The 56,050-nt window shown below is 66.9% G+C and carries 48 protein-coding genes (1 of these 48 cut by a window edge); 18 read left to right on the top strand and 30 right to left on the bottom strand.

The window, feature by feature from the left end; translation table 11 throughout:
- Nucleotides 1-120: 120 nt before the first annotated feature.
- The gene (locus AC07O3_RS33410; protein ID WP_495341408.1) at nt 121-525 is read right to left on the bottom strand and encodes a YkvA family protein; all 405 of its coding nucleotides are present in this window, start codon (nt 523-525) and stop codon (nt 121-123) included.
- Nucleotides 526-780: 255 nt separating this feature from the next.
- On the opposite strand from AC07O3_RS33410, the gene AC07O3_RS33415 reads away from it, so the two are divergent.
- Genes AC07O3_RS33415 through AC07O3_RS33425 form a run of 3 tightly spaced genes read left to right on the top strand, consistent with a single transcriptional unit; the run spans nt 781 to nt 3,649 of the window.
- Nucleotides 781-1,824, top strand: a complete 1,044-nt coding sequence (locus tag AC07O3_RS33415) for an SAM-dependent methyltransferase (RefSeq protein WP_495341409.1) — start codon at nt 781-783, stop codon at nt 1,822-1,824.
- Nucleotides 1,821-2,624 (top strand): DUF1295 domain-containing protein, encoded by an 804-nt coding sequence (locus tag AC07O3_RS33420; RefSeq protein WP_495341410.1) that lies wholly within the window; start codon nt 1,821-1,823, stop codon nt 2,622-2,624. The genes AC07O3_RS33415 and AC07O3_RS33420 overlap by 4 nt, the downstream gene beginning before the upstream one ends.
- Nucleotides 2,625-2,647: 23 nt before the next feature.
- The gene (locus AC07O3_RS33425; RefSeq protein WP_495341411.1) at nt 2,648-3,649 is read left to right on the top strand and encodes an alpha/beta fold hydrolase; all 1,002 of its coding nucleotides are present in this window, start codon (nt 2,648-2,650) and stop codon (nt 3,647-3,649) included.
- A 9-nt stretch (nt 3,650-3,658) separates the two neighbouring features.
- On the opposite strand, the gene AC07O3_RS33430 is transcribed toward AC07O3_RS33425, so the two are convergent.
- The 3 genes from AC07O3_RS33430 to AC07O3_RS33440 form a co-directional block, all read right to left on the bottom strand.
- On the bottom strand, nt 3,659-6,703 hold the full coding sequence (locus tag AC07O3_RS33430; protein ID WP_495341412.1) for an autotransporter outer membrane beta-barrel domain-containing protein: 3,045 nt from the start codon (nt 6,701-6,703) through the stop codon (nt 3,659-3,661).
- Between the two features lie 322 nt (nt 6,704-7,025).
- Entirely contained in the window at nt 7,026-7,664 is a 639-nt protein-coding gene (locus AC07O3_RS33435; RefSeq protein ID WP_495341413.1) for a LysE family translocator, read from the bottom strand.
- Nucleotides 7,652-7,894 carry a DUF2917 domain-containing protein gene (locus AC07O3_RS33440; protein WP_177142499.1) on the bottom strand — a complete coding sequence of 81 codons (243 nt, stop codon included), beginning with the start codon at nt 7,892-7,894 and terminating at the stop codon, nt 7,652-7,654. Before AC07O3_RS33440 ends, AC07O3_RS33435 begins: the two co-directional genes overlap by 13 nt.
- A 215-nt stretch (nt 7,895-8,109) precedes the next feature.
- On the opposite strand from AC07O3_RS33440, the gene AC07O3_RS33445 reads away from it, so the two are divergent.
- Nucleotides 8,110-9,549: an aminotransferase-like domain-containing protein gene (locus AC07O3_RS33445; protein WP_495341414.1), complete on the top strand. Its 1,440-nt coding sequence runs from the start codon at nt 8,110-8,112 to the stop codon at nt 9,547-9,549.
- Here AC07O3_RS33445 and AC07O3_RS33450 read toward each other — a convergent pair.
- Nucleotides 9,535-10,245, bottom strand: coding sequence for a TetR/AcrR family transcriptional regulator (locus AC07O3_RS33450; protein WP_495341415.1), 711 nt, complete (start codon nt 10,243-10,245; stop codon nt 9,535-9,537). The genes AC07O3_RS33445 and AC07O3_RS33450 overlap by 15 nt on opposite strands.
- 37 nt (nt 10,246-10,282) lie before the next feature.
- On the opposite strand from AC07O3_RS33450, the gene AC07O3_RS33455 reads away from it, so the two are divergent.
- Together AC07O3_RS33455 and AC07O3_RS33460 are read left to right on the top strand one after the other, a co-directional pair.
- Nucleotides 10,283-10,948 (top strand): O-methyltransferase, encoded by a 666-nt coding sequence (locus AC07O3_RS33455; protein ID WP_495341416.1) that lies wholly within the window; start codon nt 10,283-10,285, stop codon nt 10,946-10,948.
- A 148-nt stretch (nt 10,949-11,096) separates the two neighbouring features.
- Complete coding sequence (locus tag AC07O3_RS33460; protein ID WP_495341417.1) at nt 11,097-12,305, top strand: MFS transporter; 1,209 nt, start codon at nt 11,097-11,099, stop codon at nt 12,303-12,305.
- On the opposite strand, the gene AC07O3_RS33465 is transcribed toward AC07O3_RS33460, so the two are convergent.
- From AC07O3_RS33465 to AC07O3_RS33490, 6 genes are all read right to left on the bottom strand, one after another.
- The gene (locus AC07O3_RS33465) at nt 12,268-12,609 is read right to left on the bottom strand and encodes a hypothetical protein (protein WP_093059460.1); all 342 of its coding nucleotides are present in this window, start codon (nt 12,607-12,609) and stop codon (nt 12,268-12,270) included. The genes AC07O3_RS33460 and AC07O3_RS33465 overlap by 38 nt on opposite strands.
- Before the next feature lie 36 nt (nt 12,610-12,645).
- Nucleotides 12,646-13,953: a c-type cytochrome gene (locus tag AC07O3_RS33470; protein ID WP_307614886.1), complete on the bottom strand. Its 1,308-nt coding sequence runs from the start codon at nt 13,951-13,953 to the stop codon at nt 12,646-12,648.
- Nucleotides 13,950-16,316 carry a xanthine dehydrogenase family protein molybdopterin-binding subunit gene (locus AC07O3_RS33475; protein WP_495341418.1) on the bottom strand — a complete coding sequence of 789 codons (2,367 nt, stop codon included), beginning with the start codon at nt 16,314-16,316 and terminating at the stop codon, nt 13,950-13,952. Before AC07O3_RS33475 ends, AC07O3_RS33470 begins: the two co-directional genes overlap by 4 nt.
- The gene (locus tag AC07O3_RS33480; RefSeq protein WP_093059465.1) at nt 16,211-16,714 is read right to left on the bottom strand and encodes a (2Fe-2S)-binding protein; all 504 of its coding nucleotides are present in this window, start codon (nt 16,712-16,714) and stop codon (nt 16,211-16,213) included. Before AC07O3_RS33480 ends, AC07O3_RS33475 begins: the two co-directional genes overlap by 106 nt.
- Nucleotides 16,715-16,878: 164 nt before the next feature.
- Entirely contained in the window at nt 16,879-17,100 is a 222-nt protein-coding gene (locus AC07O3_RS33485; protein WP_093059467.1) for a DUF1059 domain-containing protein, read from the bottom strand.
- Between the two features lie 19 nt (nt 17,101-17,119).
- Entirely contained in the window at nt 17,120-18,181 is a 1,062-nt protein-coding gene (locus AC07O3_RS33490) for a class I SAM-dependent methyltransferase (RefSeq protein WP_097198584.1), read from the bottom strand.
- A 143-nt stretch (nt 18,182-18,324) separates the two neighbouring features.
- Here AC07O3_RS33490 and AC07O3_RS33495 point away from each other — a divergent pair, with 143 nt between their 5' ends.
- Nucleotides 18,325-18,795: a helix-turn-helix transcriptional regulator gene (locus AC07O3_RS33495; RefSeq protein WP_093082070.1), complete on the top strand. Its 471-nt coding sequence runs from the start codon at nt 18,325-18,327 to the stop codon at nt 18,793-18,795.
- A 34-nt stretch (nt 18,796-18,829) separates the two neighbouring features.
- On the opposite strand, the gene AC07O3_RS33500 is transcribed toward AC07O3_RS33495, so the two are convergent.
- Both AC07O3_RS33500 and AC07O3_RS33505 read right to left on the bottom strand, forming a co-directional pair.
- Nucleotides 18,830-20,143 (bottom strand): MFS transporter, encoded by a 1,314-nt coding sequence (locus AC07O3_RS33500; RefSeq protein ID WP_093059473.1) that lies wholly within the window; start codon nt 20,141-20,143, stop codon nt 18,830-18,832.
- Between the two features lie 67 nt (nt 20,144-20,210).
- Nucleotides 20,211-21,851, bottom strand: coding sequence for a GMC family oxidoreductase (locus AC07O3_RS33505; protein ID WP_495341419.1), 1,641 nt, complete (start codon nt 21,849-21,851; stop codon nt 20,211-20,213).
- Between the two features lie 114 nt (nt 21,852-21,965).
- Here AC07O3_RS33505 and AC07O3_RS33510 point away from each other — a divergent pair, with 114 nt between their 5' ends.
- Complete coding sequence (locus AC07O3_RS33510; RefSeq protein WP_495341420.1) at nt 21,966-22,784, top strand: IclR family transcriptional regulator; 819 nt, start codon at nt 21,966-21,968, stop codon at nt 22,782-22,784.
- Between the two features lie 16 nt (nt 22,785-22,800).
- Here AC07O3_RS33510 and AC07O3_RS33515 read toward each other — a convergent pair whose 3' ends face one another.
- Both AC07O3_RS33515 and AC07O3_RS33520 read right to left on the bottom strand, forming a co-directional pair.
- Complete coding sequence (locus AC07O3_RS33515; RefSeq protein ID WP_495341421.1) at nt 22,801-23,856, bottom strand: DNA methyltransferase; 1,056 nt, start codon at nt 23,854-23,856, stop codon at nt 22,801-22,803.
- Nucleotides 23,849-25,033 carry a hypothetical protein gene (locus tag AC07O3_RS33520; RefSeq protein WP_495341422.1) on the bottom strand — a complete coding sequence of 395 codons (1,185 nt, stop codon included), beginning with the start codon at nt 25,031-25,033 and terminating at the stop codon, nt 23,849-23,851. The genes AC07O3_RS33515 and AC07O3_RS33520 overlap by 8 nt, the downstream gene beginning before the upstream one ends.
- A 103-nt stretch (nt 25,034-25,136) precedes the next feature.
- Between AC07O3_RS33520 and AC07O3_RS33525 the strand changes: the two genes are divergently transcribed.
- Nucleotides 25,137-26,348: a DUF2252 domain-containing protein gene (locus tag AC07O3_RS33525; protein WP_495341423.1), complete on the top strand. Its 1,212-nt coding sequence runs from the start codon at nt 25,137-25,139 to the stop codon at nt 26,346-26,348.
- Between the two features lie 28 nt (nt 26,349-26,376).
- Here AC07O3_RS33525 and AC07O3_RS33530 read toward each other — a convergent pair whose 3' ends face one another.
- The 8 genes from AC07O3_RS33530 to AC07O3_RS33565 form a co-directional block, all read right to left on the bottom strand.
- Entirely contained in the window at nt 26,377-27,174 is a 798-nt protein-coding gene (locus AC07O3_RS33530) for a TSUP family transporter (RefSeq protein ID WP_495341424.1), read from the bottom strand.
- A complete protein-coding gene (locus tag AC07O3_RS33535) occupies nt 27,171-28,688 on the bottom strand; it encodes an AMP-binding protein (RefSeq protein ID WP_495341425.1) in 1,518 nt (505 codons plus the stop codon). The genes AC07O3_RS33530 and AC07O3_RS33535 overlap by 4 nt, the downstream gene beginning before the upstream one ends.
- A gap of 2 nt (nt 28,689-28,690) precedes the next feature.
- The gene (gene sauS / locus AC07O3_RS33540) at nt 28,691-30,127 is read right to left on the bottom strand and encodes an acylating sulfoacetaldehyde dehydrogenase (RefSeq protein ID WP_495341426.1); all 1,437 of its coding nucleotides are present in this window, start codon (nt 30,125-30,127) and stop codon (nt 28,691-28,693) included.
- A gap of 17 nt (nt 30,128-30,144) precedes the next feature.
- Nucleotides 30,145-31,134, bottom strand: a complete 990-nt coding sequence (locus AC07O3_RS33545) for a tripartite tricarboxylate transporter substrate binding protein (protein WP_495341427.1) — start codon at nt 31,132-31,134, stop codon at nt 30,145-30,147.
- Complete coding sequence (locus AC07O3_RS33550; RefSeq protein ID WP_093179951.1) at nt 31,131-31,943, bottom strand: IclR family transcriptional regulator; 813 nt, start codon at nt 31,941-31,943, stop codon at nt 31,131-31,133. The genes AC07O3_RS33545 and AC07O3_RS33550 overlap by 4 nt, the downstream gene beginning before the upstream one ends.
- A 136-nt stretch (nt 31,944-32,079) precedes the next feature.
- Nucleotides 32,080-33,816 carry a cobaltochelatase CobT-related protein gene (locus AC07O3_RS33555; protein WP_495341428.1) on the bottom strand — a complete coding sequence of 579 codons (1,737 nt, stop codon included), beginning with the start codon at nt 33,814-33,816 and terminating at the stop codon, nt 32,080-32,082.
- Nucleotides 33,813-34,796, bottom strand: coding sequence for an AAA family ATPase (locus tag AC07O3_RS33560; RefSeq protein WP_093082098.1), 984 nt, complete (start codon nt 34,794-34,796; stop codon nt 33,813-33,815). Before AC07O3_RS33560 ends, AC07O3_RS33555 begins: the two co-directional genes overlap by 4 nt.
- 27 nt (nt 34,797-34,823) lie before the next feature.
- Entirely contained in the window at nt 34,824-35,642 is an 819-nt protein-coding gene (locus AC07O3_RS33565; protein WP_093059496.1) for an IclR family transcriptional regulator, read from the bottom strand.
- A gap of 172 nt (nt 35,643-35,814) precedes the next feature.
- Here AC07O3_RS33565 and xsc point away from each other — a divergent pair, with 172 nt between their 5' ends.
- Nucleotides 35,815-37,638 carry a sulfoacetaldehyde acetyltransferase gene (xsc, locus tag AC07O3_RS33570; RefSeq protein WP_495341429.1) on the top strand — a complete coding sequence of 608 codons (1,824 nt, stop codon included), beginning with the start codon at nt 35,815-35,817 and terminating at the stop codon, nt 37,636-37,638.
- 8 nt (nt 37,639-37,646) lie between these two features.
- Nucleotides 37,647-38,849 (top strand): acetate/propionate family kinase, encoded by a 1,203-nt coding sequence (locus AC07O3_RS33575; RefSeq protein ID WP_495341430.1) that lies wholly within the window; start codon nt 37,647-37,649, stop codon nt 38,847-38,849.
- Between the two features lie 7 nt (nt 38,850-38,856).
- Here the strand turns inward: AC07O3_RS33575 and AC07O3_RS33580 are convergent, their stop codons facing one another.
- Complete coding sequence (locus AC07O3_RS33580) at nt 38,857-39,807, bottom strand: LysR family transcriptional regulator (protein WP_495341431.1); 951 nt, start codon at nt 39,805-39,807, stop codon at nt 38,857-38,859.
- Between the two features lie 82 nt (nt 39,808-39,889).
- On the opposite strand from AC07O3_RS33580, the gene AC07O3_RS33585 reads away from it, so the two are divergent.
- Genes AC07O3_RS33585 through AC07O3_RS33595 form a run of 3 tightly spaced genes read left to right on the top strand, consistent with a single transcriptional unit; the run spans nt 39,890 to nt 44,526 of the window.
- Nucleotides 39,890-42,829, top strand: a complete 2,940-nt coding sequence (locus AC07O3_RS33585; RefSeq protein WP_495341432.1) for a molybdopterin oxidoreductase family protein — start codon at nt 39,890-39,892, stop codon at nt 42,827-42,829.
- Nucleotides 42,830-42,833: 4 nt separating this feature from the next.
- Nucleotides 42,834-43,589, top strand: coding sequence for a 4Fe-4S dicluster domain-containing protein (locus tag AC07O3_RS33590; RefSeq protein ID WP_495341433.1), 756 nt, complete (start codon nt 42,834-42,836; stop codon nt 43,587-43,589).
- A gap of 4 nt (nt 43,590-43,593) precedes the next feature.
- Nucleotides 43,594-44,526 (top strand): dimethyl sulfoxide reductase anchor subunit family protein, encoded by a 933-nt coding sequence (locus AC07O3_RS33595; protein ID WP_093059508.1) that lies wholly within the window; start codon nt 43,594-43,596, stop codon nt 44,524-44,526.
- A 44-nt stretch (nt 44,527-44,570) separates the two neighbouring features.
- Here AC07O3_RS33595 and AC07O3_RS33600 read toward each other — a convergent pair whose 3' ends face one another.
- From AC07O3_RS33600 to AC07O3_RS33610, 3 genes are all read right to left on the bottom strand, one after another.
- On the bottom strand, nt 44,571-45,506 hold the full coding sequence (locus tag AC07O3_RS33600; RefSeq protein WP_256329668.1) for an IclR family transcriptional regulator: 936 nt from the start codon (nt 45,504-45,506) through the stop codon (nt 44,571-44,573).
- Between the two features lie 5 nt (nt 45,507-45,511).
- Nucleotides 45,512-46,474 (bottom strand): Bug family tripartite tricarboxylate transporter substrate binding protein, encoded by a 963-nt coding sequence (locus tag AC07O3_RS33605; protein ID WP_093082116.1) that lies wholly within the window; start codon nt 46,472-46,474, stop codon nt 45,512-45,514.
- Nucleotides 46,475-46,647: 173 nt separating this feature from the next.
- Nucleotides 46,648-47,085, bottom strand: coding sequence for a PaaI family thioesterase (locus tag AC07O3_RS33610; protein WP_495341434.1), 438 nt, complete (start codon nt 47,083-47,085; stop codon nt 46,648-46,650).
- 149 nt (nt 47,086-47,234) lie between these two features.
- Here AC07O3_RS33610 and AC07O3_RS33615 point away from each other — a divergent pair, with 149 nt between their 5' ends.
- The 3 genes from AC07O3_RS33615 to AC07O3_RS33625 are packed head-to-tail and all read left to right on the top strand — an operon-like array spanning nt 47,235 to nt 51,226.
- Nucleotides 47,235-48,788: an acetate--CoA ligase gene (locus AC07O3_RS33615; protein WP_093059514.1), complete on the top strand. Its 1,554-nt coding sequence runs from the start codon at nt 47,235-47,237 to the stop codon at nt 48,786-48,788.
- 48 nt (nt 48,789-48,836) lie between these two features.
- Complete coding sequence (locus tag AC07O3_RS33620) at nt 48,837-49,976, top strand: FAS1-like dehydratase domain-containing protein (RefSeq protein ID WP_093059516.1); 1,140 nt, start codon at nt 48,837-48,839, stop codon at nt 49,974-49,976.
- A 44-nt stretch (nt 49,977-50,020) separates the two neighbouring features.
- On the top strand, nt 50,021-51,226 hold the full coding sequence (locus tag AC07O3_RS33625) for a CaiB/BaiF CoA transferase family protein (RefSeq protein WP_495341435.1): 1,206 nt from the start codon (nt 50,021-50,023) through the stop codon (nt 51,224-51,226).
- Here the strand turns inward: AC07O3_RS33625 and AC07O3_RS33630 are convergent.
- Genes AC07O3_RS33630 through AC07O3_RS33640 form a run of 3 tightly spaced genes read right to left on the bottom strand, consistent with a single transcriptional unit; the run spans nt 51,223 to nt 54,210 of the window.
- The gene (locus AC07O3_RS33630) at nt 51,223-52,152 is read right to left on the bottom strand and encodes an SMP-30/gluconolactonase/LRE family protein (RefSeq protein WP_495341436.1); all 930 of its coding nucleotides are present in this window, start codon (nt 52,150-52,152) and stop codon (nt 51,223-51,225) included. The genes AC07O3_RS33625 and AC07O3_RS33630 overlap by 4 nt on opposite strands.
- 25 nt (nt 52,153-52,177) lie before the next feature.
- Entirely contained in the window at nt 52,178-53,626 is a 1,449-nt protein-coding gene (locus AC07O3_RS33635; protein WP_495341437.1) for a DUF2314 domain-containing protein, read from the bottom strand.
- A gap of 53 nt (nt 53,627-53,679) precedes the next feature.
- Entirely contained in the window at nt 53,680-54,210 is a 531-nt protein-coding gene (locus AC07O3_RS33640) for an Lrp/AsnC family transcriptional regulator (protein ID WP_093059524.1), read from the bottom strand.
- A 92-nt stretch (nt 54,211-54,302) separates the two neighbouring features.
- On the opposite strand from AC07O3_RS33640, the gene AC07O3_RS33645 reads away from it, so the two are divergent.
- A protein-coding gene (locus AC07O3_RS33645; protein ID WP_495341438.1) for an indolepyruvate ferredoxin oxidoreductase family protein crosses the window boundary here: on the top strand, nt 54,303-56,050 show its beginning. 1,861 nt of this gene lie beyond the right edge of the window; the window shows 1,748 of its 3,609 coding nt (coding positions 1-1,748); its start codon is at nt 54,303-54,305; the stop codon falls past the right edge of the window.

The following is a 56,050-nucleotide window of genomic DNA, read 5'->3' on the forward strand; positions in this document are numbered from 1 at the left end:
CCTTGAACCGCATTCCGCCGCCGCTCAAGAGCCCAAGATGGTGAGTTCTAAGGTCCGCTTCCCAAGCCGTCGAAGGAGAGCAACGGGCCCAACACGGCCGTACGTTTTTCTCCGAAGCCGTCATTCAAGAACGTATAGATGCGGTTTAAGCCAAAACCATACTGCTGCGCCCACGGCCAGCCACAGGACCGCGACGAGGAGTGCGCCGGCCCTGCTGCTTGGCTTCGAGCCCTTCGTCTGCATCCACTCGTCTGCTTGGCTGCGACATTCCGCGAGGACTTCAGGCGGCAGCAGCCTGATGGTCAGCCAGATTAAGACGGGAAGTAGCAGAACGTCATCGACGTAGCCCAGCACGGGGATAAAGTCTGGAATCAGGTCAATGGGACTCAGCGCATAGGCCACCACAAAAACACCCAACGCCTTCGCGTACCAAGGCGTTCGAGGATTTTTGCCTGCAAACCAAAGCGTCATGCCGTCGCGTTTGATTCGCTTGGCCCAAGTCTTCAAGTTGTCGCTGATTCGCATGGGCGCAAGCATGCCAGGGTCACGTGGCCGAACTCTGCCCGCGGCTTCGAAGGACTGCTGATCGCCGATAGTACCCGTCCGCGCACACCCTATCGAACGACAGCGACGAGCCTGAAGCGGGGGCGGAGCCTGATCTCAAACGACCGTTCTTGGTACTGACGTCCACAATTGGCAAAGCCTCATCCAAAACCCATCCAGCCGCGTACACGTACCTACGGCGCACACTCCGAAGTGCCCCCAACGAGGAACCCGCACATGCCGCAGGACATCGCATTCGCCATCCGCTGGGTCGAAAAGGGCCTGGTGCCCGACACCGTCGTCCGCCAGGGCATCCGCCGCCTGTTGAAAGACCGGCTCGCCGAACTGCACGCCGGCAACGCCCTGGCCGTGGCCGATCTGACGCAAGACTTCGTCGCCCGTATGGCCGCTGAGAACCTGGCACCCCTGCCCGAGAAAGCCAACGAACAGCACTACGAAGTCCCCGCCGCCTTCTTCGCTGAGGTGCTGGGCAATCACCGCAAGTACAGCAGCTGCTACTGGCCCGAGGGCACCCGCACGCTGGAAGATGCCGAGTCCGCCGCGCTGGCCGCCACCTGCGAACGGGCCAGCCTGGGCAACGGGCAAGACGTGCTGGAGCTGGGCTGTGGCTGGGGTTCACTCACGCTGTGGATGGCCGAGCGCTATCCGGGCAGCCGGATCACGGCGCTGTCGAATTCGAATTCGCAGCGCGAGTACATCGAGACGCAGGCGGCGCAGCGGGGGCTGGGCAACGTGCGCGTGCTGACGCGCGACATCAACGTCTTCGACACCGACGAACGATTCGACCGGGTGGTGTCCGTCGAGATGTTCGAGCACCTGCGCAACTGGCCGCAGGCGTTTGCCAACGTGGCGCGCTGGCTCAAGCCCGGGGGGCGCTTCTTCATGCATGTGTTTGCCCATCGTGAGGCGCCGTACCCTTTCGAGGTGCGCGACCCGAGCGATTGGATGAGCAAGTACTTTTTCTCCGGCGGCATGATGCCCAGCGACGATCTGGCGCTGCACTGCCAGGACGACTTGCGGCTGCTGCGCCGCTGGCGGTGGGAGGGCAGTCATTACCAGCGCACGGCCGAGGCCTGGTTGCGCAACATGGACGATCGCCGCGACGCGCTGCGTCCGCTGTTCCAGGCCACGTACGGCGCCGAGGCCAATGTGTGGTGGACGCGCTGGCGGCTGTTCTTCATGTCGGTGGCGGAGCTGTTCGGCTTCGACCATGGGCAGCGCTGGTGGGTGAGCCACTATCTGTTCGAGCGCAGGGCATGAGCGGCGTGGCAGAGGTAGCGCTGGCGGGCCTGGCATGGACCGTATCGCTGGCGCTGCTGACGTGGGTGGTGAGCCTCGTGCGCCACGACGCCAGCCTAGTCGATCGCATGTGGCCGGTCTTCATCGTGGGCGCGGGCCTCGTGTATTTCGCGCTGCTGCCGGTGCAGACGGTGCGCGGGTTGTGGATGGCCGTGCTCGGCGCGGCGTGGGCGGTGCGGCTGTGTCTGTACATCACCTGGCGCAACTGGGGTCATGGCGAGGACCGGCGCTATCAGGCGATTCGCGCGCGCAACCAGCCGAACTTCGGCTTCAGGAGCCTGTATCTCGTGTTCGCCTTGCAGGCGGTGCTGGCGTGGATCGTCTCCGCGCCTTTTCTGCCGGGCATGTTGGCGGCACGACCGCTGGGCGTGCTCGATGTGTTGGGCGCGGCGCTGGCGCTGTTCGGCATCTTCTTCGAGGCCATCGGCGATGCGCAGATGGCGCGCTTCAGGTCCGACCCGAAGAATGCGGGCCAGGTAATGGACCGCGGCCTGTGGCGCTACACGCGGCACCCTAACTACTTCGGTGAGGCCTGCGTCTGGTGGGGCATCTGGCTGATGGCCATGGGCGGGGCAGGGTGGAGCGGCGCGTGGAGCGTGGTGTCGCCGCTGCTCATGACGTGGCTGCTGCTCAAGGTCTCGGGCGTGCGCATGCTCGAGGCCGACATCGGCGAGCGTCGCCCCGCATACCGCGAGTACATCGCGCGCACCAATGCCTTTGTTCCGGGGCCGGTGCGGCGGTGGCACTATCCGGATCAGTGAAGCCCTCGTTCAAAAGTCTGCTGATGCGCATCGTCCTCTGGAGCACGGCAATCGTCGTGCTGGTCGTCCTCGTGGGCGTGGTGTACGAGCAGGTCGGCCGCTACCGCGCGGTGCGCGACTTTCCCGCGCCGGGGAAGATGGTCGACATCGGCGGGCGAAAAATCCAGCTGGATTGCCGGGGCTCGGGCTCGCCCACTGTCGTGTTCGAGGCGGGGCTGAGCGTCGACGGTTCGTTGAGCTGGTCGGCCGTGCAGTCGAAGGTCGCGGCACACACGCGTGCGTGCTCGTACAGCCGTGCGGGCTTGATGTGGAGCGACGCTTCGGATGCGCCCTATAGCGCCAGGCAGGTGGCGCAAGACCTTCACGAGGCCCTGACCCGTGCGGGCGAGCACGGCCCCTTCGTGCTGGTCGGCCAGTCGCTGGGCGGTCTTTATGCGACGAGCTTCACGAAGTACTTCGGCGCCGAGGTGGCGGGGCTGGTTCTTGTCGACCCATCGCATCCGGACCAGGTCGCGCGTGTCGCGGCTTTCATGACGGAGACGCGGTCGTTGCGGTCTCGCATCGCCGTGTGGCTTGCGTGGTCCGGCCTGTTGCGCGCGGCGGCCCCCTCGCTCTTGCCGCAGGCTCCGAACCAGACGGCGCGCGATGCGCAGGCGGTTCACGCCTTTGCGCCGAAGTCGATGGTCACGCAGCTGGCGGAGAGCGATGCGACCGATGCGTCGCTCGCCGAGGCCGGTGCCTTCCGGAACTTGGGCAGCCGCCCGCTGGTGGTGCTCACCGCGATGGCGCCTTACACCGAAGCGGAACTCCGGGGAATGAAGATCACGCCCGAGCAGGGCAAGCAGGTGCAGGCCATCTGGGAGAAGCTGCACGAGGACATGGCGACATGGTCCTCGCGCAGCACGCACCGGCTGTTGCCGAACGCCGGGCACGACATCCAGTTCGACGACCCGGCTGCGGTGATCGACGCGGTGCTGTCAGTCGTCGAAACGGTCCGTGCGGACCGCGACAACGGGTCGCACTGACGCCGCGCCTCACCAGCGGATCTTCACGCCCACGCTGCCGTTGACTCCGCTCTTCGTGCGCGTCGCGCCACCCGAGTCCCACAGCTTGCCGAGTTCCGCATACACGCTGGTGCTCGGCGTCAGCTGCAGCGTGGCGCCCACCGCTAGCTCGGTGCTCGTGCCGCCTGTGCGGGTGGCGATGTCGGTGTACGCGGCCGGGCCGATGAAGCGGCTGACGTCGGTGCCGCTGCTGCTGCGGTAGACATTGGCCCGCACATAGGGCTGCAGCAGGCCGGCGGATGTAGCGATCTCGCCCTTGACCCGCACGCCCGCGCGCGCCAGCCAGCCGTTGTGGCTGTCTTGTTGCACCAGGGCGCCCGTGATGCTGCCGTCGTCGAGGTTCACGCGCTGGTGCACCAACTGCAACTGGGGCTCGATGGTCCAGCCCGGGGCGATGTTGAAGGCCTGGCCGACCTCGATGGAGGCCAGCAGGCTGCTGCCCTTGCCGGAGCTGCCGAAGCCCAGCGTGGGCGACACGGTGTAGCGGTGGCGCCCGGCCTGCAGCACGCCGTCGACGTACAGGCCGCTGTCGTTCTTCCAGGTGGCGTAGGCGCCCAGGTACTGGCTGCGCAGGTCGTTGGAGCCGGCTGCGTAGTTCACGATGCCGCGCGCGAAGCCGGTCACGCTCATGTCGCCGTCGAGCTGGCCGACGTAGACGCCGGCGCGCCAGTTGGCATCGGCCCACAGGTCGGTGCCGGCCTGGAAGCCCGTGAGGCGCCCCTTGCTGGTGGGGCTGACGGTGCCGCTCTGGCTGATGGTGCGGTCGGTGCTGATGATGCGGGCCCAGGCCTGGCGGTAGCCCTGGTCTGGCGTGGCGGTGTTGGCGCCGGTCGGGCCGTCGTCGCCGACGCGCTGATGCATGTTGCCGAGCATCGCCAGGTTGGACTGGCGGAACTGCTCGGGCAGCGCGGCGTAGAGCGGCACTTCGGTGCGGTAGGTGGGCACGGTCACGCCGCCGCCGCTTCCGCCACCACTGGCCGGTGGAACGACGGTGGCAGTGGAGCGCAAGTACCAGTTCTCGCCCGCGCCACTTGCGTCGGCGGCGTACAGCCGGTACTCGTAGGCGCCGGCATCGACGTGGCCGCCCGCCAGGGCGAAGGCGCTCTTCGTGGTCTGTGCGGTGGTCGTCGCTCCGTTCAGCGCGCTGACGACTTCGATGCCGCTGCCGCTGGTCAGCGCGCCCAGGCCTCCGAGGTTGGTGATCTGCACGTTGGTCGTGCCGCTGGCAATGGCGGTGCTGCCGCTGAGGATCAGCCGGTCGCTTGCGCTGCTGCTGTCGCCCAGCGCCGTGCCAAGGCGCAGCGTGCCGCCGCTGCCCACCCACGGACCGGTCACCGTGAGGGTGGTGCCGGGCACGGTGCCCACCAGCGAGACGGTGCCGCCGTTGGTCATCGACGCGATGGTCTGGCTCCGGCCGGCCAGGTCGAGCGTGGCGCCCGATGCGACCGTGAACGCGCTGGCGCTGCTGAGTGCGTTGGCCGCACCGGCGCGCAAGGTGCCGGCGGCGACGTTGGTGGCGCCGGTGTAGATGTTGGCGCCGGCCAGGGTCAGGGTGCCTGCACCGCTCTTCACCAGGTCGCCGGCGCCCGAGATCGGGCCCGACCAGCCCATGTCGTGGCCGTTGGTGTTGATGGTGCCCGTGCCGCCCAGCAGCAGGGCATTGCTCATGCTCAGGCCATCGGCGCCGGCAATCACGCTGGCGGTGGCGCCGCTGTCGATGGCAACCGCGCCGGTCAGCGCGGCGCCGGCGTTCAGGGTCAGGCTGTTGCTGCCGCCGGTGAATTCCACGGCCGACGCACGGGTGAGGCCGTCGCCGGCCAGCCCGCCCGAGATGGCGCCGCTGTTGGCAATGGTGAGGTTGGCGCCCATCACGCCAACGCCGCCCACACCGTTGGCGCCGCTCGCGCCTCCGTTGCTGTTGGCGCCACCGGTGCTGCCGGCCCCGCCGGTGATGGTGCCGCTGTTGGTGATCGTTGCGCTGACGCCCGTGGCCAACAGGCCGATGCCGCCGTCGCCGCCGGCCCCCGGCGCACCGGTGCCGCCCGCGCCGCCGCCACCGGCTCCGCCTGCACCCCCTGCGCCACCAGTGACCGTGCCGGTGTTGGTCACCGACACCGCGCTGCCGGCCAGCGTGATGCCGTTGCCGCCGGCCCCGCCGCCGCCGCCCGATGCGTTGCTGCGCGCCGGCAGCAGTTCTGCCCCGCCGGTGCCGCCCGCACCGCCAGCGATGGTGCCGCTGTTGGTGAAGGTGAGCCCCGCCGTCGTGGCATTCAGGAAGAACCCGCCGCCGCCGCTGCCGCCGCCGCCGGCTTGCGAGAAGGCATTGCCGCCATTGCCGCCCGCGCCGCCCGTGGAACTGCCGGAGGCCGTGTAGTTGCCGGTGGGCCCGATGAGGATGGAGCCGAAGCCGCCCGCGCCGCCGCCGCCGGCAGCCCAATAACCGTTGCCGCCCAGGCCTCCGGTGCCGCCGGTGTAGCTGTTGGAAGAGGAGGTAACGGCGCTGCCGATCGACGAGCCCTGGAATCCGCCGCCACCGCCGCCGCCGTACCCGTTGCCGTTGGCTGCGTCGCCGGTCTGCGATTGGCCCGCGCCGCCGTTGTCTCCCTGCAGCACGCCGGGGCTGACGACGTTGCTGGTCGTGCCCGCCGCGCCGCCCGTGCCCGCGGTGGCACCGGCGAAGGAGCCGATGTTGGCCGTGGAGCCCGCCGTAACGCCGGCATCGGTCGACGATCCGCCGGCTCCGCCGTTCGCACCCACCGTGGTGTCGTTGAGCCCGCCGCTGCCACCGCTGCCGTTGCTGCCGCCCGCGCCGGCGTGCAGCGAAGGGTCGCCGACGGGCTGGCCGCCCGCGCCGCCGGCCGCCATCGCCGGCCCGGCGCCCAGGAGCAGCACCGCGACGGCGACGGCCCCCAGTTCGCCTAGTCTGGCCGATCGCGCGTGGCCGCGAGATGTCTCAGGAGCGGCTACCCAAGTGCCGAGCGTTGGATTCCAGAGGGTGCGAAAAATCTTGTTCATGGCTTCAATTTGTTCGTTTGTTGTTACCTGACAGGCAGGCTCCCGTGCGCAGGTGCGCTCTCTCTTGCGTCTGCGCGTTCCGTCGTTTTCCATTTACAAGTCAAAAATGTAAGTACGCGTACACGCTGGCGATATGCCTGAAAGCGGGTACCCCCTGAGGGAGTGATTGGCGAGGAACGGGAGCACCAGGCCCGTCCCGAGGCTGCGTACTGAGGCCTACGGCACTACAGGCGCAGCGCCGTCTGACGCAGGTCTACCCTGAACTGCGTCTGAAAGTAACCAATGATTCGTGGCGGATACAAAGATCCGCCCGCAAGGCGAGCTAAGCGCCCGGCCTTTGGGAGATCGCCAGGCGCGCGGCCAGGCCGGCCAGCACCGAGCCCATCGCATAGCGCTGCACGGCCAGCCAATGCGGGTTGTGCTCGAACCATCCGGCAATGCGGGAGGCAGACATCGCCATGGTCAGCAGCACGACAAAGCTGATCGCGATCTGCGTGGCGCCGAGCATCAGGCTCTGCGCGAACAAGGAGCCGTGCTCCGGCGAAATGAACTGCGGGAACAGCGAGAGATAGAAGAACGCGACCTTCGGATTCAGCAGGTTCGTCAGCAACCCCATGACGAAGAGCTTGCGGGGCGAGTCATGCGGCAGCTGCCGCCCCTGGAACGGCGAGCGCGCGCCGGGCCGAACAGCCTGCCAGGCCAGGTACGCCAGGTACACAGCGCCCGCCCACTTCAGCAGCTCATACGCCAGCGGCACGGTCAGGAACAGCGCCGACAAGCCCAGTGCAGCCGCCATCATGTGCGCGATGAATCCGGCGAGCACGCCGAGCAGCGAAACAAAACCGGCCTGTCGGCCCTGGCAGATCGACCGCGAGATCAGATACACCATGTTGGGCCCGGGCGTGATGGCCAGCAGAACCACGGCACCGGCAAAGATCGCCAGATCGGTCAGGGGGACCATGGCAGCCTCCGTGCGGAAGACGACGTGACGATGCGCAGCACTGCGGCGCTTGCGCCATCGCTCTGCACCACGACCGGTCCGTTGTGATGCAGCAGCAGCGATTCGCCGCTGGCGACGAAGTGGTCGTCGAGGTCGCCGGGTTCGGTGAGCCACACGCGGCCGCTCGTCACTTCGAGGCGTGCGCCGGCGCGGTGGCGCAGCGTGCGCGCCTCGCCGATGGGTAGCGTCATGAGAGACGGGGCGGATGCGCCGTGGCGTGTTCCGGGCGATGGGGTGTGAGTGAGTGTGTTCATGGACTCGACAGTAAAGATCGGGCCCCAAGTCGCACAGCCACAGGCATTCGCCATCTGGAGTGGTACAGACTGGGCGCAGCCGCATCTGTGCCAGTCGCGGCGGCCGTCATCTGTACCTGTCGGGCCGCGCTGGTGCGGTACAGAATGCGGCCATGCCCGAGCACGACCAAGCCGAGGTGCTGTACCTGCAGATCGCCGAATCGATCGCCATGCCGATCCGCGCCGGCACGCTCGCGCGGGGCGAGCGCATTCCGTCGGTGCGCGAACTGGCGCGGCATCACAGCGTGTCGCTGGGCACGGTGGTGCAGGCCTATCGCATGCTGGAGGATTCGCGCCTGATCGTCGCGCGGCCGCGCTCGGGCTACTTCGTCGCGGCCCGCCCGCCGAGGCCGCCCGAGCCAGAAACCTCGAACCCGCCTGCGGACTCGATGGCAGTGGACGTCAGTTCGCTCGCAGCGCGCGTGATGCAGCTCGCGCACGACCCGGGCTACGTTTCCTTCGGCGCCGCATGCCCGAGCGCCGACCTGTTTGCCGAAGAGCGCGTGCGCCGCGCAACCAGCCGCGCCATGCAGCGCCATCGCGCAACGCTCACCCAATACATCGTCGGCTCCGGCGATGAGAGCCTGCGCCGCGCGATTGCGCGCCATGCGCTGCGCATGGGCTGCCAGCTCGACGCGCGCGACATCGTCGTGACGAACAGCTGCCTCGAATCGATCACGCTCTGCCTGCGCGCGGTAACGCAGCCCGGCGACGTGGTCGCGCTCGAATCGCCGACGCTCTTCAGCTTTCTCGAAATCCTCGAAGACCTGCACCTGCGTGCGCTGGAAATTCCGACGCATCCGCGCACCGGGCTCTCGCTTGACGCGCTGCAGCTGGCCTTCGAAACGCAGCCGGTGAAAGCCGTGCTCGCCGTACCCACGCTCTCGAACCCGATGGGCGCGAGCATGCCGCCGGCCGACCGGCGCCGCCTCGCGCAGATGGTTGCCGAACGCGGTATCCCGCTGATCGAGGACGTCACCTACAACGACCTTGCCGAGCAGGACGAGCAGCGTCGTGCCGTGCGCTCCTTCGACACCACGGGGCACGTGATGCTGTGCTCCTCGTTCTCCAAGACGGTCGCACCCGGGCTGCGATTAGGCTGGGTCGATGCCGGGCGCTGGGGTACGAAGGTCGCGCGCATGAAGCAGGTGACCAGCGGCAGCCAGTCGGCGATGCTGCAGCGTGCAATGGCCGACCTGCTGATGCAGCCGGGCATCGAGGCCAACTACCGCCAGATGCGCTCGACCATCGCGGCGCGCGTCGATGAAGTGCGGGGGCTCATCGCACAGCACTTTCCGAAGGGCACGCGCGTCACCGATCCTCCGGGCGGGTTCATCCTGTGGGTCGAACTGCCGCACGGCACCGATTCGCTCGCGCTGTTCCAGGCCTGTCTTGCCGAGGGCATCGTCATTGCTCCAGGCACGATGTTCAGCGCCACGAACCACTTTCGCCACTGCATCCGGCTGGGGCTCGCCGGCCGCTGGGACGACGCCCATCGCCATGCACTGCGGCGTGTGGGCGCGTTGGCGGAGGCCATGTCAACGCCGCGCTGAACGGCCGGTGCGTTTCTTCTGGCCGTGCCCGAGGCTTTGGAGGTACGCGCAGAACATGTCGGCCATGGCGTCTGCATAGGCTTCGATCTCCGCGTCGGTTCGCGGGCTTTCCGAGAACTGCTTTCCCACCGCGCTGAATGTCGTCGTGATCAGGTCGCCGGCCAACGCGCGCGTGGCTTCGGAGGCATCGGGCAGGGCCTCCTGCATGAAGGCCTGCACGGTGCGGTCTCCGGCGGCCCTGGCCTCATGCGCCTCGGGTGCGTCCCGGTAGAGCGGGGCGGCGTCGCTGAGCGCCACGCGCATTCCGGCTTCTTCGCACTCCGAGCGGATGAAGGCGTGCACCAGCATGCGCAGCCGCTCCAGCGGCGGCCTTTGTGCGTCTTCGAGGATGCCGCACAGCATCTCCGTCGTCTGCCGCCATTCGTCGCTCTGCAGGCGAAAGAGGATCGACGCCTTGTTCGGAAAGTACTGATACACCGACCCGACACTGACGCCGGCCCTCTCGGCCACTCGCGTGGTGGTGAAGCGGTTTGCGCCTTCCTTCGCCAAAACCTGAAGGGCGGCTTCGAGGATCGTGGCGACGAGCCCGGTCGAGCGGGCCTGCTTTGGCTGTCTTCTAGAGGAGATTTGTGAGCTTCGGCGTTCGGTCATCGGTGGGGCTCGCAACGCGAATAGAAAATGTGAATGTTCCTTCATATTATGAGCACTCGTTCACTCCAACACGAAGACCCCTGTGACAACCCTGACCACCACACCGCTCGAGCCCTTGCTGGAGCGCCTGTTCGAAGAGGCCGCCGCCGCGTCGTCTGCAATGAGCTCCGCGGTCGCTGATCTCTCCAGCGAAGAGCGCACGCGCCTGATGCGCAGCAAGACCGACTACCTCGACTTCTACGCAAAGCTGAAGGACGTTCCGCTCCCCGTCTCGCGCGAGACGGGCGCGCTGCTCTACATGCTGGCGCGCAACAGCGGCGCGCGAACCGTCGTCGAGTTCGGCACCTCGTTCGGCATCTCGACCCTGCACCTCGCCGCGGCCCTTCGGGACAACGGTGGCGGCCGCCTCATCACCACCGAGTTCGAGCCGTCCAAGGTGGCGAGGGCTCGCCAGAACCTGGCGGCCGGCGGCCTCGACGACCTGGTCGAAATCCGCGAGGGAGACGCGCTGCAGACGCTGAGCGCTGACCTCCCGGAATCGATCGACCTGCTGCTGCTCGACGGTGCCAAGGCGCTCTATCCCGAGATCCTGGAGCTGGTTGAAAGCCGCCTCCGGCCGGGCGCTTTCATCGTCGCCGACAACGCCGACTACAGCCCCGACTACCTGGCGCACGTGCGCTCGCCTGAAGCGGGCTACATGTCCACGCCGTTCGGCGGAGATGTCGAGCTGTCGATGCGGCTCGGCTGACAACAACACCAGCGCGGACACTGCGTCCGCCGTGCCAGTCGCACTGGCCGTAAGCGTCTGACGTCAAGCAACGCACTCAACGATCCTCGTCGATCGGAGTGCGTTTGCCTGCGCGCTTCCGTCGATGGGGAACAGCCTGGACAACACCATGACTTCTCAATCGACGCAGTCGACAACAACATCGACGCGCCACGCGGCGCAGGGCCGCCTTCTGCTGCTGACGGCCATCCTCTTCATTTCCTATCTTTGCGTCGGCATGTCATTGCCCATCGTGCCGATCTTCGTGACCGGGCGGCTGGGGCTCGGCAATGTGTGGGCCGGGCTCGGCGTCGGCATCGCCTTTCTTGCGACTGTCGTCAGCCGGGCGCATGCCGGCAGCCTTTCGGACCGTCGCGGGGCCAAGGTCGCGGTGGCGCGCGGGCTGGCTTTCTATGTGGGCGGGGCGGTGGTCTCGCTGATTGCGGGGCTGTCGTTCCTGGCGCCGTGGACGGCCTTTCTTGTCCTCATCGCTGGCCGGCTGCTCATCGGGCTTGGCGAGAGCCTTGTCGCGGTCGGCGTGATCGGCTGGGGCATCGGCCTCGTCGGCCCCGCCCGTTCGGGGCAGGTGCTGGCATTGGTTGGCGCCGCCATCTACGGCGCTCTGGCAGTTGGCGGGCCCATCGGCCTGGCATTGCTCGACCGGTTCGGATTTGCCGGCGCGATGGGCGTCAGTGCGATCCTGCCCTGCCTCGGGCTGCTGACCGTCTGGCGCATCGCAGGCGTTGCCGCGCACCCTGGCACAGAGCGCCCGCCGTTCTGGCGCGTGATCGGCAGGATCTGGCCGCACGGTTCCATCGTCTGCCTCCAGGGCATCGGCTTCGCCGCGATCGGGGCGTTCTTCACGCTCCATTTTCTGGATCAGCACTGGCGCTATGCCGGGCTGGGCCTGACAGCCTTCGGCAGCGGATTCGTTCTGGTCCGCGTGCTCTTCGGCCATCTGCCGGACCGCGTGGGCGGCCTGCCCGTGGCGATCGGATCGCTCGCCGTCGAGACGCTCGGTCAGGTCCTGATCTGGAGTGCGACCGATCCGGTGCTTGCCCTTGTCGGCGCGTTTCTCACAGGGCTCGGCTGCTCGATGATCTTTCCGGCCATGGGGCGCGAAGTCGTGCGCCTTGTGGAGCCGCATCTGCGCGGCACAGCGCTGGGCGGGTTCTCGGCATTCCAGGACATCGCCTACGGCCTGACGGGTCCCGTGGCCGGGCTTCTGGCCGACCGGGCGGGTTACAGCGGCGTCTTCCTCATCGGCGCAGGTGCTGCGGCGGCGGGTCTTGTGATTGCGATCAGTCTCCGCCAGGTGCAGAGAGTTGCTCCAGGTTGATTTCGCAGGCCGCCTTCAAAGCGGCCGCGACCTTCTCCGGCTCCAGGCGCAATTCCGCGATGTCGCGCTCCCCGACGCAAAGGCCGTCGAGCCGCACGTAGATGCGTGAGAAGTCGCCACCGAGCGCCCGCGCCACGTCGCTCAGGCAGTCGGCAAGCGTGGCGAAGCCGCCGTCGCGGTACGAACTGGGCGGTATCACGCCCTTGGACCGCGGCGCGCGAACGGAATACGCGTACGCCGCCGCTTCCTTTCGGAGCTCCACCACGGGCTGCAGGCAGCGTTGAACTTCCCCGGTCTTTTTCATGAACTCAGTTTAGATGCGGCGCTGCGCCCCATCCAGCTAGCGCGTGCGCTGCTTTGCAACGAATTCCGGCGTCACCGTGCCCTGCTTGTTGCCGAACTGCGCGATGACGTAGTTGGCGAGCGCCGCAACTTCTGTGTCGGTGTAGGCCTTGCCGAACGCCGGCATGTAGACCTCCTTGTCATGCACGTGCATCCGCACGCCCTGCAGGATCATCTGCGTGACGTTGGAGCCGTCAGGGTCGTTCACGCCGCGTGTTCCAAGCAGCGACGCGTTGGCGGTCTGCTGGCCTTGTCCGTTCCACTGGTGGCAGCTCGCGCATGCCGCCGCGAAGAGCCTCAGGCCTTGCTCGTGGCCTTCGGCCGTGTTGGCGGCAGGCGCCGCCGCGCTCGCGGCCACGGCCCATGGCGCCTTTGCGTCGACCTCGATCGGGTCTTTGCCGGCCTTGGCAGGCACCGTGCGCAGATAGCTCACCAGCGCCGAGGCGTCCTCCGGCTTCAGGTACTGCAGGCTGTGCTCCACCGCCTCGCCCATGGGGCCAGAGGCCGAGCCGCGGCCATCGGCGTGCCCGGTCGTCAGGTACGAGGCAATCTCTGCATCGCTCCACGCGCCGATGCCGTTCTTCGCATCCGACGTGATGTTGTAGGCGCGCCAGCCCTGGATCGATTCGCCCGCGAGGTTGTTGCCCGCATCCATCGCGAAGGCGAAGTTGCGCGGCGTGTGGCATTCCGCGCAGTGGCCCAGCGCCGTGGCGAGGTACTTGCCCTGGTTCCACGCAAGCGGTTTCGACGCGTCGGCCTCGAAACGGCTGCTCTTGAAGAAGGCCGCGTTCCAGAAGCCCATGGCCCAGCGCTGGTTGAACGGGAAGCCCAGGTCGGCCTCCTTGTTCGGCTGGTTCACCTTGGGCAGGCTGAAGATGTAAGCCTTGATCGCGAGCACGTCGTTGCGGCTCAGCGTGGTGTACGAGGTGTACGGGAACGCCGGGTACAGGCGTTTGCCGTCGGCGCGCACACCGTCGTGCAGCGCGCGCACGAAGTCGTCGTCGCTCCATTTGCCGATGCCCGTTTCCGGGTCGGCGGTGATGTTCGACGAGTAGATCGTGCCGAAGGGCAGCACGAAGGGCAGGCCGCCTGCAAAGGGCTGCCCCTTGCCGCCGGGCACCGTGTGGCAAGCGATGCAGTCGGCGGCCTTGGTGAGGTATTCGCCGCGCACGAGCAACGCCGCGTCGCTGGGTGCGCCGGCCAGCACGGGCGCCTCGCCCTCGGACTTGTCGGTGCGGTTCAAAAAGAAATACAGCGCCGCCCCAACGACGAAAACTGCCACCAGAAGTTTGAGAAGCCGCTTCATGCTGCGCTCCTTTCGCCGAGCCCGGTGGGCCCGCTGGGTTCGGCACTGGCGATCTTTTTCTTCAGCGCTTCCTTGTCCTGCGCCAGCAGCGCGCGGTTCACCGGCAGCTCGCGCAGGCGCACGCCCGTTGCCGCGAAGATCGCGTTGGCCAGCGCCGGTGCGGCAATGGCGGTGCCGACTTCGCCGAGCCCGCCGGGGGCCTCGCCGCTCTTGAGGGTGTGCACCTCTATCGGCGGTGCCTCGTTGATGCGCAGCATCCGGTAGTCGTGGAAGTTGCTCTGCTCGATGGCGCCGTCGCGCACCGTGATTTCGCTGAACAGCGCCGAGCTCAGCCCGAACAGCAGCCCGCCCTGGATCTGCGCCTCGATGGAGCTCGCGTTCACCGCAATGCCGCAGTCGAGCCCGACCACCGCGCGCCGCATGCGCACTTCGCCCTGCGGCGTGACTTCGGCCTCGACGATGGCGCACACGCGGCTGCCGAAGGCATCGCCCACGGCCACGCCGCGCCCGACGCGCGCCGGCAACGTGCCCTGGCCCCAGCCGATCTTGCTTGCCGCCAGGTCGAGCACCGCGAGCGTGCGCGGGTTCTTCTTCAGCATGGCGCGCCGGTAGGCCACCGGGTCTTTCTTCGCGCGGTGCGCCAGCTCGTCGATGAAGCTTTCCATGACGAAGAGGTTGTGCGTCGGCCCCACGCCGCGCCACCAGCCGACGTTCAGGCCGGCCGGCATGTCGTGCCGTACCCATTCGACCTTGAGGTTCGGCAGGTCGTAGCAAGGCTCGGCAACGCATTCGATCAGGTCGCCGTCCATGCCGTCCTTGCCCATGAAGGCGGGAGCCCAGCGGCCCAGCACCGTGCCGCCCGAGATACGGTCGCCGAACCAGAGGATCTGGCCCTCGCCGTCGACCACGGCCGAGATGTCGTCGTGGTACATCGGCCGCACGATGTCGTGGCGGATGTCTTCCTCGCGCGTCCACACCACCTTGAGCGGGTAGGGCACCTGCTTGGCGAAGGCCACGGCCTGCTCGACCGAATCGGTCTCCAGCCGTCGGCCGAAGCCGCCGCCCAGGTACTGGTTGTGCACCACGACCTTGTCTTCGGCCAGGCCGGTGATCTTGGCGGCGGCGCTCACGCAGCGCGTGGGCACCTGCGTACCAACCCAGATCTCGCACTGGTCGGGCCGCACGTGCACCGTGGTGTTGAGCGGCTCCATGGTCGCGTGGGCCAGCATCGGAAGGTCGTAGGTGGCCTGCACCAGCGTGCCCTCGGGCCGCTTGCCGGCTTCCTTGCCGATGATGGCCTTGTCTTTCGCCAGCGCGTTGGCCAGCGCCGCACGCAACTGCTGCGTGGTGAGCGTGGCGTTCTGCCCCGGCGTCCACTGGATCTTCAATGCATCGAGGCCCCGCTTCGCGGCCCAGAAATGCTCGCCCACCACTGCGACCGCGTCCTTGATGCGCAGCACGTCGATCACGCCGGGAATCGCCCGCGCTGCCTTGTCGTCCACAGAGGCCAGCACGCCGCCGAGCGTGGGGCTGGCCTTGACCGTCGCCACCTTCATGCCCGGCAGGCGCACGTCGATGCCGAATTGGGTGGTGCCGTTGACCTTGCCGGCCGAGTCGACGCGCCGCAGCGGCTGGCCGATCAGCTTGAAATCCTTCGGCTCCTTCAGCGTCACCTTTTCCGGCATCGGCAGCTTGGCGGCGGCGCTGGCAAGCGCGCCGAAGCCGAGCTGCCGGCTGGATGCCGCATGGCTCACCACGCCGCGCGCGACCGTGCAGCTCGCAGCGTCGACCTTCCACTGCGCGGCGGCGGCACTCACCAGCAGCGTGCGCGCCACGGCGCCAGCTTCGCGCAGCACGCCATAGGTGCCGCGCGTGCTGGTCGAGCCGCCGGTAATCTGCCCGCCGAGCAGCGGCATGCCGTAGAGCGCCTCGTTCGGCGGCGAATGCTCCACGCGCACCTGGTCGAGCTCGACGCCCAGCTCCTCGGCCAGCAGCATCGCCGAGCCGGTGTAGATCGCCTGGCCCATCTCGGCCATCGGCATCACGAGGCGCACGCCGCCGTCGGCATCGATGCGGATGAAGGCATTCGGCGCGAATGCCGGGTTGCCGTCGGCGAGCGCGGCGGCCGCGTCGGCCGGCTGCTGCCTGGGGCTGATTGCGGCGAAGGCCTTGCTGCCTCCGACCCAGGTGAAAGCCAGCGCAAGGCCGCCGGCCTGCAGGGCGGCGCGCCTGCTGATGCCACCGATGCCGGCGGCCTTCACGATGCGCTCCTTGCCGGCATCGCGACCACCGACTGCAGCACCTCGGCCTTGCCGGTGGCGGCCTGCTTGATGGCCGCACGAATGCGCGAGTAGGTACAGCATCGACAGACGTTGCCCGACATGGCCAGGTCGATGTCGGCGTCGCTCGGGTTGGGCGTGCGCTGTATCAGCGCTGCTGCCGACATGATCTGGCCGGACTGGCAGTAGCCGCACTGCACCACGTCGACATCGAGCCAGGCCTTCTGGATGCTCTTGCCCGCAGGCGTCTGCGAGACGGCTTCGATGGTGGTGACGGCTTTCTTGCCGATGGAGCCGACCGGCAGCACGCATGAGCGCACGGGCTGGCCGTCGAGGTGCACGGTGCAGGCGCCGCACTGCGCGATGCCGCAGCCGAACTTGGTGCCGGTCAGGCCGACGATGTCGCGCAATGCCCAGAGCAGGGGCATGTCCTCGGGCGCGTTGAGGGCAACGGACTGGCCGTTGATGTTGAGATCGATCATGGGCCCCGCCTTTTTTCTGGTTCGCCGTGGGTGGCAGCGCGAACCATAGCGCGACTTCGGAAAGTGCGCTTGGCGGGGAGGGCAACGCTCAACCGGGTTACCCGGATTTCATCGACGGGCGCCTATCGAAAGCACCCGAAGGTATTCATCGCCGCGCAGGATCGTCAGGCGGGCACCTTCTGCGCGGGTGCCTGCAGCGGCGGCGTGCCGGTCTTGAACAGGCTTGCCAGCTGCGTGCGCAATTCCGGCGTGTCGGCATGGCCGTGGACGGCCACGGCGTGCTGCACGGCAGCATCGAGCAGTTCGCTCTCGGAGTCGGCAGATAGCGCGACGCTGCAGTTCGTCGTGCTCGGATACTCGCGGCAGTCGATGTATTGGCGTGACATGGTGGCTCCTGGAATGTCCTTACGGACGTGCTTCGAAGATCAGGTTGAACGGGGTCTCGCTGGCGCGGCGGAAGTGCGAGAAGCCGCCTTGGGTGACCACCTCGCGAAGGCGCGCTTCGCCGGCCTGCGCACCCAGGCAGAGGCCCACTTCCTGCGAGCGCGAGGCAGGCGTGCAGATGAAGCTCGAGGCCGAATAGAACACGCGCCCCACGGGGTTGATGTTGTCCTCCAGCCGGTCGTTGGCAAAGGGCTCGACGATCATCCAGGTGCCCTGCGGCTTGAGGCTTCGCCGCACGTGCGCCGCCGCGCCGACGGGATCGCCCATGTCGTGCAGGCAGTCGAAGACCGCGACGAGGTCGTAGTTTTCTCCGGGGAAATCCTTGGCGCTCGCGACCTCGAAGCGCAGGCGCTTTTCATCGTCGACACCGGCCTTGCGTGCCGTTTCGCGGGCACGTTCGATCGAAGGCGCGTGATAGTCGAAGCCGACGAAGCTGGACTCGGGATAGGCCTGCGCCATCAGCAGCGTCGATGCACCGTGCCCGCAGCCCACGTCCGCCACGCGCGCGCCGCGCTTCAGCAGGGGCTCGACGCCCTCGAGCGCCGGGATCCACTGGCTCACCAGGTTGGCCGCGTAGCCGGGCCGGAAGAAGCGCTCGGTGCCATGGAAGAGGGCCACATCATGCTCGTGCCAGCCGATGCCCAGGCCCGTGCGCATGGCCTGGACCATCTTGGGAATGATCTTGAACTGCGCCACCGCGATCTGGAAGGCGCCGGGCACGAAGGCCGGGCTGCCTTCCTCGGCGAGCGCGAAGGCCTGTTCCTCGGTCAGCGAGAACAGCTCGCCCTTAGGGTCGTACTCGACGTAGCCGCTGGCGGCCTGGGCCGAGAGCCATTCGCGCAGGTAGCGCGGATCGGTCTCGGTGCGGCGGGCCAGTGCCTCCGCGGTGGAGGGGCCTTCGGCCAGCGCCTTGTACAGGCCGAGCTGGTCGCCGACGACGATGGTTGCCGCGTGCATCACGGCGCCGATGTCGTGGACGAAGTTACCCATGAACGCGTTAAGCCGTGTTTCGTCGATAGCCATGTGTATCTCCTTCGCCGGTGGGCGGCCCGCGCGCCCCCCGCCTGCCTATACTGTTCGCGGCAAAGGGCCTGCAAGCATCCTGCGTCTCGATGCGTGCAGGCGCCATACGCAGCAATGCGTATGCACCGTGAAAGGGGCATGCCATGACGAACCTGACGCGCAACAATCGCGCGAGCGCACTTCGCCTGCTGGAACAACTGGAGTCCGGGCATTCGCCCGTGCGGCATCACGGCGCCGGCAACGATGGCTTGCGCGCAATCCACCGCATCGCGACAAAGTCGCCGGGCCGGCGCGAATTCCGCCGCGCTGCGCTGCAGGCCGACTACTACCGGCGCGCGGGGTTGGAGCACGCGGTGGCGGTTGCCTTCCTGTACCGGCTGGCCTGCCGCGCCGAGGCGCCGTTGCCCGAAGCACCGGCTGCCGGCCTCACGCCCCGCGAGGGCGACGTCATGCACTGGCTCTCGCGCGGAAAGACCGACGCCGAGATCGCCGCCTTGCTGGAGATAAGCCCACGCACCGTGCACAAGCACCTGGAGCATGTGTACGTGAAGCTGGGCGTCGAGACGCGCACGGCGGCCGTGATGCGCGCGCTCGGCATGGACAGGAGCCCATAGGGAAGGAGCAGCCGGGGCCGGCCGGCCCTCGCCGTCAGCGCGAGGCCACCGCCACCGGCGCATCGGCCGGCGAGGCAGACCGCCCGATCATCCACGCGCACACCGCCGACACCACGCCCGCGAACAGCACGTACAAGCAGATCTGCCACGGCTCGCCGCCGCCAGACTTCAGCAGCGCGGTCGCGATGATCGGCGTGATGCCCGAGGCGAAGATGCCCGAGAACTGGTAGACGAAGCTGATGCCCGTGTAGCGCACCTTGGCGTCGAACAGGTCGCAGAACAAAGCAGCCTCTGGCCCGTACACAGATGCATACAGGATGCCGAAGGGCACGATGATCGACAGCCAGATGAGCATCACGTTGCCGCCGCTGTGCGTCATGAGCCAGAAGCCCGGGAACGCCGACACCGCAGTAATGAGCGAACCCCACATGTACACCCGGGGCCGCCCCAGCCGGTCGGACATGCGTCCGAAGAAGGGAATGGCAAAGCACATCACCACAGCTGCGGCCATCACGCCCAGCAGCGCTTCGGTGCGGCTGATCTTGATGGTGGTCGTGAGGTAGTTGATGGAGAACACGCCGAAGATGTTGAAGAACACGCCGTCGATGTAGCGCGCGCCCATGCCCTTCAGAACATTGCCCGGGTAGCGCCGGATCATGTCCATGAACGGAATGCGCAGCTCGGCGTTGCGCGCCTTCACGGCCGCGAACTCGGGCGTTTCCTTCACGTGCAGGCGGATGTACATGCCCACCATCACCATCGCGCCGGAGATGAGAAAGGCGATGCGCCAGCCCCAGGCCAGGAACTGCTCGTCGGTGAGCAGCGACGACAGCAGCGCCACCACGCCCGAGGCCAGGCACAGGCCGATGGCCAGCCCGATCTGCGGCAGCGAGGCATAGAAGCCGCGCTTTTCCTTCGGTGCGTATTCGTACGCCATCAGCACCGCGCCACCCCATTCGCCGCCCAGGCCGATGCCCTGTGCCACGCGAAGCAGCAACAACAGCAAGGGCGCCGCGATGCCGATCTGTGCGTACGTGGGCACCAGCCCGATCAGGAAGGTGGCCACGCCCATGATCATCAGCGTGATGATGAGCATGCTCTTGCGGCCGATCTTGTCGCCGAAGTGGCCGAAGATCACGCCGCCCAGCGGCCTCGTGACAAAGCCCACCGCGAAGGTCGTGTACGCCAGCAAGGTCGACACCACCGGGTCGCTGCCCGGAAAGTAGAGCTTGTTGAACACGATGCCGGCCACTACGCCGTACAGGAAGAAGTCGTACCACTCGATGGTGGCGCCCACCAGGGCAGAGACCACCACCCTGCGAATCGCTTTCTCGTCGCTTGCGCTCATGTCGTTGTCTCCGATGAGGTTGTCGTGGCGGCCTCTGCGGGCCTTGGGTTTGCAAAAAACAAAAAACTCAGTGCGCGGCTGCTGCCGCTCTTGCGTCCTCTCTGATCAGGTCGACGGCCTTCTCGGCCATCATCACGGCGGGTGCGTTGGTGTTGCCCGACACCAGCGTCGGCATCGCCGAACAGTCGATCACGCGCAGCCCCGCCACGCCGTGCACGCGCAGGCGCGCATCGACCACCGCGAGCGCATCGCTGCCCATGCAGCAGGTGCCGGTGGGATGGAAGATGGTGGCGCCGTTGTTGCGGCAGAACTCCAGCAGGTCGGCGTCGCTCGCGGCATCGGGGCCGGGCTTCACCTCACGCTTCACGTAGGGGCGCATTGCGGGTGATTCGGCGATGGCGCGCGCGGCCTTCACGCCGGCCACGGTGGTCGCGCGGTCGAGCTCGGTGGCGAGATAGTTCGGCTGCATCTCCGGCGGCTCGGCCGCGTCGAGCGAGCGGATGCGCACATGCCCGCGCGACTCGGGCCGCAGCTGGCACACCGACATCGTGAAGCCCGAGTACGGATGCACCTTGCCGCCCGCCATGTCGGCCGAGAGCGTGGCCACGTGGAACTGGATGTCGGGCGTGGCCGCCACCGGGTTGCCGTTTTCATCCTTCAGCGCACGCATGAAGCAGCCGCCCTGGTTGATGCCCACCGCCAGCGGGCCGGTGCGGTGAAGCAGCCATTCCAGCCCCATGCCCATCTGGCCGAACCAGGAGTTGAGCTGGTCGTTGGTGGTGATGGGCTTGGTGCATTCGTAGCCCAGGCGAATCTGAAGATGGTCCTGCAGGTTCTCGCCGACGCCGGGCAGCTCGTGCACGACCGGGATGCCGAAACGATCGAGCAGCGCGCGCGGCCCGATGCCCGAGAGCTGCAGCAGCTGCGGCGACTGGATCGAGCCGGCCGACAGCAGCACCTCGGCGCGGCAGCGCGCGGTCTTCAGCTCGCCGCCTTGCCGGTACGTGACACCGGCGGCGCGCTGGCCTTCGAACACCAGCTTCTGCGCCATCGCCTCGGTCTCGATGCGCAGGTTGGGGCGGCGCTTCACGGCCGGCGTCAGGTAGGCCTTGGCCGTGCTGCAGCGCCAGCCCCTGTGCGTGGTCAGCTGGTAGTAGCCCGCGCCTTCCTGCGCGGCGCCGTTGAAGTCGTCGGTGCGCGGCACGCCTGTCTGCCCGGCGCCGTCGATGAAGGCCTCGATCAGCTCGTGCTTCGCGGCGATGTCCGAAACCCTCAGCGGGCCGTTGCCGCCGTGGAAGGCGTCGCCGCCGCGCTGATTGCCCTCTGATTTGATGAAGTAGGGCAGCACGTCGTCGTAGCCCCAGCCTGCGTTGCCCAGCGCGGCCCAGTGGTCGTAGTCCTCGCGCTGGCCGCGGATGTAGATCAGCCCGTTGATCGCGCTCGATCCGCCCAGCGTCTTGCCGCGCGGCCAGTAGATGCGCCGGCCGTTCATGTTCGGGTCGGGGTCTGTCTCGAAGCGCCAGTTGTAGGTGGGGCTCCACATCGTCTTGCCGTAGCCGATGGGCAGGTGGATCCACAGCGAGCGGTCGGCAGGCCCTGCTTCGAGCAGCAGCACGCGCGTGGCCGGGTCTTCGCTCAGCCGGCCAGCCAGCACGCAGCCGGCCGAGCCGGCGCCGACGACGATGTAGTCGAACTCTTCTTCAGGCATGAAGGGGTCCTGTAGGGGCCTGTGGGGTCCGGGAGTGGAACAATCGCTTCGCTCGGCCGCATCCTAGGCTAATGATTTTCGGAACGCAATGTTCCATTTTTAAGGTTTACCCGCATGCCTCGTCCCGCGCGCACGCCTGCCGCAGTGATCCCCGCAGTGATTTCTCCAGAGGAGGCGGAGTCCGCTTCCGGCTCCGGTTCGTCGGCCGAGCGCAGCCTGCGCCTGCTGGCGCTGCTGGCCAACGAAGGCCGCGCGCTCACGCTTGCCGAACTGGCCGCGCAGCTCGGCCTGCCCAAGGGCACCGCGCACCGCATCTGCACCCAGCTGCTGGCCACCGGCTTCCTGGCGCGCGATGTGGACGAGCGCTCGTTCAGCGTCGGCCCCGCGCTGCGCAAGCTCGCTTTCGACACGCTGAACCACGGCGTGGTGCGCGGGCTGCGGCACGAGGTGCTGTCGGAACTGGTGCGCCAGGTGGGCGAAACCTGCAACCTCACCACGCTCGACGGCGCGCAAGTGCTGTATCTGGACCGCGTCGAAGCGCAATGGCCGCTGCGGCTGACGCTCGACGTGGGCTCGCACGTGCCGCTGCACTGCACCGCCAGCGGCAAGCTGTTTCTCGCGCAGATGCCGAAGAAGGAGCGCGATGCGCTCATCGACAAGCTGCCGCTGGAACGCATGACGGCCAACACCATCACCAAGGCCGCTGCGCTGCGCACCGAGTGCGAGGCGATCGCCAAGGGCGGCTACTCGTGCGACCGCGAAGAGTTCATCGCCGGGCTGGTGGCTGTGGCCGTGCCGGTGTGCGATGCGGCGGGCGCGGTGCGCGCCGCGTTGGCGGTGCATGCGCCGACCGCGCGCATGTCGATGGACGATGCAGTGAAGCGCATCGATGCGCTGAAGGCGGCGGCGGAGAAGATGAGCGGGCTGCTCTGAGCTTGCCGGCCTGCTCTTACTCTTCGTAGCCGATGTCCAGCCTCACCATGGCGCCGTCGCTGTCGATTCTTTCCGCGCGGAAGTAATAGCGCCCGCGGTAGCTCTCGAAATGAAGGGGAAGGGCGATGGGTTCGTCCCAGCTCGTCAGCCCGAAGCCCTGGTTGCGCAGTTCATGCAACAGCGCATCCAGGCGCTGTGGATCGGGGTCGACGCGAATGTCCGCATCGGCCGGCGATGTGCCTTGCGGGTCGTGCAGCCATCGCGCGAAGCTGCCGATCAGGGTGAAGACGTGGCCCTGTGCGCGGAGGGCGTCGAGCAACCGGGCTGTGCCCTGCAGGTCGATGCGCGCGCGCTGCTTGCGAAACACCAGCGCGTATTCGTGGCGGCGATCCGTGCGCGCTGCGCAGGCTTCGCTGTCGGCGGTCGCTTTCTCCTCGTGCGGATAGATCAGCACACGCTCTTCTTCCATGGTGAAGAGCGCACCGAGGATGCGTGCGAGATCGAAGGCCAGGGGCAGCACGCGATCGCCGAGGCGAATGTTCTGCACCATCGCAATGCAATGGCCGCCTTCGCGCAAGCGCGTGCGAACGGCGTGGAACACGTTGCGCAGGCCCTCCAGGTGCTGCGCATAGCTGCGGCTGTCGTAGAGCTGCGAAGCCGCAGGGGCGCCCGACCACTGGCATCCGAAATAGGGCACGTTGGTAAGGCAAAGCTCGAAGGGCTGCAGCGCGGTGGTGTCGAGCGTGTCGCATGAGCCGCGCAGCAGGGTGATGTCGCTGTCGCCGATGCCGTGGCGCGTCAGCCGTTCGTGTATGAGCTGGATGCGGTCCGCGTCGATTTCGCAGCCCGCCGCCCGCCGGTTTTCCAGGCGCGCCGCAAGCAAGGTTGTGCCAAAGCCCGCGAAGGGATCGAAGACCGCGTCGCCGCGCTGCGAGAACCGGCGCACGAACGGGGTCATCTGCTCGACCCACCCGCAGTCGCGCGCGCCCAGCGGGTCGCGCGCACGCAGGTCGTCGGGCAGGCGGTGGAGCGGCGACTCGTGGTCGAGCATCAGCCAGCTGTGGCTAGGCATCGGCATGCTCCTGCATCGAACGGGTGTCGAGCAGCACGTCGCGCCCGGGCTCCCAACCGGCGCACAGCCGTCCATCGGGAAAGTAGACCAGCTTGTAGATGTCTTCGGTCGCATGGCGCGTGTGCATGGCGCCGTAGTCGGAACTCTCGAAGATCACGGACAGGCCATTCGCGGTGCGCAGGCGCAGGTTCCAGAAGTAGTAGCCCTCGGTCAGGCTCTCGACCGTCCATCCGCGCGAGACGGTGGCGTCGTCGAGGCAGGCTGTCAGCAGCGCGTCCATTGGCACACGTTGGGCGTGCAGGTAGCGCGCCGTGGCGTTGTCCCGGTAGCTGCCGTCGAGCCGGGAGAACTCACGGAAGACGACAGTGCCTGCGCCGCAGCGCTGCTGCGCCCACGAGAGGTAGGCCGAGACGTCCTGCGGCCGTGCGATGCCGCTGCGCTGAAGAATGCACACCAGGCGCAACGGCATTGCATCGGCCAGTTGCCGCGCGGTGCGTTCGAACACCGCCTGATCGCTGATTTCCAGCCCGGGCCTGAAACGCATGATGGCCTGGTTGGTTGCACCTTCGTGGTGGTGGCGGGACAGTTCGAGCCAGCTCAGTCCGAAGTCTTGCAGCGCACGCGTCAGAGTGGCGCCGCCTGCCTTGGCAAAGCCGGCACCGTTGGTGTACAGCACGCGGTCTTCGACGCGCGGGCCGTCGCTTGCTTCGGCCGCGGCCAGCGTGGCCAGCAGTTGCAGCATCCAGCCGGCGTCGTCGCTGGTCTCCAGGCCCGAGAGCGACCACGAGAGCGGCACGCCGCGCAAGGCCCGAAGCGCATGGGCAAGGCCGTCGAAGTACGTGCCGTCCGGCCGCAGCCGGGAGGCTGGCACACCACCATCGGCCTTGCGAAGATTTTCCGAGCAGAAGCCGCAGCGCGCCGAGCATGGCTGAACGGCCGCATAGGGCGTGAAGGTCAGGGGTTGCGCAAGGCGCCGCCGGACACCGCCAATGGTGTGCGAGTGCCAGCGCGCCGCCTGCCGTGGGTCGGGCGCACGCAGGTTGACCTGTGTGGCAGCGGTGCGAAGGCGCTCGAAGAACGGGGAACTCGCACTGCGTGGCAGGTCGGCGACGGCCACGCTGCCCAAGGGGACGGTGGGCGCGCGCGTGGCACTGTCGCGGGGCGTTGCGGAAGGCATGTCGGACGAAGGAGCCAGGAGTCGATGCACCCGCAACGATACGACACTGCGCTGCGCGCGTTGAACGAGAATCTGCCGCTCACTAACCGGGAGAAGCAACGCCATGGCGAATGTCGTCAAAACCATCCGCAACTTCAACGCCGGTCGCGACCCCGAGCGCCTGGCGATGAAGTACGAGAAGCTGCGCTCCAGTCCGTTCGTCTTCCTGCGCGGTACCTGCCACCTGTTCTACGACCGCCTGCCGGCCGATGCGCTGTTCACCAGCAAGGCTCCGACGGCATGGCTGTGCGGCGACGCCCATCTGGAGAACTTCGGCAGCTACAAGGGCGACAACCGGCTCGCATACTTCGATCTCAACGACTTCGACGAAGCGGCCCTCGCGCCGGTGACGTGGGAGCTGGTGCGCTTCCTCACGAGCATCCTGGTGGCCGGCGACAGCCTGCGCGCCTCGCGCGACGATGCGAATGCGCTGTGCAAGGTGTTTCTTGAAGGCTATGCCGGCGCATTGGCGCTCGGCAAGGCCCGCTGGGTAGAGCGCGACACAGCCGGCGGCCTGATCCATGACCTGCTGGCGAAGCTCAAGGCCCGGACCCGGCCCGAGTTTCTGGACAAGCGCACCGAACGGAAGAAGAACGGCCGCCGACTCATCCTGCTCGATGAAGAACATGCGCTGCCAGCCGACAGGGCCGATCAGGACCGGGCGAAGAAACTGGTCGCCGCATTCGCGGCAACGCAGAACAACCCCGGCTTCTTCGAAGTGCTCCATGTGGCGCATCGCATCGCCGGCACCGGCAGCCTGGGCGTGGAGCGCTATGTTGTCCTCGTCAAAGGCAAGGGATCGCCCGACGGCAACTACCTGCTCGACCTGAAGCAGGCGCCCGTGTCGTCGTTAGTGCCGCACCTGAAGAAGATCAAGCAGCCCTCATGGCAGTCGAATGCGCACCGCATCGTGGGGCTGCAGCGCCGCATGCAGGCCGTGTCGATGGCCTTCCTGCACCCGATCGTCGATGGCAAGTCTTCCTACGTGCTGCGCGACCTGCAGCCCAGCGAAGACCGGGTGACCCTCGACGTGCGTCACACCGGGCTCGACCAAGTCCGCGACGTGATCGGGGAGATGGGGCAGATGATGGCCTGGGCGCACCTGCGCAGCTCAGGACGCCAGGGTTCGGCCATCGCGGATGCGCTGGTCGACTTCGGCGCTTCGGCGAAGTCGTGGCGGCGCGACCTGCTGGATGCGGCGCACCGGTGTGCCGCGCAGGTCGAGAGCGACTGGGAGGTCTACTGCGAGGCCTACGATGCGGGGAAGCTGGCGTAGCCTTCCTGGTCGTGTCCTGGTGGCTGACTTACCCGAGCAGACCGATCACCGACCGCACCACACTCACCAGCGCCAGCGCAATCAGCAGGTTCAGCACATGCCTCCTGAACTGCTCCGGCGAAACCCCCTTGAACGAGCGCTGTCCGTACCAGATGCCCGCGAGCATCGCCGGCGCCAGCCACAGCGCCCACTTGAGCGTGTCCGGCCCCAGCAGGTTGCCGGACGCGTGGGTTGAAGAAGGCGTCAGCGCCGCGCAGATCAGCGACACCACGTCGCTGAACAGCAGCAGCGCAATCAGCGTGGCCCGCAGCGCGGCCGGTGCCATCTTCGCCGTGCTGAGCAACACCGCGATGGCGATGCCGCCGATGGCCGCCACGCCATTGATGAAGCCAGAGGCCAGCCCTGCCGCCAGCCGCACGCCGCGCGTGGGCACCAGCGTGACGTGCGCGCCGCCGCGCAGCAGCAGCGCGGCCGCCATCAGCAGCGCGCCGATCAGCAGGCGCAGCGGCGTCTCGGGCAGCCATGCGAGCAGCGCCACGCCGATGGGAATGCAGATCAGGTTGCCCAGCATCAGCCAGCTGAGCCAAGGCATGTCGACATCGCGCGCGATGCCGCGCAACTGGCTCAGGCTTGCCAGGATTTCGAGCATGAAGATCGCGGGCACGACCAGCGCGGGTGACACCACCAGCGACATGCCCGCCACGGTGATGGCCGAGAAGCCGAAGCCCGCGAAGCCGCGCACGATGCCCGCCGCGAAAACCACGCACAGGCTGTAGACCAGCGTTACCGGCGCCAGCGGCGGCACCAGCAGTTCAGCCGCCGTCATGCCTCGAACAGCGGCAACAGCTTCAGGCGCTGCACCTTTCCGGAAGGGCCGCGCGGCAGGTCTTGCACGAAGCGGTAGTGGCCGGGCGTCTTGTAGCGGCCGAGCGCGGTGGCGCTGAACTCGCGCAGCTCGTCTTCGGTGCAGGCGCAGCCTTCGCGCAGCACGATGCACACGCCGATCTCCTGGCCGTAGTGGCGGTCGGGCACGCCTACGGCAGCGGCTTCGAGCACGGCGGGATGTTGCAGAAGGGCTTCGTCGATCTCGCGCGGCGCGATGTTCTCGCCGCCCTTGATGATCAGCTCCTTGATGCGGCCGGTGACGAAGAAGAAGCCGTCCTCGTCGCGATGGCCGAGGTCGCCGGTGCGCAGCCAGCCATCGGGCGTGAAGCTTGCGCGGGTGGCTTCCTCGTTCTTGTAGTAGCCGAGCATCACGTTGGGCCCGCGGATCACGATCTCGCCGGTCACGCTGGTGGGTACGGCTGCGAGCTTGGCATCGACCACGCCGGCCATGCAGCCCGACGCGCGCCCCACCGAGCCGAGCTTGCGAGCGGCCGGGTCCATGGGGTTGGAGAACGAAGGCGCCGCCGTCTCGGTGAGGCCCATGGTCTCGACGATGCCGATGCCGAACATCCGCTCGAAGGCACGCAGGTGCTCGGGCGGCAGCGCAGCCGATGCCGAACGGCAGAAGCGGATGGCCAGCGTCTGTGCAAGCGGCGGCTTCGGGCCTTCGAGCAGGTACGAGATCATGGTGGGCACGACGTTGATCCAGCTGCACTGCGTTTGCGTGGCCTGCTCCCAGAAGCGGCCGGCCGAGAACTTCGGTGGCATCGCCAGGCTGCCGCCGTGCGCGAGCGGCGCGAGCATGGTCACGGCAAAGGCGTTGATGTGATACAGCGGCAGCACGGCGAGCACACGGTCGGAGGGGCGCAGCGCGTGCTCGACGCTGATGGCGTGCGCGTTGGCCGCGAGGTTGCGCTGCGTGAGCATCACGCCCTTGGGCACGCCCGTGGTGCCGGAGGTGTACATCAGCAGCGCGACGGCATCGGGCGAGGGCGGCGGTGTGTCGACTGCCGGTTCTTCCTCGTCGGGCAATGCATCGCCTTCGGGGTCGACCACGACCAGCGTCACGGGCCGGTCGAAGCCTTCGACGATGCCGCGCACACGCTCTTCCCACTCGGGCGCAACGCAGACCACACGGCAGTCGGAGTGCGAGAGCACATAGCGCATCTGTTCCGGCTGCGAGAGCAGGTTGACCGGGTTCACGCAGAAGCCGCCGTGCATCGCGCCCAGCAGCAGCCGCAGGGTCTGCAGGCCGTTGGGCATGACGACGGACACCGTGTCGCCGGGCTGCATGCCGAGGCCGCGCAGCACGGCCGCCACGCGGCGGCAACCGGTCGCGAGCTCGCCGTAGCCCAGGTGGCGTTCGGTCTCGGTGGCGCGGGCATACACCGCGTGCGGCTGCTGCCGCGCCTGTTGCTCGATCAGCGCATGAACCGTTGTTGCAGCCGCCGTCATGCTTACTTCGCGCCGTGCTCGGCGAAGAAGGCGCCGAAGATTTCTTCCTCGCTCGGCACCTTCTCCGGAATCGGCCGCGACACGCGCGTGATGTTCAGGTAGTGGCGGTAGTTCATGTTGTCCGAGAAGTTGTTCTTGCCCCAGGTGCCGCAGCCCATCGACAGCGAGAACGGCAGGCCGTTGTCGAAGCTGCCGCCGGTGGCAATGCAGTGTGCCTGGTCGACGATGACGCGCGACACCGGCAGCGTGAGGCCCAGCGTGAGCGCGCGTTCGGGCACCGCACTGTGCAGGCCCACCGAGTGGCCCGCGCCTTCGTACGCATAGATGCGTTCGACGGTGGCCATGGCGTGCGCGAAGTCGCGCGCCGCATACACCGCGAGCACCGGGCTCAGCTTCTCGCCCGAGAACGGATGGTCGTGGCCCACGCCGTCTTCGGCCACCATGAGGATGCGCGGATCGGCAACGGCAATTGCCAGCCAGGCGGCGCGGTTGGCGCCGTCGATGGCGGCCGCCCGCTCGGCGATGGTGCGTGCCGACTGGCCGATGACGGCGGGCGAGAGCTTGCCCTCGGGCCACATCAGCGCCTGCAGCGTGGCCTTCTGCGCGTCGGCGAGCATGACGGCGCCGCGGTCTTTCAGCGCGGCGAGCGTCTGGGCGCGCACTGCGTCGATGATGACGAGGCTGTTTTCCGACGAGCAACTGGTCGCGTTGTCGAAAGTCTTCGAACGCACGATACGGTCGGCGGCTGCGGCGATGTCCGCCGTTTCGTCGACGATGCCCGCCACGTTGCCCGCGCCCACGCCGAAGGCCGGCGTGCCGCTGGCATAGGCCGCGCGCACGTTGGCCTGCGAGCCGGTTGCGACCACCAGGTCGCACAGGCGCATCAGCTCGGCGGTCGATTGCTTGTTGACCGGCGAGGGCAGCAGCTGCACCAGGTCGCGCGGCGCGCCGATGCGGTCGAACTGCTGGTGGATGAATTCGATGAGCCGCGCCGCCGTTGACCAGCCCTTGGGCGATGGCGCGACGATGACCGCGTTGCGCCCCTTGAGCGCATTGATGATCTTGTTGGCCGGCGTGGCGCCCGGGTTGGTCGATGGCGTGACGGCGCACACCACGCCCACGGGCCGCGCGATCTCGACGATGCCGCGCGCCGGGTCTTCTGCGATCATGCCGACCGAGCGCGCGCCGTGCAGGTCGCGCAACAGGCCGAAGGTCTTGCGGTGGTTCTTGCGCACCTTGTCCTCGACGTTGCCCACGCCGGTGTCGGCCACGGCCAGTTCGGCCAGTTCGCGGTTGCGCGCCGGCTCGATGATGGCCCAGCCGGCCGCGACCACGGCGGTGTCGACCTGTGCCTGCGACCAGGTTTCGTAGATGCGCTGCGCGGCGCGTGCGCGCGCCACGAGTTCGGCGATGGGGGAAGAGGGGGCTGCGTTTTCCATGAGTTTGTCCGTGTCGATCAATCGACCTTGATGCTGGCTTCCTTGGCGAGCTTTTGCCAGCGCACGAGTTCTGTAGTGACGACCTTGCCGAGTTGCTCGGGCGTGCCGCCGACGCCTTCGCTGCCCTGTGCGAGCAGCTTGTCGCGGATGTCCGGTTCCTTCACCACGGTGTTGATCACGCGGTTGAGCTTGTCGATGGCGGGCTGCGGCGTCTTCGCGGGCACGAACACGGCGTACCACGAGTCCACGTCGAAGTCGGGCACGCCGGCTTCCTGCATCGTCGGCACGTCGGGGAAGGCCGCGCTGCGCTTGGTGGTGGACACCGCGAGTGCCTTGAGCTTGCCTGCCTTCACGAACTGCGCGGCCGCCGGAATCGACACCCACAGCAGCGGCACCTGCCCGCCCATCACGTCGGTCACGGCTGGGCCGCCGCCGCGGTAGGGAATGTGCGTCATGTGCGTGCCGGTGCGCAGCTTCAGCAGCTCGCCCGCCAGGTGCCCGGGCGAGCCGTTGCCCACCGAGGCGAAGGCGATGCTGTCGGGCTTGGCCTTGGCCAGCGCGATGAGTTCGGCCACGGTGTTGGGCGCGAACTGCGTGTTGGCCACCAGGATCTGCGGCAGCGAGGCGACCATGCCGACTGGCGCGAAGTCTTTCGCGGTGTCGAAGCTCAGCTTGGCGTAGATGGCCGGATTGATGGTGTGCGAAGACAGCGTGAACAGCACCGTGTAGCCGTCGGGCGCCGACTTGGCAACCACCTCGGTGCCGATGGAGCCGGCTGCGCCGCCGCGGTTGTCGATCAGCACCGGCTGGCCCAGCAGCGTTTGAAAGCGCTCCTGCACGATGCGCGCGATCACGTCGGTGCCACCGCCGGGCGGGTAGGGCACGATCAGGCGGATCGGCTTCGTCGGGTAGTCGCTGCCGTTCTGCGCCTGCACGGCGAAGGGCGACGACAGGGCGGCGAGAGCCAGCAACCCGGCGTGCAGCCAGGGGGCGAAGAACAACTTCATTCGGATCTCCTTCTCTTTGTGATGGGCGTCGGCGGCAACGGCACGGCCGGTGCGGCGTTCAAGCGATACCCCAGCGTGACGCTGGCGTCGCGCGCGCAGGCCATCAGGTGATCTGCCAGCCCGCGTGCCTGTGTGCGCGCAAAGCGGATCGAGGGCACGCTCATGCCGACGGCCGCCACGGCTTCGCCGCGCGCATTGAGCACGGGCACGCCGAGGCCGCAGACGCCGATGCGCCACTCCTCGCGGTTCTCGGCATAGCCGCGTGCGCGCGAGCGTTCCAGTTCGCTGAAGAGGGCGTCGAAGTCGGTGATGCTGTTCTTCGTGTGTGCAACCAAGGTGCCCAGTCGCTCCTGCAGCGCCGGCACGTCGAGCGCGGCTGCAGCGAGCAGCGCCTTGCCCGAGGCCACGCAGTACGCCGCCGCACGACCGCCGATGCGTGAGTACGCGGCCACGGGCAGCGGGCTGTCGAACTTGTCGAGGTAGACGATCTCGGCGTCGTCCAGCACTGCCAGGTGGATGGTCTCGCCCGTGGCTTGTGCCAGCAGCGCGAGGTGGGGCCGCAGCAGTGCGCCGATGTCCGATGCATCGGACACCATGGCCCCCAGCTCGAACAGCCGCAGGCTTGGCCGGTAGGCGCTCGTGTCCGGGTCTTGCACGGCCCAGCCGCATTCGACCAGCGTCTGCAGCGTGCGGTGCGCATTGCTGCGTGCCATTCCAAAGGCCTGGGCCAGTTCGGTGACGCGGCAGTCGCGCTGTTGGCGCACCATCCATTCGATGGCGGCGAGGCCCTTGGCAAGCGTGGAGTCCATGAGGCTTTCTATGGAATATCCGATGTTCCAAATATTGGAACTGCGTTCCCGGATGTGAAACGCAATGTAAGAACGCTGGGTGCCCTTTGTCAATCAGGGACTTGGATGTAATGCCAAACGCCTCAGGTTGCAGGCCTCAGCGGCGATGGCGTCCGGCCATGAGTTCGATCACCTCGCGGAAGATGGTGTTGCCACTGGAGGTGGCCAGGTCGAGCACATGGCTGCGGCTGTAGTAGGGGCTCAGGTCGAGGCCCACGCCGATGCCTGCGATGGCGATGTCGCCGCGCTGCTCCTGGCGCGCGACCACGTCGCGCAGGTGGTGGTCGAGGTAGTGCGCGTCGTTGGCCAGATGCGTGGCGCTGTCCATCGGCGAGCCGTCGGAAATCACTAGCAGCAGCTTGCGCCCCTCACTGCGCTGGCGCAGCCGCATGCACGCCCAGTCGATGGCCTCGCCATCGATGCCTTCGCGGAACAGGTCGGCTTTCAGCAGTGCAGCCATCGCGGGGCGCGCGCGCCGCCATGGCATAGCAGCACTCTTGAAGACGAGGTGGCAGCGCTCGTTGAGCCGGCCCGGATGCGGTGGCCGGCCGGCGCGCACCCATTCGCGCTGCGGGCGTCCGCCGTTCCACGCGCCGGTGGTGAAGCCCAGCACCTCGCTGGTCACGCCGGCCTGTTCGAGCGCACGCGCGAACACGTCGGCCATCATCGCGACCGACTCGGCATGCTCCTTCATCGAGCCCGAGCAGTCGATGAGAAAGGTGACGATGCAGTCGGCCACCGGCTCCATGCGCTCGGTGCGGAACAGGCGGCGCTCGGTGGGCGAGGCCACGAGCTGCGCAAGGCGGCGGCCGTCGATCAGGCCTTCTTCCTGGGCACCGTCCCAGCCGTCGCGCTCGGGCTCGGCCAGCAGGGTGCGCAGTTCACGCGCGAGGCGGGCGATGTTCACTCCCTGCGCGGCGATGCGGCGATCGAGCTTCTCGCGGTGGTCGGCGAGCACGTCCTTGCGCGCGAGCGTGGCGGCGTCGTGTTCGCGGTCGTAAGCGTTGGAGAAGACGCGGTATGCGCCGCCTGCGTCGTCGAGCACCGCGCTGCGGCCCGACTCGGCGGTGGTGAAGCGTTCGACGATCTCCTGGTCCATGTTGGCCACGAGGCTGAACACGCTGCGCTTGTCGTCCACATGCGGGTCGCGCGCGGCGTTGCTGCCCTCTTCATCGGCCTCGTGCAGCATCGCGGCGACGGTGCGCGCGATGGCACGGGCGTGCACTGCGTAGGCGGCCTGGTCGGCGCGATCCTTGCGCAAACCTGCCAGCGCATGGCCGATCAGCGGTGCGAGCGCGAAGCGCGTGGCTTCGAGCATGTCTTCGGTTTCTTCCACCACCTGCTGGCCGCTGACGCGGGCGCGGCAGATCTGCGCCACGGCGTACAGCAGCAGCCCGCGCGCGGTGTCGGTCAGGCCCGAGTGATGAAAGGCGAGCGACCACTGTTCGTGCCGGTGCCGCAGGTTGTGCCGCATGCCGGCCATGACTTCGGGCGCCATCGCCTCGACGCGGAACTGCTCGAGCATTTCGAACAGCATGCGTTCGACCGGCTCTTCGGGGCGCAGGCTTTCGTGCAGTGCTGCGTCCGATTCGGTGAGCCGCAGCGCGAGCCCGTCGGCCACGCCACGGAACGAAGCGAAGTCGTCGGTGTCGGGCGAGGGATGCAGGTGTGGCGCAAACCACGGCAGCGCCACGCGGCCACGGTGCAGCCGCCGACCGCGAAAGTGCAGGTCGCGCTCGCCGCTGAAAGCGCGCACCACGCCCGCGCAAAGCTCCGCGACCTGTTCCTCCTGCCGCACGCGGCGCTGCATCGCGCTCGCGGGTTCGGCATTCATTCGCGCGGGCCTGCAGAGAGCTGGTGCGACTCCTTCAGTTCGCGGTCGAAGCAGCGCTGGAAGTATTCGGCGACCAGGGGCCGCTCGGCGTCGTCGCACTTGTTGACGAAGGACAGGCGAAACGCCAGCGCCGGGTCCTTGAAGATCTCGATGTTCTCTGCCCAGGTGATCACGGTGCGTGGCGACATCAGCGTAGAGAGGTCGCCCGCCGCGAAGCCCTTGCGAGTGAGGTCGGCCACCGCCACCATCGACGCGACCAGCTTCGTGCCCGCCTCGTCGGCCAACGATGGCACGCGCGCCTGCACGATGGCGATCTCTTCATCGGCCGGCAGGTAGTTGAGCGAGGCCACGATGTTCCAGCGGTCGATCTGCGCATGGTTGAGCCGCTGCGCGCCGTGGTACAGGCCGTTGAGGTTGCCCAGGCCCACCGTGTTGGCGGTGGCAAACAGGCGGAAGAAGGGGTGCGGCCGCAGCACTTTGTTCTGGTCCATCAGCGTGAACTTCCCGTCGCGCTCCAGGATGCGCTGGATGACGAACATCACGTCGGGCCGGCCCGCGTCGTACTCGTCGAAGACCAGCGCCACGGGGCGTTGCAGCGACCACGGCACGATGCCTTCCTGGAACTCGGTGACCTGCTTGCCTTCGCGCAACACCACCGCATCTTTGCCGACGAGGTCGAGCCGGCTGATGTGGCCGTCGAGGTTGAGCCGCACGCAGGGCCAGTTCAGCCGCGCCGCCACCTGCTCTATGTGCGTCGACTTGCCGGTGCCGTGCAGGCCCTGCACCATCACGCGCCGGTCGCGCGTGAAGCCCGCGAGGATGGCGAGCGTCACGTCGGGGTTGAAGCGGTAGACCGCGTCGACCTCGGGCACGTGGTCGTCACGTTCGCTGAAGGCTGGCACCCGCAGGTCGGTGTCGATGCCGAACACATCGCGCACGCTGAGCATCCGGTCGGGTCGAAGGTCGGCGGTATCGGTCATGGCGGCTTTCGGGGAATGTGAGGTTCTTCAGGCCTGCGCGCGATCGGAGGCCGCGTCGGCATCGATGCGGCTCAGCGCCTGTGCGGCGCGTTGCAGGGCGGGCAGCAGCGTCTTCGCCTTGGCGGCGTCGAGACGCATCACCGGCGCCTGTACAGCGATGCACAGGTTTGAGGGCGCGTCGTCGCCCGAAGGCACCAGCGTGGCGATGCACAGCAGGCCCGGCAGGAACTCTTCGTGGTCGATGGCGTAGCCGTCCTTGCGCACGCGCTGCACTTCCTTCTCCAGCGCCTCGGGGTCGGTCAGCGTCCGGGGCGTGTACGGCTCCAGCGGCGCGTTCGACAGCAACCGGCGGCGCTGCGCCGCGCTCATCTGCGAAAGAAAGATCTTGCCGCTGGCCGAGCAGTGCACCGGCACGCGCGAACCCGAGTGCAGGTAGAAGCGCAGCGGCGCGGCGGTTTCCACGCGGTCGAGGTACACGACCTCGCTGCCCGAAAGGGCGGTGAGGTTGCAGCTCTCTCCGATCTCTTCCACCAGCTGGCGCAGCACCGTGTGGCGCGCACCGTGCAGGCTGTCGTTGAGCAGCAGGTTCTCGGCCAGCCGCCGCAGCCGTGTGCCGATGCCGTAGTGCCGGCCGTCGCCTTCGCGTTGCAGCAGCCCCGCGCCTTCGAGCTGCTGGAGCATGCGGTGCAGCGTGGGCTTGGGCAGGCCGGTTTCTTCCACCAGGCCCTGCAGCGAGTAGCGCTGGTCTTTCGCGGCCATGACTTCGAGCAGCGCGAACAGGCGCATGGTGGGCGTGTCGCCCGCCGGTTCCTGCGCTTCCGGTGAGAGGCCTTTGACGATCTTCATGGGGCCGGATCATATTCTTTTTACGAAAAACAAGACAATGCGTTCCGATTTTTGTAAATTGTTTGACGCCGCGGCGATGCCGACCTATATTCCGCCGGAATGAAATCCGGAACGAGAAGTTCCGACTTTTGACGCGCTACCACTGCCCACTTTCCTTCAGGAGACGCCTTCCATGAGCCAGAAGCAACCCGCAGCACCCACACGCGAAGCCGTCACCGGCGTGCAGAAGATGACGCCTTCAGAGGCCTTCGTCGAGACCATGGTCGCCAATGGCGTGACCGACATCTTCGGCATCATGGGCTCGGCCTTCATGGACGCGATGGACATCTTTGCGCCCGCCGGCATCCGCCTGATTCCGGTGGTGCATGAGCAGGGCGGCGCCCATATGGCCGACGGCTATGCGCGCGTGTCGGGCCGCCATGGCCTCGTGATCGGCCAGAACGGCCCCGGCATCAGCAATTGCGTGACGGCCATTGCGGCCGCCTACTGGGCGCACAGCCCGGTCGTGATGATCACACCCGAGACCGGCACCATGGGCATGGGCCTCGGCGGCTTCCAGGAAGCCAACCAGCTGCCGATGTTCCAGGAGTTCACCAAGTACCAGGGCCACGTGAACAACCCCAAGCGCATGGCCGAGTACACGGCGCGCTGCTTCGACCGCGCCATCTCCGAGATGGGCCCCACGCAGCTGAACATTCCGCGCGACTACTTCTACGGCGAGATCACCACGGAGATCCCGAAGCCGATGCGCGTCGAGCGGGGCGCGGGCGGCGAGAACAGCCTGAACGCTGCCGTCGAACTGCTGGCTTCGGCGAAGTTTCCGGTCATTCTCTCGGGCGGCGGCGTGGTCATGGGCGATGCGGTGGCCGAGTGCCAGGCACTGGCCGAGCGCCTGGGTGCGCCGGTGGCCAACGGCTACCTGCGCAACGACTCCTTCCCCGCGAGCCACCCGCTGTGGGCCGGCCCGCTGGGCTACCAGGGCTCCAAGGCCGCGATGAAGCTCATCGCGCAGGCCGACGTGGTGCTCGCGCTCGGTTCGCGCATGGGCCCCTTCGGCACGCTGCCGCAGCACGGCATGGACTACTGGCCGAAGGACGCGAAGATCATCCAGGTCGAGGCCGACCACACCAACCTCGGCCTCGTGAAGAAGATCACCGTTGGCATCCACGGCGACGCCAAGGCCACGGCCAAGGAACTGCTCAAGCGCCTGCAGGGCAAGACGCTGGCCTGCGACGCCAGCAAGGCCGAGCGCACCGCGAAGATCAAGGCCGAAAAAGCCGCGTGGGAAAAAGAGCTCGACGAGTGGACCCACGAGCGCGACCAGTTCAGCCTCGACGCCATCGAAGAAGCCAAAGGCGAGAAGACGCCCACCGGCGGCAGCTACCTGCACCCGCGCCAGGTGCTGCGCGAGCTCGAAAAGGCCATGCCGCCGCGCGTGATGGTCTCGACCGACATCGGCAACATCAACGCCATCGCCAACAGTTACCTGCGCTTCGAGGAGCCGCGCAGCTTCTTCGCGCCGATGAGCTTCGGCAACTGCGGCTACTCGCTGCCGACCATGATCGGCGCCAAGTGCGCGGCGCCCGACCGTCCGGCCGTGGCCTATGCCGGCGACGGCGCCTGGGGCATGAGCATGGTGGAAATCATGACGGCTGTGCGCCACGACATTCCGGTGACGGCCGTGGTCTTCCACAACCGCCAGTGGGGCGCGGAGAAGAAGAACCAGGTCGACTTCTACAATCGCCGCTTCGTGGCCGGCGAGCTCGAAAGCGAAAGCTTCGCAGGCATCGCCAAGGCCATGGGCGCCGAGGGCATCGTGGTCGACAAGCTCGAAGACGTGGGCCCGGCGCTGAAGAAGGCCATCGACATGCAGATGAACGAAGGCAAGACCTGCGTGATCGAGATCATGTGCACGCGCGAGCTGGGAGACCCCTTCCGCCGCGACGCGCTGTCGAAGCCGGTGCGATTCCTCGACAAGTACAAGGACTACGTCTGAGCCATTCCATGACCGACTCGCTGCTGACGCTGAACGCGGGTTCTTCGTCGATCAAGGTCGCATTGTTCGATGCGGCTGGTGACGGCGCTGCCTCGCTGCCGGCGGCGCGTTGGTCAGGGCAGGCGGATGGACTCGGCGCGGGCCTGAAGGCGCGGCTGCGTGTGCGCGATGCCCAGGGGCAGACGCTGCACGATGCGGCGCTCGATAGCGCGCAGGCTTCGCATCAAGGTGCATTGGCGGCTTTGCTCGCATGGCACGCGCAGCAGGCCGATGGCGGGCGCATCGCGGCAGTGGGGCATCGCATCGTGCATGGTGGTGCGGACTTCGTTGCGCCGGTGCGCATCGATGCCTCGGTGCTCGATGCGCTCACCAAGCTTGAGCCACTGGCGCCGCTGCACCAGCCGCACAACCTTGCGGGCGTGCGCGCTGCAATGGCAGCGTTCGAAGGTGTGCCGCAGGTGGCGTGCTTCGACACGGCCTTTCATGCGGTACAGCCCGAGGTCAACCGCCGCTTCGCGCTGCCACGTGCGCTGCATGACGCGGGCGTGCGGCGCTATGGCTTTCACGGCCTCTCCTACGAATCGATCGTCGCGCAGTTCGCCGGCATCGCGCCCGAGCTGGCGCAGCGGCGCGTGATCGTCGCGCATCTCGGCAATGGTGCGTCGATGTGCGGCATCGCGCAGGGCCGATCGGTCGCGACGACCATGACCTTCTCACCGCTCGACGGGCTGACGATGGGCACGCGCTGCGGCCACATCGACGCGGCCGTCGTGCTGTACCTGATGCGCTCGCACGGCATGTCGGCCGACCGGGTCGAGGCGCTGCTGTTCCGCGAATCGGGCCTGCTCGGCATCTCGGGCGTGTCGAGCGACATGCGCGCGCTGGAAGCATCGGCCGAGCCCGCCGCGGCCGAAGCCATCGGGCATTTCGCCGAGCAGGTGGTGCAGCACATGGGCAGCCTCGCCGCCGCGCTGCGCGGTGTCGACGCCATCGTGTTCACCGGCGGCATCGGCGAGAACGCGGCCCCGCTGCGTGAGCGCATCCTCGAAGACTGCGAATGGCTGGGCGTGAACGTCGACGCGGCCGCTAATCGCAGCGGCGCCGCGCGGCTCACCACTGCCGAGAGTCCTGTCAGCGCGTGGGTGCTGCGCACTGACGAAGAGGCGGTGATCGCGCGGCACACGGCGAACGTGCTTCGCGTTGCTGGCTGAGGGCTTTCTAGCGCGCCGATGAAGCGCGCGGCACGCTGGCGCCGCAGTGGCGCAGGAAGTCGGCCGTCGCGCGGCCCAGCAGCTTGTCGCGGTGCATCACCGTTGCCAGCCGCCGCGTGCCCGCCGGCAATCGCGTGCGCAGCTCGATCAGATGGCCGTCTTCCAGCGCCTGTGCCACCGTGTAGCGCGACAGGCACGCCAGCCCGGTGCCCGAGGCCACCACGCGCTTGATCGCCTCGGTGCTTCCCAGTTCGAAGCCCACGCGCACCTGTTCGAGGTTCTGGATCAGCCATGCGTCCGTTACCTGCCGTGTGCCCGAGCCATGCTCGCGCAGCACCCACGTGGCTTGCGACAGCTGCTTGTGCGTGGCGACACGGCCCGCCAGTGCATGGTTGGGCGCGGCGACGATCACCAGCTCGTCTTCGCGCCAGGCGCGCACCACGAGGTCGGGGTGCGTCTGCGGGCCTTCGATGAAGCCGACGTCCACGTCGAAGCCCGCGACCGCCTGGATCACATCGTGCGTGTTCGCGATGTGCAGGTGCACCTGGCTCTGCGGATGCAGGTGCGTCCATTGCGACACCTTCTCGGGCAGCAGGTACTCGCCGATGGTGAAGCTGGCCGCCACGCGCAGCGGCGCCGCATGCTCGCCGCTGAACAGCGCCTCGACCTCGCCCGCCTGATCGAGCAGCGCCTGTGCCTTGGGCAGCAGCGCGCGGCCGTTCTCGTTGAGCACCAGCCGGCGCCCGAGCCGGTCGAAGAGCAAAACGCCCACTGAAGACTCCAGGTCGGCCAGCGCGCTGCTCGCGGCCGATTGCGAACGCGCGATGCGGTCGGCTGCGGCGCGGGTGCTGCCTTCGCGCGCGGTGGCGACGAACACCTCCAGCTGCCGCAGGTTGAGGCGCAGGCGCTGGCTCGAAGTCTGACTCTGACTCTGAAGCTGATCTGTTTTTCCGGTCATGGTGAGCGATATTCTCTGCTTTTTCGTTTGATCGAGGCTGCATAACATCGCACGGACCCCGCCTGAAAACAAAGGACCGCCAGTGTTCAGCTTCCTGTCTCGCGAGCCGGTGCACGACCCGCTGGTCGCGCCCACGCCCACGGCCGACACCACGGTCAAGACCACCACCTGCTACATGTGCGCCTGCCGCTGCGGCATTCGCGTGCACCTGCGTGAAGGCGAAAAGGGTCCCGAGGTTCGCTACATCGACGGCAACCCGAACCATCCGCTGAACCAGGGCGTGATCTGCGCCAAGGGCTCGTCGGGAATCATGAAGCAGGTGTCGCCGGCACGTATCACGCAGCCGCTGCTGCGCAAGGCCGGCAGCGAGCGCGGAGCCGGCGAGTTCGAGCCCATCAGCTGGGAGCGCGCCTACGACATGCTCACCGAGCGGCTCGGCAAGATCCGCGCGACCGACCCGAAGAAGTTCGCGCTGTTCACGGGGCGCGACCAGATGCAGGCACTCACGGGCCTGTTCGCGCGGCAGTTCGGCACGCCCAACTACGCGGCGCACGGCGGCTTCTGCTCGGTCAACATGGCCGCGGGAATGATCTACACCATCGGCGGCAGCTTCTGGGAATTCGGTGGGCCCGACCTGGAGCGCGCCAAGCTGTTCGTGATGATCGGCACTGCCGAAGATCATCACAGCAACCCGATGAAGATCGCGATCAGCAAGTTCAAGCGGGCTGGCGGTCGCTTCATTTCGATCAACCCGGTGCGCACGGGCTATTCGGCGATTGCCGACGAGTGGATTCCGATCAAGCCGGGGACCGACGGCGCGCTGTTCATGGCGCTGCTGCACGAGCTGATCGGCAACGAGCTTGTGGACCACGCCTTCCTCAAGCGCTTCACCAACGCACCGCAGCTCGTGGTGCTCGACAACTGCGAGCGCGAAGGCTTGTTTGCCTTCGACCCCGAGCGTGGCCCACCGGGCGACGGTCGCAACCCGCACAACAAGCTGGTGTGGGACAAGGCCAGCGGCACGGTGATGCCCGCGTATCCCGAAGGCATTGCCGACGGCTGCGATCCGGCGCTCGAAGGCCACTACACGCTGGCCGACGGTACGCGCGTTGCGCCTTCATTCCAGCTGTTGCGTGAGCGGGTGGCGAGCTGCACGCCCGAGTGGGCGCAGGCCATCACCGGCATCGACGCGGCGCGCATCCGCAAGCTGGCTCGCGAGATGGGCGAGACGGCACTGCAGCAGGCCTTCGAGTTGCCCATTCCGTGGACTGACGCATGGGGCAAGCAGCACCCGACCACTCAGGCGCGCCCCGTGGCCTTCCATGCGATGCGCGGGCTGGCGGCGCACTCCAACGGTTTCCAGACCGTGCGTGCGCTGGCCGTGCTGATGAGCGTGCTCGGCACCATCGACGCACCGGGTGGCTTCCGTCACAAGGCACCGTATCCGCGTCACATCGTGCCGAACTACCGGGCCTTCAACGACCCCGGAATGATCCAGCCGAACACGCCGCTCAATGCCGCGCCACTGGGTTTTCCGGCCAGCCCGGAAGAGCTGGCGATCAACCCCGATGGTTCGCCGATCCGCATCGACCATGCGTTTTCGTGGGAGCACCCGTTGTCGGCGCATGGACTCATGCACAACGTGATCACCAATGCGGCAAAGGGCGACCCGTACCGCATCGACACGCTGCTGATCTTCATGGCCAACATGGCGTGGAACTCCAGCATGAACACGATGGCGGTGCGCGAGATGCTCAACCGCAAGGACGAGAATGGCGAGCACATGATTCCCTTCCTCGTGGTGTGCGACGCCTTCCAGAGCGAGACCGTGGCCTTTGCCGACCTGGTGCTGCCCGACACCACGTACCTCGAACGCCACGACGTGATGGGCATGCTCGACCGGCCGATCTCCGAGTTCGATGGGCCGGTGGATTCGGTGCGCGTGCCGGTGGTGCCGCCGACGGGGGAGTGCAGGCCCTTCCAGGAGGTGTTGATCGAGCTGGCCTCGCGGCTGAAGTTTCCGGCTTTCACCACGCCGGAGGGGGGGCGCAAGTTCACGGGCTACCCCGACTTCGTCGTCAACTTCGAGCCGCAGCCGGGCATCGGTTTTCTCATGGGCTGGCGCGGCAAGGACGGCACCGAGCACCTGCGCGGCGCGCCCAATCCGAAGCAGTGGGAAGCGTATGCGCAGAACAACTGCGTGTTCCAGTACCACATGCCCGAGACCATGCACTACATGCGCAACTGGAACCGGGAATACCTGGACTTCGCAAAAGACAAGGGCTGGCGCCAGCGCAACGACCCGGTGCAGCTGGCGCTGTACTCCGACACGCTGCAGAGCTTTCGCCTTGCGGCGCAGGGCAAGAGCGCGGGGCGGCAGCCGCCCGATGCGCTGCGTGAGCGCATCGACAAATACTTCGACCCGCTGCCGTTCTGGTATGCGCCGCTCGAGGAGGCTGCGACCGATCTCGATGCGTACCCGCTCAATGCGCTCACGCAGCGGCCGATGGCGATGTACCACTCGTGGGACTCGCAGAACGCGTGGCTGCGGCAGATACACAGCCACAACTACCTGCACGTGAATCCGCTGACCGCGCAGGCCGCTGGCATCGCCGATGGCGGCTGGTGCTGGGTCGAGAGCCGCTGGGGCAAGGTGCGCTGCATGCTGCGCTACAGCGAGGCGGTGGAGCCTGGCACTGTGTGGACGTGGAATGCCATCGGCAAGGCGGACGGCGCATGGCAGCTGGCGCCTGGAGCGGACGAGGCGCGCAAGGGCTTTCTGCTGAACCACCTGATCAGCGAGGAGCTGCCCTGCGCCGGCACTGCGAGCGGGACCATCAGCAACTCCGACCCGATCACCGGGCAGGCCGGCTGGTACGACGTGCGCGTGCGCATACGGCCGGCCGAACCGGGCGAGCCCGAAGAGAGCTACCCGCAGATCGCGAGCATGCCGGCGGTGCCCGGGGTGCTGGGCAAGGCGGCGAGCGTGTTGACGTACTTTGCGGGGAGGGGGAGGAAATGATGCAGTGGTTGAAGGACCTGATGTCGTCGGCTCCGGTCTTGCCCCCTCTCCCGCCAACGGGAGAGGGAGCAACACGGTGCGTGCGGCACAGGGCGAGACACTCGCCAAGCAACTCGCCCTCGTCATCGACCTCAACGTCTGTGTCGGCTGCCACGCCTGCGTCACCTCGTGCAAGCAATGGAACACCTCCGGCAGCGCAGGCCCGCTCGCCGACGAGCGGCCCTATGCCGCCAACCCCACCGGCACCTTCTTCAACCGCGTGCAGACCTACGAGGCCGGCGCCTTCCCGGTCACTGAAACCATCCACTTCCCCAAGAGCTGCCTGCACTGCGAAGATCCGCCCTGCGTGCCCGTGTGCCCCACGGGCGCGAGCTACAAGCGCAAGGAAGACGGCATCGTGCTGGTCGACTACGACAAGTGCATCGGCTGCAAGTACTGCGCATGGGCCTGCCCCTACGGCGCACGCGAGCTCGACGAAGAGCGCCAGGTCATGACCAAGTGCACGCTGTGCGTGGACCGCATCTACGACGAGCAACTGCCGAAGGAAGACCGCAAGCCGGCCTGCGTGAAGGCCTGCCCCACGGGCGCGCGCATCTTCGGCGACGTGAAGGACCCGGACTCCGAAGTGTCGAAGGCCATCCGCGAGCGCGGTGGCTACCAACTGATGCCCGAGTGGGAGACCAGCCCGGCCAACCAGTACCTGCCGCGTCACATCACGCAAGCCACGCAAGCCCCGCAGGCAACGGACGCGCGGGAGTAGCCGGATGCATCCCGCGTTCTCGATTCTTTTCTTCACCACGCTGGCCGGCGCGGCTCAGGGGCTGGTCTTCACGCTCGCGCTTGCGGCGCTGTTCGGCCTTGCGCTGGCACCCGGCTTCCTGACGCTGGCGCTTGGTGTTGCCGAAGTGCTGCTCGTGGCCGGGCTTGCCGCATCGTTCATGCACCTGGGGCGCAAGACTCGTGCGTGGCGTGCAGTGCTGATGTGGCGCACTTCGTGGATGTCGCGCGAGGTGATCGTGCTGCCAGCCTTCATCGCGCTGGTGGGGCTGTGGTGGCTGTCGCTGATGCTGGGTATCGGCGCGCCGTGGTCGTGGCTGCTGCCCGTGCTGGTGCTGTGCGGGGCCGTCGCGCTCTGGTACTGCACCGCGATGATCTATGCCTGCCTGAGCTTCATCGAGGAATGGGCGCATCCGCTGACTATCGTCAACTTCACGCTGATCGGGTTGTCGTCGGGGCTGGTGCTGGCCTGTGCAATGGCGGCTTTGAGCGGTGAGGCGCGCTTCGTACAAGTCTTCGGGCCGTGTGCGCTGGTTGCCACGCTGGCAGCGTGGGCTGCGCGCGGGCAAGCGCTCCGGCGCAATGCGGGCATCCGCCACAAATCGACGCTGCAGTCCGCCACTGGCATCCGCACGCAGAAGCTGGTTCAGAAGTCGATGGGCATGTCGGCCGGGTCGTTCAACACGCGCGAGTTCTTTCATGGTGCATCGCTGGCTGCGCTGAAGAACATGAAGCTTGGGTTTCTGCTGCTGGCCTTCGTGTTGCCGGCGTTGCTTTTGGTGTGGGGCCTTGCGAGTGCCGCGGTGTTGCCGTGGTTGCTCGCGGTGCTGGTGCAGGCACCGGGCCTGCTTGCCGAGCGCTGGTTCTTCTTCGCGCAGGCGAAGCACCCGCAGAACCTGTACTACCAGGTGGTGTCTTAGCGAGCAACAGCGTGATCGCGCTCGGCTCGAGAAGGCAGGCCTGCTTACCTGCGTGATGGAAGCAGCGTCGACAGCGCATCTGCTTCCTTCTTCATGGCCAAGGCCAGAGCGGTGCCGGCCGCACCGGCCAACTTGTCAGACAGGCCAGTGGCGACAAGTGTGTGCGCTACCCGCCCGGAGGCATCGAGCAGCGGCACGGCAATCACCGTCACGCCGCTCATGTAGTAGCCGCGATCGATGCTGAAGCCGCGCTTGCGGACCTGCTCGACCTCGCGCTTCCAGGTGGCAAGATCGATTGGCTTGTCCCATCGCAGGGCCTTGAAACGCTTTTCGATCTGCGGCCACGTCTCGCTGCTGAAGGCCGCCACCAGGCGCCCCGTGGCACTGACCAGCGCAGGGAAACGACTGCCGACATCCACATGCAGGCGGAAGGGAGCGTTGGAGCGCGACAAGGCCAGCACGACCATCGGCTCCATGTCATGGGTTTCGACGCCGATCATCGTTACGTTCCACTCGTTGGCCAGAACGTCGAGTACTGGTTGTGCGAGGCTGGCGAAGCTGCTGCTTTCGATCGCGCTGCGGGCCAGGCTCAACATGCCGGTTCCCAGCGAGTAGCGCTTGGTGTCGCTGTCGATCTTGACCAGGTCTTCAACGATGAGTGCACGAAGAATATGCAGGCAGGTGCTGGGGACGAGTTCGAGTTCATCGGCAATGGCCTTGACGCCCATCGCATGCGCGGAGCGCCCGAGAAGTCGCAGGATCGCGATGGCCCGCGTGACGCCGGGCACCGGCCTGACACGCACGGGCTTGGTGGGCTTGGCGCCTGTTTTCGTTGGCTTCGAGGCGGAAGAGGAACTGGACTTCATGGGGCTTGCGATTGGCGGGCGCAAGCTTATCCCAGAAGGCGCGCGGCGAACCAGGCCAGCCCAGGTGTTCCCGATAGCGGAGAGAGGGTCGGTCAGCGCAGTCATGGTGTCCATCGGTCCTAGTCCGCCTTCATTCCCGACGTCTTGATGATCGGCTCCCACTTTCGGCGCTCGCTCTGCACGAACTCGGCGAGCTGCTGGCGCGTGCCGCCGCCCGGGTCGAAACCGTACTCCAGCAATTGCTGGCGGGTCTCGGGCTTCTTGAGAATCCGGTTCATTGCTTCGTTCAACACGTCCAGCGTGGCCGAAGGCGTGCCGTGTGGCGCGAAGAGCGCGTTCCATGCGATGACCTCGAATCCCGCATAGCCCTGTTCCGCCACCGGCTTGATGCCCGGGACGAGCGCGCTCGGCACCGCAGAGGTGACGGCCAGAGCGCGCACGTGGCCTGCCTGCAGCTGCGAGCGCAATGCAGTGGGGGTATCGATCAGCAGCGGCAACTGCCCGCCGAGCACATCGGTCATCGCACTGCCGGAGCCCTTGTACGGCACCTGGAAGATCTGGAGCCTGGAGCGCTCCTTGAGCAGTTCGATGACCAGGCGGGCGCTCGTGCTCGGTGTCGCGATGTCCGCGGAGCGAGGGTCGCTCTTGAGCGCACTCACCAGATCGCCGATGGATCGCATCGGCGACTTGGCGTTCACAACCAGCACCATCGGAAAGCTGCCCGTCAGAACGATCGGTTCGAAGTCCTTCTCCGTCTTGATGCGCTGGCCGGCATAAAGGTACTGGTTGACCGCATGCGTGGCATTGGTCCCCATCGTGAGCGTGTAGCCGTCGGGCGGCGCGTCGGCGGCAAGCTCGGTGCCGAGATTGCCACCGGCGCCCGGCCGGTTGTCGACGATGACCGGTTGCCCCAGCTCCTTGGCCAGCAGGTTGCCGAGGTAGCGCGTGGCGATGTCGGTGCCTTGCCCGGCCTGGTAGGCCACGATGATCCGGATCGGCTTGGTGGGGTAGGTCTGTGCCGGCGCACCGTGCGAACAAAGAGCGATTGCGCAGCCCGTGGCGAGCAGTTTCCAAAGTCTCATTTTTGTCTCCTGTGAAGGCATCGTCGGTCCGGGCCTGACGCCCTTTTTCGGGTCTGTGTCACAGGCCTGGCCTCCGTTCGGAGTGTTGTGATTCGATGGCACACCACGGTCGGACGGGTTGAATCAAGTATCAAAGTCGCGGATGAAATTGTCAAAGAAGATGCAAATTTGTACTAAGACAAAATTAATTTTTGCACTTTCATGAGCGCCTGCGCGACCAGAACCTCCTGACCCGCAGCCCGCAGCTGGCCGCGCATGAACAGCAGGCTCGAGGTGCGGCGCACCAGCTGCGCTCGAGCTTCCACGAGCACGCCGGCTGCTACCGGCGCCAGAAATTGCGTGTCCAGCTGCACCGTCACGCAGGGCATGCGTGAGGCGGCCTCCCAGGCCACGGTGCTGATCGCGTGATCGGTCAAGGTGGCCAGAAGGCCGCCGTGCACGACACCCGCCGGGTTCAGATGAGCGTCGGTCGACCAGACGGCGTAGACCCAGCTCGTGCCTTCTCGCCTGGTCCACAGCGGTCCGGCGGTCGCCATGAAGGCACCGGCTGTGCGGATGCGACGCCAGCCTGCAGCGGCAAGGTTCTCGAATGAATCGATGGGTTCTTCCATGGCATGAGAGGTGTTCGTTGGAGGATGTCGAAGGTGTTCTTTCTACCTCAACTGAATCTGATGTTTTGTCTATATACAAAATAGAGTCGTATTTGACAATAAAACATAGTGAGTCGCATAGTTCAGGCATCGCAAGAGGACCTGAACTGATGACCCACCTGACCGACTACACCTCCTTCTCAGACGCACAGTCGCATTGCTCGACGGAGACGCTCTGGGCGCTTTTCGACGGCGACCGGCAGTCGTTCAACATCGCCTACGAGTGCGTCGACCGCCATGCGAGCGAAGGAAAGGTGGCCATCGTGGTGGCGTATGCGAATGGCAGCGAAGAGGTCATCACGTTCAAGGCGCTGTCGCGCCTGTCGAATCGCTTCGCCAATCTGCTGGTGGCGCGTGGCGTCCAGCCCGGCGATCGCGTCGCGGTCATGCTCGAGCCCTCGCTGGCCTTCTACGTGGCGATCTTCGGAGCGATCAAGACGGGCGCGATCGCCGTGCCGCTCTTTACGCTCTTTGGCCCGGACGGCATTCGTCTGCGCGTGGAAGACTGCAAGCCGAAAATTCTCGTGACCAATGCCGAGAAGGCGCCGGTGTCCCAAGGCATCGACGGTGTCGAGGTGCTCGTGGCCGATGGCGGCTTCGTGCAGAGCCTGAGTGCGTTCCCCGACACCTTCGAGGTTCGGACAACGGCCGAGGACTACGCGATATTCCAGTACACGTCCGGCACCACCCGCGAATTGCCGGCAGCCGTCAAGCACAAGCAGCGCGCACTCGTCACGTTGATGCTGGCGGCGCTCTACGGCACCGGCGTCCGGCCTGGCGACCGCTTTTTTTGCCCGTCGTCTCCCGCATGGGGGCATGGGCTCTGGCACGGCACGCTGGCACCGCTGGCGCTCGGGGTGACCATCGGCGCCTACTCCGGAAAGTTCGATGCGGCACGGCTGCTCAAGGCCCTGCAACACGGCCGCTTCAACAACATTTCGGCCGCGGCAACGCACTTCCGGATGATGCGCAACTCAGGTGCCGCGGACAAATACAAGTACTACCTGGAAAAGGTTTCCTTCACCGGCGAGCCGATGGACAGCGAAACAGAAGATTTCGTCCGCGCCACTTTCGGGCGGCCCGTGTGCAGCATGTACGGCACCACCGAGATCGGCGTGATTCTCGTGAACTACCCCGGCGCTGCGGATTTCAAGGTGAAGCCCGGTTCGCTCGGCAAGCCCATCCCCGGAGGGCGGGTCGATGTTCAGGACCCGGAAGGCAAGACATGTGCACCGGGTGTCGTGGGCGAACTCAAGATCTGGCGCAACGACGCCTGGGTGCCCACCAAGGACCTGGGCAAGGTCGACCAGGACGGCTACTTCTTTCACGCTGGCCGGGCCGACGACGTGATCATCTCCGCGGGCTGGACCATGAGCGCGGTGGAGATCGAAGACGCGGTGCTCAAACACCCCGACGTGCGCGAGGCCGCTGCGATTGGCGTAGCCGACGAACTCCGGGGCCAGGTGGTGAAGGCCTTTGTCGTCACGGAGCGCGAGGGCAGTGATGCCTTCACCAAGGAAATCCAGGACCTCGTGCGCAGCCGACTGAGTCAGCACGAGTATCCGCGCCACGTGGTCTTCGTGTCGGACCTTCCCAAGACACCCGCCGGCAAGGTGCATCGCAAGGTCCTGCGAGACCGCGAGCGGCAGCCCGCGAGCGTCTGACCCCTTTATTCCCCAACCCTCTTATCTACAACCACCAGGAGACCAACGATGTCTGTGCAAAGCGAAAGAACCTTCCCGAAGATCACCGAGCGCGGCCTGGACGAATTGCGCGAGCGCATCGGCCAGAAGATCGAAAACACCCAGGAGCCATGGTGCTACGAAGCCACGCGCGACAACATTCGCCATTACGCACACGGCATCGGAGACGACAACCCGCTCTGGTGCGATCCAGCCTATGCCGCAAAGACGAGGTACGGCAGCGTCGTGGCACTCCCGAGCTTCCTGTTCTCGACCAGCCGGATCGTGTCGGGCTATGTGGGTGGCCTGCCGGGTGTGCATGCGATGTGGTCGGGCGCCGACTGGACCTGGCACAAGCCCGTACTGCGCAATGATGAGATCCGCACCGAGGCCTACCTCAAGGACCTGGTCGAGCACCAGACGCGTTTCGCGGGCCGCGCGGTCCAGCAGATCTATCACGTCGACTTCTACAACCAGAAGGGCGACAAGGTGTCCGAGGCCGACAGCTGGTGCTTCCGCACCGAGCGCGATCATGCCCGGGAGCAGGGCACGAAGTACAAGGAAGTGCGCGCACGCACGCCCCGGCAGTACTCGCCCGAGGAGATCCAGGAGGCCTTCAAGCTCTATCGCAACGAGGAAGTGCGCGGCGCGACCCCGCGCTACTGGGAAGACGTGGTCGAAGGCGAGGCGCTGCCTGTGATGTTCAAGGGCCCGATGACCGTGACCGGCTTCATCGCCTATGCGCAGGGCTGGGGCGGCCTTTATATCCGTGCCAACAAGATGGCCTGGAAGCTGATCGACGCGCATCCCGGCGTGGGCATTACCAACCGCTTCGGCATTCCCGACGTGCCCGAGCGCGTGCATTGGGAAGAAGACTTCGCGCTTGAAGTGGGCGCACCGGGCGCCTACGACTACGGCCCGGAGCGCACTTCCTGGCTCACGCATCACCTGACGAACTGGATGGGCGACGACGGCTTCCTGCGCAAGGCCAGCTGCAAGATCCGCCGCCACAACCCCGAGGGCGACATGCTGTTCATCAAGGGGCATGTGAAGCGCAAGTACGTCGAGGACGGCAAGCATCTGGTCGAGATCGAGCAGGAAGCGCGCAACCAGGACGATGAGCTCTCCGTGCTCGGTTCCGGCGTGGTTGAATTGCCCAGCCGCGGCTAGTATTTGCGGCCGGAAACAAAAAAGGCCAACAAGGAAGACAAACGATGCGTGGTGCGCTCAGCGGCATTCGGGTAGTGGATCTGTCGCGCGTGCTGGCGGGGCCGATGTGCTCGCAAATGCTCGCGGATCACGGCGCGCATGTGATCAAGGTGGAGCCGCCCGGTGGTGACGACACCCGCACGCTAGGGCCGCCCTTCGACCGGCACGGTGACGCGTCCTACTTCAGCGCGATAAACCGGGGCAAGCAGTGCATCAGCATCGATCTTTCGAAGCCGCCGGGACGGCGGATCCTCGAACGGTTGCTCGAGGAGGCCGACGTCCTGATCGAGAACTTTCTGCCCGGTACGCTGGAAAAATGGGGAATTTCTTACGAAGGGTGGATCAAGGAGCGCTTCCCGCGCCTCATCCACTGCAGCATCAGCGGCTTTGGCGCAGACGGCCCGCTGGGTGGGCTGCCCGGCTATGACGCGGTGCTGCAGGCGCTGTGCGGACTCATGAGCGTCAATGGCGAACAGGCGAGTGGCCCGACACGGATCGGCGTGCCCATCGTCGACCACCTCACCGCCTACACCGCGCTGTCGGGCATCCTGCTTGCGCTGCAAGGCCGCAACGTCTCGGGCCAAGGGCAGCACGTGGAGGCTACGCTGTTCGATGCGGCGCTGAGCCTGCTGGTCCCGCATGCGGCCAACTACTTTCAATCGCATCAGGAGCCGGGTCTGCTCGGCAGCGCCCATCCCAACATTGCGCCCTACGACCGCTTCACGTGCGGCGACGGCGAGATCTTTCTCGGGATCATGAACCGTGGCCAGTTCGAGCGCTTCTGCGGTGTGGTCGAACGACCTGACCTTGCGGTGGACGAACGCTTCGCCGACAACGCTGGGCGTCTGCAGCATCGGGATGCCCTTCGGGTCGAGATCGAACACGCCATCTGCCACCGCGCGCGCAAGACGCTGTGCGATGCGTTGATGGCGGCGGGGGTGCCCGCGGCGCCTGTGCATTCGGTGTCGGAGGCCTTTGCCCAGCCTCACGCAAAGCATCGCGAGATGGTGGTCGCTCGCGATGACTACAAGGGAATCGGTCTTCCTGTCCGGTTGCACGGCACGCCAGGCTCGCCGGGCGCGAGTCCTCGGCCTTTCAATTCAGACGCCGTCTGCGTCCTGGAATCGCTCGGATTCACCGCGCTCGAGATCGAGCAACTGTTTGCCGACGGCGTCGTGCCCGCGCCGAATACGGCCATTCCCTTTGCTTAGGCTTCGAAGTTCAACGTGAGCCCGGGCGTCGGCCAGTCATCGATGGCAATCAGCCTCCCGCTGCCCGAGAGCGTGACGTAGGCCGTGCGCCGGTCGCGCCCGCCGAAGCAGATGTTGGTGGTGTAGCGGTCGGGCAGCGGCACATGCTCGACGGTGCTGCCATCGGGCGACACGATGCTGATGCCGCCGTGCAGCAGCGTCGCCACGCACAGGTTGCCGAGCGCGTCGACAGCCATCGAATCGAAGCGCTGGTAGTGCCCGCCCGGCGAGGCGCAGAGCATGCGGCCGCCATGCGGCGAGGGCCAGCCGTCCTTGCGAACGCGGCCCGGCGCGGTGATGTCGAAGGCCCAGACGCGGGCGCCCTCGGTCTCGGCGTAGTAGAGCGTGTTGCCGTCCGGCGAAAGGGCGATGCCGTTGGGCGTCATCACCGGCCGGGCGATGGTGCTTGCGGCGCTGCCATCGGCATGGCCGTAGAAGAGGCCACCGCGGTCCATGTCGTGCTCGCGCACCTTGCCCAGGTCGGTGAAGTAGAAGTCGCCCTGTGCGTCGAACACGATGTCGTTGGGGCCGCACAGCGCGCCGCCTTCGACTGTTTCGTACAGGCGCTCGGCGCGGCCGGTGGCGAGGTTCACGCGTTCGATGCGGCCGCCCGAATAGTCTTCGGCCTGGCCGACCGGCCGCAAGCAGCCGTCGGCTTCTGTGTGCCACTTGAAGCCACCGTTGTTGCAGACATAGACCGCACCATCGGGCCCGATGGCCGCGCCGTTCGGCCCGCCGCCGAGGTCGGCAACCACTTGCACCAGTCCGTCAGCACGTACGCGGGTGAGCGTGCCACGCGCGATCTCGACCAGCAGCACCGAGCCATCGTCCATGGCGATCGGGCCTTCGGGAAACTGCAGGCCGGTGGCGAGTTCGCGAATGTGCATTGGAGGGCCTCGGTGATCGATCCTCTTACTTTTTCGGATTCTGCATGCGCGCGATGATCTTGGAAGTCTCGTTGCCTTCCTCTCGACCGTCCGCGTAGCGGCGCATGTAGTCGAAGACCTTGGCTTGCGAAACCTTCACCATCTGGCCCGCGTGCAGGTTCGGTACCTCGACCGGTTCGTTCTTCAGCAGGCCTTCGATGACGTCACCGTTCCAGCGTGCGACTTCGACCCACATCCATTCGTTGCTGCCGCTGCGCGTGGTGAACGGTGCCTTCACGAGGATGTATTCGCCGGGCTGCAGGCCCTTGGCGAAGGCGTCGCGCAGCTTTGGCAACTGCGCGTTGGCCGCCTTGCTGGCGGCGAGCAGTTCGTCGTTGTGCTTGAGCCGCGTGACGCTGTCTTCGTCAGCACCGAAGACCGAGACCAGCATTGCGGTCTGCTGCGCATAGCGGTCGGGGCCCTTGTAGCGATCGAAGCGGATCTCGTACAGCCGGTTCTGCGGATCACCGCTTTCCCATGTGCCGTTGACCAGCGAGAGCTTTGCCACCGCTGCGGCATTGGGCTTCAGGTGCGTGAGTTGCGGGTCGCGCGCGGCGGCGTGCTTGAGTGCGCGCAGGTCCAGGTCGTACTGGCCGGGCTGCGCCAGCGTGGCGCCTTCGACCATCGCCTGCGAGAACATGTTGACGAGGTTGCCCATCGGCCGGTTGCTCGACCACGAGAAATCGCTCACCACCACGTCGGGCAATCCGAACTTCGACATGCCGAGCGTGATGGCCCGCACGAGGTCGCCGCTGCGGTAGGCATGAATGGTCGTGTGCTGCGACATGTCGGGCACGCCGCCGGCCCAGGTGTCGATGCGGCGCTTCTGCCATTCGTCGGGCGAAAAGACCTCGCGTGTTTCTTCGTCCCACAGCAGGCCGTTGGTGTCGCGCGCCACCTGCAGTGTGAGCTGCAGGGCTTTCTGCATCGCGGCCGACGACTGCTGCGCCGGGTGCGCGAAATCGATGATGAGTGCCTTGTCCGCGGTCTGCAGGGCTTCGGCTTGCTCGCGCGAGATGCCGCGGCCGAAGCGCTGCAGCATTTCCATGCTCGGCGCGCGGTACTCCTTGAGCACCGTGGTGGTGTTCCAGTTCGCGAAGACCACGGGCTCGGTGGCCGTCGCTGGCGTGGGTGCCGCTTTCAGCAGTTTCGGGCTGTCGCCGAGCTTGGCGAGCCGGCTGCGCAACGCGGCCATCGGGTCGGTAGCCGGGGCCTTGGCGTAGTAGATGGCGAACTGGAAGTGGACCGGGCCAGTCTGCTGCGGCGAGCCTGCGGGCACCGGGGCGCCTGGTACGGCCTTGGCTGCGCTTTGCGCAGTCGCTGGTGCCGCGGTCGCGGTCGGCGTGGCCGCGAAGGCGACAGCACCGGTAGAAGAAAGAATCAGCGCGGCGAGCGCGAGGCGGGGGAAGAAGGCGGTCGTTTTTGGTGAGGGCATGGTCAGGACGTCTTCGTTGCTGCGGATGCCGGCATTCTCCACACGGCCCGGCCTTAGCTTCGCCGGCCCCCCGTCGCGCGAGGCTTGCCCGGCGTGCCGGGCAGCAGGTGGTCGAGCGGCAGCGCTGTCTCCGACTTGATCTCGCGCAGCACGATGCTCGAACGCACGTGCGTCACGCCTGGCAGGCTGAACAGCACCTCGTGCAGGAAGCGCTCGTAGTGCTTCATGTCCGGCACGGTCACGTTCAGGATGTAGTCCGCGGGCCCGGTGGCCGACACGCAGCGAATGATCTGCGGGCTCGCGGCCACGGCCTCTTCGAAGCGCTGCACCATCGCCTCGCTGTGGCGGTCGAGGTTCACCTCGGCCACGGCAGACACGTGCAGGCCCACCAGTTCGGGGTCGACCAGCGCCGTGTAGCCGCGGATGACGCCGGCCGTTTCCATGTCTTTTATGCGCTTCCAGCAGGGCGTGGGCGACAGGCCGATGGTGTCTGAAATCTGCTGCACCGTCTGGCGGCCATCGTGCTGCAGTGCAGAAAGGATCTTGAGGCAATGCTCGTCAAGGGAAAGAGAATCGACGTTCATGGCAAATTCCGAGAAGATTATTCTTCAAACAAGGGTCTGCGCCAGTGTATTGAAGAAGCACTTCCCTGGTGTGTCGCAGAACAATTCCGGGCATGAACGCCCCACACGACACAGCCGCACTCAGACGGCCCGGCTACCAGCTCTCCGACAACCTCTGGGCCCCTTCGGGCTCGGTCTTCATCACCGGCACGCAGGCGCTGATCCGCGTGCTGGTGATGCAGGGCCGGCGCGACGCGCAGCGCGGCCTGCACACGCAGGGCTTCGTCAGCGGCTACCGCGGCTCGCCGCTGGGCATGGTCGACCAGGCCATCTGGAAGGCCGGAGAGCGCTTCAAGGAAACGGGCATCCGCTTTGTGCCGGCCGTCAACGAAGAGCTGGCGGCCACGCAGGTGCTGGGCACGCAGCGCGTCGAGTCCGATCCGGAGCGCACCGTCGAAGGCGTGTTTGCCATGTGGTACGGCAAGGGGCCGGGCGTGGACCGCGCTGGCGACGCCCTCAAGCACGGCAATGCGTATGGCTCGTCGCCGCACGGCGGCGTGCTGGTGGTGGCGGGCGACGACCACGGCTGCGTGTCGTCGTCGATGCCGCACCAGAGCGACCACGCCTTCATGGCTTGGCGCATGCCGGTGATGCAGCCCTCGTGCGTGGCCGAGTACCTGGAGTTCGGCCTGTACGGCTACGAGCTGTCGCGCTACTCGGGTGCCTGGGTCGGCATGGCGGCGCTGTCTGAAGTGGTCGAAAGCGCCGGCACCGTCGACCTGGACGTGATCAACGAGCGCGTCGAGGCCTGGGAAGACGCCGATACCGTGAGCGCCGCCACCGGCCACCACGCGCCGCCTGACGGCCTGCACTACCGCTGGCCCGACCTGCCGTCGCTGCGCATCGAATCGCGGCTCGAAGACAAGCTCGCGGCGGTGGCTGCTTTCACCAAGCGCAACAGCATCGATCGAGATGTGATCGTGAGCCCGCACGCGAAGGTGGGCATCGTCACCTGCGGCAAGGCGCATCACGACCTGATGGAAGTGCTGCGCCGGCTCGAACTCTCACCGGAGCAACTGGCCCGCGCCGGTGTGCGGCTCTACAAGATAGGCCTGAGCTTTCCGGTCGAGCGGACGCGCATCAAGGCTTTCGCGCAGGGGCTGGAAGAGATTCTCATCGTCGAGGAGAAGGGCGCAGTGGTCGAGACGCAGCTGCGCGACATCTTCTACAACGCACCGCCCGAAGCGCGGCCTGTGCTCGTGGGCAAGCACGATCGAGACGGCCAGCCGCTGGTGTCGGCGCTCGGCGAGCTGCGCCCATCGCGGCTCATCGAGCTGGTTGCGCACTGGCTGGCCGTGCACTTTCCCGACAACCACGACCTGGGTGACCACCTGCAGCACGTGCGCGACTTCACGCCGCCCGAGCTGCTCGGCAACGCGAGCGATGCGGTCAAGCGCGTGCCGTATTTCTGCGCCGGCTGCCCGCACAACACCAGCACCAAGGTGCCCGAAGGTTCGACGGCGCGCGCCGGCATCGGCTGCCACTTCATGGCCAACTGGATGGACCGCAGCACGGCAGGGCTGATCCAGATGGGCGGGGAGGGCGTCGACTGGATCTCGCACGCGATGTTCACCAAGACGCCGCACGTGTTCCAGAACCTGGGCGATGGCACGTACTACCACTCGGGCTACCTCGCGATCCGGCAGGCCGTGGCGGCCAAGGCAACGCTCACCTACAAGATCCTGTTCAACGACGCGGTGGCGATGACTGGCGGGCAGCCGGTCGATGGCGTCATCAGCGTGGATGCCATCGCGCGGCAGGTCGAATCGGAAGGGGTGCGCAAGGTCGTCGTCGTCAGCGA

This window comes from Variovorax sp. GW821-FHT09D05, from assembly GCF_059416325.1.

What these genes read in the sequence shown, in the direction of transcription:
- AC07O3_RS33470 (WP_307614886.1), bottom strand. Translation starts at nt 13,953, where the DNA reads ATGAAGCGGCTTCTCAAACTTCTGGTGGCAGTTTTCGTCGTTGGGGCG.
- AC07O3_RS33410 (WP_495341408.1), bottom strand. Translation starts at nt 525, where the DNA reads ATGCGAATCAGCGACAACTTGAAGACTTGGGCCAAGCGAATCAAACGC.
- AC07O3_RS33490 (WP_097198584.1), bottom strand. Translation starts at nt 18,181, where the DNA reads ATGGCTATCGACGAAACACGGCTTAACGCGTTCATGGGTAACTTCGTC.
- AC07O3_RS33550 (WP_093179951.1), bottom strand. Translation starts at nt 31,943, where the DNA reads ATGGACTCCACGCTTGCCAAGGGCCTCGCCGCCATCGAATGGATGGTG.
- AC07O3_RS33415 (WP_495341409.1), top strand. Translation starts at nt 781, where the DNA reads ATGCCGCAGGACATCGCATTCGCCATCCGCTGGGTCGAAAAGGGCCTG.
- AC07O3_RS33485 (WP_093059467.1), bottom strand. Translation starts at nt 17,100, where the DNA reads ATGTCACGCCAATACATCGACTGCCGCGAGTATCCGAGCACGACGAAC.
- AC07O3_RS33560 (WP_093082098.1), bottom strand. Translation starts at nt 34,796, where the DNA reads ATGACCGATACCGCCGACCTTCGACCCGACCGGATGCTCAGCGTGCGC.
- sauS (WP_495341426.1), bottom strand. Translation starts at nt 30,127, where the DNA reads ATGGAAAACGCAGCCCCCTCTTCCCCCATCGCCGAACTCGTGGCGCGC.
- AC07O3_RS33515 (WP_495341421.1), bottom strand. Translation starts at nt 23,856, where the DNA reads ATGCCTAGCCACAGCTGGCTGATGCTCGACCACGAGTCGCCGCTCCAC.
- xsc (WP_495341429.1), top strand. Translation starts at nt 35,815, where the DNA reads ATGAGCCAGAAGCAACCCGCAGCACCCACACGCGAAGCCGTCACCGGC.
- AC07O3_RS33565 (WP_093059496.1), bottom strand. Translation starts at nt 35,642, where the DNA reads ATGAAGATCGTCAAAGGCCTCTCACCGGAAGCGCAGGAACCGGCGGGC.
- AC07O3_RS33555 (WP_495341428.1), bottom strand. Translation starts at nt 33,816, where the DNA reads ATGAATGCCGAACCCGCGAGCGCGATGCAGCGCCGCGTGCGGCAGGAG.
- AC07O3_RS33575 (WP_495341430.1), top strand. Translation starts at nt 37,647, where the DNA reads ATGACCGACTCGCTGCTGACGCTGAACGCGGGTTCTTCGTCGATCAAG.
- AC07O3_RS33435 (WP_495341413.1), bottom strand. Translation starts at nt 7,664, where the DNA reads ATGGTCCCCCTGACCGATCTGGCGATCTTTGCCGGTGCCGTGGTTCTG.
- AC07O3_RS33420 (WP_495341410.1), top strand. Translation starts at nt 1,821, where the DNA reads ATGAGCGGCGTGGCAGAGGTAGCGCTGGCGGGCCTGGCATGGACCGTA.
- AC07O3_RS33545 (WP_495341427.1), bottom strand. Translation starts at nt 31,134, where the DNA reads ATGAAGTTGTTCTTCGCCCCCTGGCTGCACGCCGGGTTGCTGGCTCTC.
- AC07O3_RS33495 (WP_093082070.1), top strand. Translation starts at nt 18,325, where the DNA reads ATGACGAACCTGACGCGCAACAATCGCGCGAGCGCACTTCGCCTGCTG.
- AC07O3_RS33465 (WP_093059460.1), bottom strand. Translation starts at nt 12,609, where the DNA reads ATGAAAAAGACCGGGGAAGTTCAACGCTGCCTGCAGCCCGTGGTGGAG.
- AC07O3_RS33610 (WP_495341434.1), bottom strand. Translation starts at nt 47,085, where the DNA reads ATGGAAGAACCCATCGATTCATTCGAGAACCTTGCCGCTGCAGGCTGG.
- AC07O3_RS33460 (WP_495341417.1), top strand. Translation starts at nt 11,097, where the DNA reads ATGACTTCTCAATCGACGCAGTCGACAACAACATCGACGCGCCACGCG.
- AC07O3_RS33430 (WP_495341412.1), bottom strand. Translation starts at nt 6,703, where the DNA reads ATGAACAAGATTTTTCGCACCCTCTGGAATCCAACGCTCGGCACTTGG.
- AC07O3_RS33620 (WP_093059516.1), top strand. Translation starts at nt 48,837, where the DNA reads ATGTCTGTGCAAAGCGAAAGAACCTTCCCGAAGATCACCGAGCGCGGC.
- AC07O3_RS33475 (WP_495341418.1), bottom strand. Translation starts at nt 16,316, where the DNA reads ATGCTGTACCTACTCGCGCATTCGTGCGGCCATCAAGCAGGCCGCCAC.
- AC07O3_RS33520 (WP_495341422.1), bottom strand. Translation starts at nt 25,033, where the DNA reads ATGCCTTCCGCAACGCCCCGCGACAGTGCCACGCGCGCGCCCACCGTC.
- AC07O3_RS33635 (WP_495341437.1), bottom strand. Translation starts at nt 53,626, where the DNA reads ATGCCCTCACCAAAAACGACCGCCTTCTTCCCCCGCCTCGCGCTCGCC.
- AC07O3_RS33510 (WP_495341420.1), top strand. Translation starts at nt 21,966, where the DNA reads ATGCCTCGTCCCGCGCGCACGCCTGCCGCAGTGATCCCCGCAGTGATT.
- AC07O3_RS33535 (WP_495341425.1), bottom strand. Translation starts at nt 28,688, where the DNA reads ATGACGGCGGCTGCAACAACGGTTCATGCGCTGATCGAGCAACAGGCG.
- AC07O3_RS33425 (WP_495341411.1), top strand. Translation starts at nt 2,648, where the DNA reads ATGCGCATCGTCCTCTGGAGCACGGCAATCGTCGTGCTGGTCGTCCTC.
- AC07O3_RS33580 (WP_495341431.1), bottom strand. Translation starts at nt 39,807, where the DNA reads ATGACCGGAAAAACAGATCAGCTTCAGAGTCAGAGTCAGACTTCGAGC.
- AC07O3_RS33640 (WP_093059524.1), bottom strand. Translation starts at nt 54,210, where the DNA reads ATGAACGTCGATTCTCTTTCCCTTGACGAGCATTGCCTCAAGATCCTT.
- AC07O3_RS33605 (WP_093082116.1), bottom strand. Translation starts at nt 46,474, where the DNA reads ATGAGACTTTGGAAACTGCTCGCCACGGGCTGCGCAATCGCTCTTTGT.
- AC07O3_RS33445 (WP_495341414.1), top strand. Translation starts at nt 8,110, where the DNA reads ATGCCCGAGCACGACCAAGCCGAGGTGCTGTACCTGCAGATCGCCGAA.
- AC07O3_RS33615 (WP_093059514.1), top strand. Translation starts at nt 47,235, where the DNA reads ATGACCCACCTGACCGACTACACCTCCTTCTCAGACGCACAGTCGCAT.
- AC07O3_RS33595 (WP_093059508.1), top strand. Translation starts at nt 43,594, where the DNA reads ATGCATCCCGCGTTCTCGATTCTTTTCTTCACCACGCTGGCCGGCGCG.
- AC07O3_RS33630 (WP_495341436.1), bottom strand. Translation starts at nt 52,152, where the DNA reads ATGCACATTCGCGAACTCGCCACCGGCCTGCAGTTTCCCGAAGGCCCG.
- AC07O3_RS33530 (WP_495341424.1), bottom strand. Translation starts at nt 27,174, where the DNA reads ATGACGGCGGCTGAACTGCTGGTGCCGCCGCTGGCGCCGGTAACGCTG.
- AC07O3_RS33500 (WP_093059473.1), bottom strand. Translation starts at nt 20,143, where the DNA reads ATGAGCGCAAGCGACGAGAAAGCGATTCGCAGGGTGGTGGTCTCTGCC.
- AC07O3_RS33600 (WP_256329668.1), bottom strand. Translation starts at nt 45,506, where the DNA reads ATGGACACCATGACTGCGCTGACCGACCCTCTCTCCGCTATCGGGAAC.
- AC07O3_RS33450 (WP_495341415.1), bottom strand. Translation starts at nt 10,245, where the DNA reads ATGAAGGAACATTCACATTTTCTATTCGCGTTGCGAGCCCCACCGATG.
- AC07O3_RS33480 (WP_093059465.1), bottom strand. Translation starts at nt 16,714, where the DNA reads ATGATCGATCTCAACATCAACGGCCAGTCCGTTGCCCTCAACGCGCCC.
- AC07O3_RS33625 (WP_495341435.1), top strand. Translation starts at nt 50,021, where the DNA reads ATGCGTGGTGCGCTCAGCGGCATTCGGGTAGTGGATCTGTCGCGCGTG.
- AC07O3_RS33505 (WP_495341419.1), bottom strand. Translation starts at nt 21,851, where the DNA reads ATGCCTGAAGAAGAGTTCGACTACATCGTCGTCGGCGCCGGCTCGGCC.
- AC07O3_RS33525 (WP_495341423.1), top strand. Translation starts at nt 25,137, where the DNA reads ATGGCGAATGTCGTCAAAACCATCCGCAACTTCAACGCCGGTCGCGAC.
- AC07O3_RS33440 (WP_177142499.1), bottom strand. Translation starts at nt 7,894, where the DNA reads ATGACGCTACCCATCGGCGAGGCGCGCACGCTGCGCCACCGCGCCGGC.